The 46,119-nt window shown below is 60.3% G+C and carries 37 protein-coding genes and 1 pseudogene; 18 read left to right on the top strand and 20 right to left on the bottom strand.

Features of this window, described 5'->3' with window-relative positions; all coding sequences use genetic code 11:
- From HYZ49_20950 to HYZ49_20930, 5 genes are all read right to left on the bottom strand, one after another.
- The coding region (locus HYZ49_20950) for a hypothetical protein (protein MBI3244754.1) at positions 1-734 on the bottom strand (734 nt) is incomplete at its 3' end.
- A complete protein-coding gene (locus HYZ49_20945) occupies positions 724-2,118 on the bottom strand; it encodes an ATP-binding protein (protein MBI3244753.1) in 1,395 nt (464 codons plus the stop codon). The genes HYZ49_20950 and HYZ49_20945, both read right to left, overlap by 11 nt.
- Positions 2,057-2,749, bottom strand: coding sequence for a DnaD domain protein (locus HYZ49_20940; GenBank protein MBI3244752.1), 693 nt, complete (start codon positions 2,747-2,749; stop codon positions 2,057-2,059). Before HYZ49_20940 ends, HYZ49_20945 begins: the two co-directional genes overlap by 62 nt.
- A 65-nt stretch (positions 2,750-2,814) precedes the next feature.
- Positions 2,815-4,170, bottom strand: a complete 1,356-nt coding sequence (gene dnaB, locus HYZ49_20935) for a replicative DNA helicase (GenBank protein ID MBI3244751.1) — start codon at positions 4,168-4,170, stop codon at positions 2,815-2,817.
- Between the two features lie 75 nt (positions 4,171-4,245).
- Positions 4,246-4,785 (bottom strand): bifunctional nuclease family protein, encoded by a 540-nt coding sequence (locus HYZ49_20930; protein ID MBI3244750.1) that lies wholly within the window; start codon positions 4,783-4,785, stop codon positions 4,246-4,248.
- A 137-nt stretch (positions 4,786-4,922) separates the two neighbouring features.
- On the opposite strand from HYZ49_20930, the gene HYZ49_20925 reads away from it, so the two are divergent.
- A complete protein-coding gene (locus tag HYZ49_20925) occupies positions 4,923-6,080 on the top strand; it encodes a hypothetical protein (GenBank protein ID MBI3244749.1) in 1,158 nt (385 codons plus the stop codon).
- Positions 6,081-6,239: 159 nt separating this feature from the next.
- On the opposite strand, the gene HYZ49_20920 is transcribed toward HYZ49_20925, so the two are convergent.
- Both HYZ49_20920 and HYZ49_20915 read right to left on the bottom strand, forming a co-directional pair.
- Positions 6,240-7,448, bottom strand: coding sequence for a right-handed parallel beta-helix repeat-containing protein (locus tag HYZ49_20920; GenBank protein ID MBI3244748.1), 1,209 nt, complete (start codon positions 7,446-7,448; stop codon positions 6,240-6,242).
- A gap of 108 nt (positions 7,449-7,556) precedes the next feature.
- Positions 7,557-10,322, bottom strand: coding sequence for a hypothetical protein (locus tag HYZ49_20915; protein ID MBI3244747.1), 2,766 nt, complete (start codon positions 10,320-10,322; stop codon positions 7,557-7,559).
- Positions 10,323-10,581: 259 nt separating this feature from the next.
- Here HYZ49_20915 and murJ point away from each other — a divergent pair, with 259 nt between their 5' ends.
- On the top strand, positions 10,582-12,114 hold the full coding sequence (murJ, locus tag HYZ49_20910; GenBank protein ID MBI3244746.1) for a murein biosynthesis integral membrane protein MurJ: 1,533 nt from the start codon (positions 10,582-10,584) through the stop codon (positions 12,112-12,114).
- Here murJ and HYZ49_20905 read toward each other — a convergent pair.
- Entirely contained in the window at positions 12,089-12,679 is a 591-nt protein-coding gene (locus tag HYZ49_20905; protein MBI3244745.1) for a Uma2 family endonuclease, read from the bottom strand. The two genes, murJ and HYZ49_20905, sit on opposite strands and share 26 nt — an antisense overlap.
- 24 nt (positions 12,680-12,703) lie before the next feature.
- Positions 12,704-14,395, bottom strand: a complete 1,692-nt coding sequence (locus HYZ49_20900; protein MBI3244744.1) for a hypothetical protein — start codon at positions 14,393-14,395, stop codon at positions 12,704-12,706.
- A 70-nt stretch (positions 14,396-14,465) separates the two neighbouring features.
- Here HYZ49_20900 and HYZ49_20895 point away from each other — a divergent pair, with 70 nt between their 5' ends.
- The 7 genes from HYZ49_20895 (at position 14,466) to HYZ49_20865 (ending at position 22,692) form a co-directional block, all read left to right on the top strand.
- Positions 14,466-15,716 carry a hypothetical protein gene (locus tag HYZ49_20895; GenBank protein MBI3244743.1) on the top strand — a complete coding sequence of 417 codons (1,251 nt, stop codon included), beginning with the start codon at positions 14,466-14,468 and terminating at the stop codon, positions 15,714-15,716.
- An 83-nt stretch (positions 15,717-15,799) separates the two neighbouring features.
- The gene (locus HYZ49_20890) at positions 15,800-17,728 is read left to right on the top strand and encodes a glycosyltransferase family 39 protein (GenBank protein ID MBI3244742.1); all 1,929 of its coding nucleotides are present in this window, start codon (positions 15,800-15,802) and stop codon (positions 17,726-17,728) included.
- A gap of 86 nt (positions 17,729-17,814) precedes the next feature.
- Positions 17,815-19,305, top strand: coding sequence for a hypothetical protein (locus tag HYZ49_20885; GenBank protein ID MBI3244741.1), 1,491 nt, complete (start codon positions 17,815-17,817; stop codon positions 19,303-19,305).
- Positions 19,306-19,404: 99 nt separating this feature from the next.
- Positions 19,405-20,073, top strand: a complete 669-nt coding sequence (locus HYZ49_20880) for a 4-vinyl reductase (protein MBI3244740.1) — start codon at positions 19,405-19,407, stop codon at positions 20,071-20,073.
- A 35-nt stretch (positions 20,074-20,108) separates the two neighbouring features.
- Entirely contained in the window at positions 20,109-20,573 is a 465-nt protein-coding gene (locus HYZ49_20875) for a chromate resistance protein (GenBank protein ID MBI3244739.1), read from the top strand.
- A 74-nt stretch (positions 20,574-20,647) separates the two neighbouring features.
- Positions 20,648-21,817: an MFS transporter gene (locus HYZ49_20870; GenBank protein MBI3244738.1), complete on the top strand. Its 1,170-nt coding sequence runs from the start codon at positions 20,648-20,650 to the stop codon at positions 21,815-21,817.
- A complete protein-coding gene (locus HYZ49_20865) occupies positions 21,814-22,692 on the top strand; it encodes a methyltransferase domain-containing protein (protein ID MBI3244737.1) in 879 nt (292 codons plus the stop codon). The genes HYZ49_20870 and HYZ49_20865 overlap by 4 nt, the downstream gene beginning before the upstream one ends.
- A gap of 19 nt (positions 22,693-22,711) precedes the next feature.
- On the opposite strand, the gene HYZ49_20860 is transcribed toward HYZ49_20865, so the two are convergent.
- Positions 22,712-23,767 (bottom strand): quinone-dependent dihydroorotate dehydrogenase, encoded by a 1,056-nt coding sequence (locus tag HYZ49_20860; protein ID MBI3244736.1) that lies wholly within the window; start codon positions 23,765-23,767, stop codon positions 22,712-22,714.
- A gap of 93 nt (positions 23,768-23,860) precedes the next feature.
- Here HYZ49_20860 and HYZ49_20855 point away from each other — a divergent pair, with 93 nt between their 5' ends.
- Positions 23,861-24,577 (top strand): hypothetical protein, encoded by a 717-nt coding sequence (locus HYZ49_20855; protein ID MBI3244735.1) that lies wholly within the window; start codon positions 23,861-23,863, stop codon positions 24,575-24,577.
- Between the two features lie 9 nt (positions 24,578-24,586).
- Here the strand turns inward: HYZ49_20855 and HYZ49_20850 are convergent, their stop codons facing one another.
- Entirely contained in the window at positions 24,587-26,305 is a 1,719-nt protein-coding gene (locus HYZ49_20850; protein MBI3244734.1) for a hypothetical protein, read from the bottom strand.
- A 65-nt stretch (positions 26,306-26,370) separates the two neighbouring features.
- Between HYZ49_20850 and dinB the strand changes: the two genes are divergently transcribed.
- Complete coding sequence (gene dinB / locus HYZ49_20845) at positions 26,371-27,570, top strand: DNA polymerase IV (protein MBI3244733.1); 1,200 nt, start codon at positions 26,371-26,373, stop codon at positions 27,568-27,570.
- Positions 27,571-27,576: 6 nt separating this feature from the next.
- Here the strand turns inward: dinB and HYZ49_20840 are convergent, their stop codons facing one another.
- The 4 genes and pseudogenes from HYZ49_20840 to HYZ49_20825 all read right to left on the bottom strand — a co-directional run bounded on the left by HYZ49_20840 (position 27,577) and on the right by HYZ49_20825 (position 32,904).
- Positions 27,577-28,143, bottom strand: a complete 567-nt coding sequence (locus HYZ49_20840; GenBank protein ID MBI3244732.1) for a bifunctional (p)ppGpp synthetase/guanosine-3',5'-bis(diphosphate) 3'-pyrophosphohydrolase — start codon at positions 28,141-28,143, stop codon at positions 27,577-27,579.
- Positions 28,144-28,188: 45 nt separating this feature from the next.
- Positions 28,189-28,521, bottom strand: a complete 333-nt coding sequence (locus HYZ49_20835; GenBank protein MBI3244731.1) for a hypothetical protein — start codon at positions 28,519-28,521, stop codon at positions 28,189-28,191.
- Between the two features lie 168 nt (positions 28,522-28,689).
- Entirely contained in the window at positions 28,690-31,899 is a 3,210-nt protein-coding gene (locus tag HYZ49_20830; protein MBI3244730.1) for a response regulator, read from the bottom strand.
- Positions 31,900-32,001: 102 nt separating this feature from the next.
- Positions 32,002-32,904 (bottom strand): annotated as a pseudogene (locus HYZ49_20825) (hypothetical protein).
- Positions 32,905-33,460: 556 nt separating this feature from the next.
- Between HYZ49_20825 and HYZ49_20820 the strand changes: the two are divergent.
- Entirely contained in the window at positions 33,461-34,474 is a 1,014-nt protein-coding gene (locus tag HYZ49_20820; protein ID MBI3244729.1) for a glycosyltransferase family 4 protein, read from the top strand.
- Here HYZ49_20820 and HYZ49_20815 read toward each other — a convergent pair.
- The 4 genes from HYZ49_20815 to HYZ49_20800 form a co-directional block, all read right to left on the bottom strand.
- The gene (locus tag HYZ49_20815) at positions 34,471-38,493 is read right to left on the bottom strand and encodes a tetratricopeptide repeat protein (GenBank protein MBI3244728.1); all 4,023 of its coding nucleotides are present in this window, start codon (positions 38,491-38,493) and stop codon (positions 34,471-34,473) included. The genes HYZ49_20820 and HYZ49_20815 overlap by 4 nt on opposite strands.
- Positions 38,494-38,495: 2 nt before the next feature.
- Positions 38,496-39,320: a transglutaminase family protein gene (locus HYZ49_20810; protein MBI3244727.1), complete on the bottom strand. Its 825-nt coding sequence runs from the start codon at positions 39,318-39,320 to the stop codon at positions 38,496-38,498.
- A gap of 102 nt (positions 39,321-39,422) precedes the next feature.
- Positions 39,423-40,799 (bottom strand): histidine kinase, encoded by a 1,377-nt coding sequence (locus HYZ49_20805; protein MBI3244726.1) that lies wholly within the window; start codon positions 40,797-40,799, stop codon positions 39,423-39,425.
- Positions 40,792-41,475 (bottom strand): response regulator transcription factor, encoded by a 684-nt coding sequence (locus HYZ49_20800; GenBank protein ID MBI3244725.1) that lies wholly within the window; start codon positions 41,473-41,475, stop codon positions 40,792-40,794. Before HYZ49_20800 ends, HYZ49_20805 begins: the two co-directional genes overlap by 8 nt.
- A 144-nt stretch (positions 41,476-41,619) precedes the next feature.
- Between HYZ49_20800 and HYZ49_20795 the strand changes: the two genes are divergently transcribed.
- The 6 genes from HYZ49_20795 to HYZ49_20770 are packed head-to-tail and all read left to right on the top strand — an operon-like array spanning position 41,620 to position 45,318.
- A complete protein-coding gene (locus HYZ49_20795; protein MBI3244724.1) occupies positions 41,620-42,069 on the top strand; it encodes a heme-binding domain-containing protein in 450 nt (149 codons plus the stop codon).
- A 32-nt stretch (positions 42,070-42,101) separates the two neighbouring features.
- Positions 42,102-42,725, top strand: coding sequence for a cytochrome c3 family protein (locus tag HYZ49_20790; protein ID MBI3244723.1), 624 nt, complete (start codon positions 42,102-42,104; stop codon positions 42,723-42,725).
- Positions 42,726-42,766: 41 nt separating this feature from the next.
- Complete coding sequence (locus tag HYZ49_20785; GenBank protein MBI3244722.1) at positions 42,767-43,327, top strand: PepSY domain-containing protein; 561 nt, start codon at positions 42,767-42,769, stop codon at positions 43,325-43,327.
- Position 43,328: 1 nt separating this feature from the next.
- Positions 43,329-43,661, top strand: coding sequence for a hypothetical protein (locus HYZ49_20780; GenBank protein MBI3244721.1), 333 nt, complete (start codon positions 43,329-43,331; stop codon positions 43,659-43,661).
- An 8-nt stretch (positions 43,662-43,669) separates the two neighbouring features.
- Positions 43,670-44,587, top strand: coding sequence for an FAD:protein FMN transferase (locus HYZ49_20775; GenBank protein ID MBI3244720.1), 918 nt, complete (start codon positions 43,670-43,672; stop codon positions 44,585-44,587).
- A gap of 2 nt (positions 44,588-44,589) precedes the next feature.
- Entirely contained in the window at positions 44,590-45,318 is a 729-nt protein-coding gene (locus tag HYZ49_20770) for a ferric reductase-like transmembrane domain-containing protein (GenBank protein ID MBI3244719.1), read from the top strand.
- A 135-nt stretch (positions 45,319-45,453) separates the two neighbouring features.
- Here HYZ49_20770 and HYZ49_20765 read toward each other — a convergent pair whose 3' ends face one another.
- On the bottom strand, positions 45,454-45,978 hold the full coding sequence (locus tag HYZ49_20765; GenBank protein MBI3244718.1) for an HNH endonuclease: 525 nt from the start codon (positions 45,976-45,978) through the stop codon (positions 45,454-45,456).
- Positions 45,979-46,119: the final 141 nt, after the last annotated feature.

The following is a 46,119-nucleotide window of genomic DNA, read 5'->3' as shown; positions in this document are numbered from 1 at the left end:
CATTTGTAAAACTCGTGCGGGAACAAAAGCGCCTCCGGCTCGATAGGCGATTGAGTCAGGCGGTGGCGGTTGGCCCGCTCGAAGAGACGGTGCAGGTCTTCGATGTAGGCCAACTGCTTCTGGGCCGGCTCGTTGGTAAAGATCGCCAGCATGGTGGTGAACTCGCCCGGCACGAAGCACAACCAGCGATCGCCTTCAATGGAAGTCGAGCGCATGCCCGCCCCAAAAATTTCCTGAGTGGCGGCCCGGAACGAAGACAGCATGGGAATGACCAGCGCCGGGTCGAGTTCAAAATGGCCGAGGGTGGTAATGGGCATGCCGGAAGCATTTTCGTACACGGCGTAACCGTCGGCCCGGGCCATGTGTTCCTGCCGGATGAGGATGCTCTTGCCATCGGCCACAACATCCTTCAGTTCCCCGGTTTTCACCTCCGAGGCGGCCAGCAATCTTTCAATCGAACGCCGCTCGCGCTGGTAGTGCTCGTACAACTTCTTGAACTGCTCGCGGTTGAGGTGGCCTTCGGCGAAGTCGTCGGTGAGCTTGTTGATCTTCTCCTGTAATTTGACCAGATGATCTTCGGCCTGCTGGCGGCCCGAGGACGCCGACTCGGGTTGGGAGGCCGACTCTGGCGGGGGAGCCGTCGGCGGCTGAACCTTCGTTGAGGGCGGCGGCTTGGGTGTCGCCTTCGATTCTTTTTCGGCGTCGCTGATGAGTCGGCGGAATTTATCGAGCATGAGTCTTGCGTTTGGCCGGCTTGACCGATTTGCCGCCTTTGTAGATCGGGGCGGTGATGGGGCAGACGACGCTGAGGCGCGGGTCGAGCAGGCGGGTTTGCAAGCGGTCGTCGAGTTCGGCTTTATCGGCGGAGGTGGTGATGACGGTGGGCAGGGCGGCGACGTAGCGATAGTCAATCAACTGCATGAGTTTTTCTTTGGCCCAGGGCGTGGCGCTTTCGAGGGCCAGGTCGTCGAGGACGAGGAGCGGCGCGCCCTTGACTTCGGCGAAGCGTTTGTCGTAACGCACGTACGAGTCGGGGCTGAAGGTGGCGCGCAGATGATCCAGCAGGTCGGCGAAGGTGATGAAGAGGGCGGGCTGGCCGAGGCGCACGCGCTGATTGGCGATGGCGGCGGCGAGGTGGGTCTTGCCGCTTCCGTGCGGGCCGGTGAGGACGAGCCAGCCGCCGGGATCGTCGGCGAAGCGCTTGGCTTCGTCGAAGGCGGCTTGCAGCAGGCGGAAGTGATCGGGCGGGATTTCACCTTTGCGGTTGTCAAAGGTCTCGAAGGTCTGGTGGCGGTGATGTTCGAGCGAGGAGAGGTCAGTCTGGTCGGGTTCGGCGCGGCGGAAGTCGGGCGCGTCCATGTTGATGCGGCGGGCGAGGTCCATGTCCACCAGGCGGCTACGCAGGCGCGGGTCGAAGCGTTCGAGTTCGACGTTGGAGGTGACGACGGTGGGCAAAGCTAAGTTGTAGCGATGGTTGAAAATCTGGTAGAGCTTTTCCTGCGCCCAGGGCGTGGGGCTTTCCGCGCCGAGGTCGTCAATGATGAGCAGAGGAATGTTGCGCACGCGCTCGAAGAGATCGTCGTAAGACACGTCGGAGCCGGGGCCGAAGGTGGAACGCAGATGATCGAGCAGGTCGGGCGCGTTGATGAACATGACGAGTTGACCGGCGGCCAGGCGGGCGTTGGCGACGGCGGCGGCAAGGTGAGTCTTGCCACATCCGTAACCGCCGGTGATCAACAGCCAGCCTTTCGGCGAGTCGGCGTACTTGCGCGCGGTTTCAAACGCAAAGCGCAAGCTGGCGCGCTGGACAGCATCGGTGGTGTGGCCTTCGGGCAGAAAGTTGTCGAAGGTCTTGCCGGCCAGCGGCCCGAGGCTTGAAATTTCGAGTTGGCGACTCTTCTGCGCGGCTTCAATTTCGGCGAAGCGGCACGAGCACGGGAAGAGCTTGCCGAAGTTGGAGTGACCCACTTCAACATCTTCGCGCACGTAGCCGACGCCATGACAGTGCGGGCAGTTTGGGTCGCCGGGGCCGGTTGGCTCGCGCTTGCCCGCCGGGCTACTCGAGGTAGTCGAGATACCGTCGGCGGTCTTTTTCAGTGTTTCCCCGATTTTTTCCACGATCAGCTTTTCCTTGAGTCTTCCAGTTTTCCAGCACGCGAACAATGTAGCGCAGTGAGCGGGCGTTGTTCTCCACCGCTTCGCGCACGGCTTCTTCGATCCACTCCGGCGAATACTCGGATTCGATGTCGCGCAATTCGTCGGCGATGAGCGGCGTGAGCGGGCCGATGTTCTGCTCGTAAAGCGTGAATACGTTGGGGCGGTTGACCAGCACTTCGACCGGCGTGTTGTCGTCGGCGGTAGGCCGCCACTCGCCTTTGGTGATGCCGTCCACCGCCGCCCGGCCTTTGGGTGTGTTCACAAAGTATAAATCTTCTGCGCCGGACGCGCTTTCGATCTCGACGTGGAGCAGCGTGCCGCGCGCCACGGCCCGTTCCAGGGCATCGGTCAGCGCCGGGACAGCGTCGCGCTTGTGTTGAGCAAGCCCGCCCAGCAACATCTCGTCGGCTTCCAGTTCTTTGCGGCGCACGTAACGAATATTGCCCTCTTTGAGCGACAGCCGCCAGAAGCAATACAGCGTCACCTTCATCTCGCCGAGATGATCGATCTGCGGCAGGAGTTCGGTGAAGAACGGGTCGGGCACCGGGGTGGTGCGCACCTTACCGGGCGGGAAACCGGAGAAACCTTTCATGGGTGACGCGTATCTCGTATCGCGTAGTGCGTATTGCGTAACGGAATACGGAATACGCACTACGATCATTCAAACGACAAATGCCTCGTCTCTGCATCGGCAAACTTGGTCAACTGCTCGAGGAAGACGAGTTCGACCGAGCCGGTGGGACCGTTGCGGTGCTTGGCGACGACGATCTCGGTGACGCTCTTGCGTTGCGGGTCTTCGTCCCAGTCGTCGGGGTGGTGGAGGAACATGACCACGTCCGAATCTTGTTCGATCGATCCACTTTCGCGTAAGTCCGACAGCATCGGCCTCTGCCCGGAGCGTTGCTCGACGGCGCGCGAGAGCTGGGCGGCAGTGAGCACCGGCACGTTCAACTCGCGGGCCAGGGCCTTGAGACTGCGCGAGATGTGCGACACCTCCTGCACCCGGTTCTCCACCCGCGTGTCCACCGTCATCAACTGCAAGTAATCTATCACAATCATGTCGAGCTTGATCTCGCTGTTGAGGCGGCGGCACTTGGTGCGCAGGGCCAGGGCCGAGATGGCGGGCGTGTCGTCGAGATAGAGGCCGGTGTCGCTGAGGATACTGATGGCATGAATGAACTTCGGCCATTCGTCTTCCTCCAGCTTGCCCATTCTCAACCGGTGCGAGTTGATCTCCGTTTCCTGCGAGACCAGTCGCTGGACAAGTTGCTCGTTCGACATTTCGAGCGAGAAGACGGCGACGCGCTTCTTGTAAATCTTGGCCGCGTTGAGGGCAATGGACAGGAGCAGGCTGGTCTTGCCGCGACCGGGCCGCCCGGCCAGGATGATCAGATCGGACTGCTGGAAACCGCCCAGCAGTTTATCCAAATCTTTGTAGCCGGTGGGCACGCCCAGAATTTCGTTCTGGTGATTGTAGAGATATTCGACCCGGTCGTAATACTCACTGGCAACTTTCTTGATCGGCTTGAGTTCGTGCAGGTTGCGGCGCTCGCTTACGTCGAACAGCGCCTTCTCAGATTCGCCGACGACGGTGTTGATGTCGGCCCCGGTTTCGTAGGCCAGCTTGGCGATGTTGGAGGCGGCCTGGATCAGGCGGCGGCGGATGCCGGCTTCTTCGACGAGGTGGCCGTAAGCGGCGGCGTTGTAGGCGGTGGGGGTGAGGGTGACGAGGCGGGTGAGGTAGGCCGGGCCGCCCACTTCGCCCAACTGGCCACGCCGTTCCAACTCGTCCTGCACCGTCAACAAGTCAATCGGCGTCCGGCTGTCGTGGAGCGAGACGAATACGTCCCAGACCCAGCCGTGCTTCACCGAGTAGAAGTCTTCCGGCTTGAGGAACTGGGCCACGTCGAAGAACGATTCGGGATCGATCAGCACCGAGCCGAGGACGGCTTCTTCGGCTTCGAGATTATGGGGCGGAGTGGTAAGACCTTCGGTTGAGCGGTGATCGGCCATAGACAAATCGCCCCCCGTAACAGGGGGGCGGTGTAAATTCTGGAAAGGGTCGAGGGCAAAAAATTAATGGGCGGCTTACTCGTCGTCGTCGTCCTTCTTGTCTTTGTCCAGGTCTTCAAAGTCGAGCGAGTCGACAAAGTCGGAGAAGGCGGAGAGGCGCTCACTGCCTTCGGCGGCGGGGGCCGCCGCCTCGCCGGCCTCGGCCTCCACTTCCGACTCGGGCACGATGGCGGCCTTGCTCATGACCGCATCGTGGACAAAGATAGGCACCCGGGCGCGCACGGCCAGGGCCAGGGCATCCGACGAGCGCGAGTCAATTTCAACCGTCTTGCCTTTGGTGTCAATGATGAGGGTGGCGTAGAAAATGTCGTTGCGCAGGTCGCTGATTTCCACCCGCACCACTTTGCCGCCCAGTTCGTTGATGACGTTTTTGAGGATGTCGTGAGTGAGAGGCCGGGCTACTTCCACATCTTGCAATTCAACCGTAATCGCATCGGCCTCACAGGGGCCGATCCAGATCGGCAGGTAGCGCTCATTCTCTGTATCTTTGAGAATCACGACACGATGAGTGGACATCAAGCTCACGCGGATGCTGTCAACGGTCACTTCTATCATGGCTTACATCTCCGGGTTACCAACGTTGGGGCGATTGTAGCACAAAAAGGCGAGGCAGGCTTAGCTCCGGCGCTCGCGAAATGCGCCCCGCTCGCAATGCTATAATGCCTTCAAGCTCAATCAATACCGCTTTTTCGATGTTTAAGCAAGCAACCGAAACGTACCTCTTGTGGTTGACGGCATCCCTGGCCGTCGGACTGGTCATCAGCCTGTTGGCCGGGTTAGCCAACTTCTCCGAGTCGCGCCGCCTGCCGTTCTTCATGCTCCGCCGGCAGGCCACTGAGCGCGGCTGGCGATATTTGGGCTTTGGCGTTTTCTTTTTTCTGCTCGGGCTGGTGGTGATCACGGCCGGCAAGCCGACGATTGAGTTGATCATTCCGCCGACGACCACACCCACTGTCAGCCCGACGACCACCATCACGCCCACAGTCACCCTCTCGCCCACCATCACCCTGACTCCGTCTCTCACCCTGCCGCCCACCAACACCCTCACACCCTCGCCCACTTTGCCGCCCACCGACACGCCCACGCCCGGCTACCCGGCGGCGCAGATCACGCCCATCTTAAACGCGACGGTGACCCCTGATCCCAACGCCGCCATCGGCCCCATCACCATTGCCATCGGCTACAATAGCAATTTCGTGCCCACCGGCGCATCGCTCAACTTTGAGGCGGGCAACCTCACTACGCTGTTCGCCATCTTCACCTACAACAACATGAGCAACGGCATGCAGGTTTCGACGATCTGGTTCAAGGATGGACAGCCGCTTTACATTGACACGGCGGCCTGGGAGGGCGGAACCGGCGGCTATGGCGCCTCGCCGTGCCCGCTTGAGATTTGTTTATACGAAGCCGGGAATTACCGGGTGGCGATCTACATTGGCGACTCGCTCAAACAATTTGCGGACTTTGTGATCACGGGGTCGCCGCCGACTCGCACCCCGACGCCGTCGGCGACCTTCACCATCACCAACACCTTCACCGCCACTTCAACCGCAACGGCAACCAACACCGCCACGGCCACCCCGACTCGCACTAATACATCCACACGCACGCCAACCTTGACGCGGACATCCACTTTTACGCCCACGCCGACCTTCACTCGAACTTCGACTTTTACTCCGTCGTCAACTTACACCGCCACTGCGACTCGCACGCCAACCTTCACGCCGTCTATTACGCCCACGCGCACGCCGACCAACACCCTCCGTCCGGTGCTGGCCACCGATTACGCCCGCACTGCCATCGCCGCCACCAAAACCGCCAGCACCCTCCCACCGACGGCGACGCCGTAAGGGCTTGTAAAAGAATAACTCCGCAGTTTGTCATTCTAGAGCAAATTCCGAGTTGATTTACGGGTTCCAGACTTCCGAAGTCTTCAAGACTTCGGAAGTCTTGACGGACGATCCCGTAAACCAACCTGGAAACCGCTCTAAGGGCGACGTTACGTCGCCCTACTTCAACTTCTGCAACACTTGCCACAGCGCCTTCTTCGCCACCTCTGGCCAGGCTGAGGAGGGCAGGATCGGGAAGGTTTTGACGCCGCCGTCGTCAAAGCGGTTGTCCCAGCCACTGGCGTCCCACAACACATCCACGCCCGGAAGACCGAGGTCAGCCAGAAGAGGCGCGGGCTGAGTGCCATTGTTGCTGTAGGTGTTGTCGTGAACCCAGGTTTGCTCCGGCACAAGTGGAATATCAAAGCCGCTGACATCGTCAAAGATGATGTTGGAAGCTACCACGCCGATGCCAGCTGAGTTGTTGCCGGTGATGGTGTTGCCCGTCACTTCAGTGCCATCGGCGGCCATGATGAGAATGCCCGTGCCCGCCGGAACTTTCTGCACCACGCCGTTTGTGGCAAAGTTGGGCGTGTTGTTGTTCTCGACGCGGTTGTTCTTCAACACGGTGTCGTGCCCGTCTTTGGCGTTCAGGTTTGGAAGCAGAAAGACCAGGATGCCGCCGGTGTTGTCGTGGACGTAGTTGTTCTCCACCAGCGCGTTCACCGAGTTCTCAATTTCGATCCCGGTCACGTTGTTGAAGGCTTCGCTGTCACGCACGACGATGTCCCGCGACTGGCCGACGTAGAGCGCCGAGTCGGTGGCGCCGCTGGCCTTCACCCGCTCGATGAGGACGTTGGTGCTGGCGATGGGGAACACGGCGTACTCACCCGGGTTGTCAATGATGAGATCGCGGTACACAGGCCCGTAGCCGCCCTGATTGATGGCCCCGTTCTCAAGATAGTTGCGAATTTGGAATTGCTCGAGGGTGAAGAAACTGGCGGTGACAAAAACGCCGTTGTCGAATTTGCTCTCGCCATCCAGAATCGGCCACTGGCCGTTTGCGCCGGCCACGCCGCGCAGGGTGAGGTTGTGAATGCTCACCGTGAGCGCTTCGTGATAGATGCCCGGCTGAACTTCCACCACGTCGCCCGGTTTGGCCTGGTCAATCGCCGCCTGAATTGACTCGCCCGAATTGACGGTGAGGGTTCGGTTGCTTTCGACGGGCGCGGTTGTGATCACGCCGTCCGGCGCCCCGGTGTGGCCGGGCAGGGGCTTGGGCGGCACATCTTCTGGAATGGGCAGCAGCCCCAGAATCAAAATCGCAATCAACAGCAAGCCAGCCAGCCCGCCCAGAATGCCGCCGATCCATTTCAACGTTTTGTTCATCTTCTCTCCTCCTGAGTTGAGTTGTAGGCTCATGACACAATACCTTCCAGATAACGCGAGGAGCCAGCACGCCCACGTGCTGGCCCCGGCTAACTGAAAGGCGTTGTCTCATGGCAAGCGCAACGAGTCGCCTTTGTCAGTCTTCAGCCGCTCCCCGGTCTCGGCCACGTACCAGCCAATTTCAATTGAAGCGCCCGTTGTTGGTATCTCGATTCTATCAGCCACGTACTCGCCCGCAACCCACAACGAGGTGGAGTAGCCGCCGCTTTGCGGTTGCGCGTCGCGCTGGGCGACGATCTGGCCGCTAGCGTCGAGCACGTGAACAAACCCGGTGTAATCAACTTCGGTTTCCTTGAGAGCCTGCCAGTATAACGTGATGGCCGAGTCGGTCAGGTCGTAGCCCACAAGCTCGAATTGATCGCCAAAGCCGGCGGTGATGGAAACTAACGGCGTGGGCCGGTTGAACTGGCGCTCAATGGCTTCGACGCTGACTGTGCCGATAAGAAAGTCGTTGAGGGTGACATTGTAAACGCCGGGCGGAAGGTCGCGCGGGAGTCGGGGGGCGTGGCGATCAATAACGATCTCGCCGGGCCGCCATTGGCTGGTGGGGTGGGTGTTGTGCGCCGGGGAAGCCGACTCAAGCTCAACGCCGTTTAGCTTAGTAATTAGTAATTGGTTATTGGTTATTGGAGATGAGGCCTGCCAGTGAGTGGTAAACGGCAATGGTTCGCCGGGGCGGGCGTGGGCGGGCGGCGGGTCGAGTTGAATCAGGTTGAGGCCGCTGATGACGGCGAGCGGGTCGGCGAGGGGTTGCGGGCCGGTGGGCGGGAGTGAGATCGGGCCGAGGGTTGCATAGGCGGCTGAACCGGTGGGGAGGTTGACTTTGGAAGTGGCGGAGTAAATTGTTATTAGTAATTGGTAATTGCCGGGCGGGGTGCCGATCTCAATCGGAATTTTGACTCGCATCAAAATGGTTTCACCGGCTTGCCACTGCTCGGCAAAATAGGAGTCGTTGAAGCCTTGCGCCCAGTGATAGCCGGCCACATCCACCAAGTCGGCCACGAGGCGGTAGTCGGGCTGGTCGGGCAGGTTGAGGACGTGGAGGCGAAAGTCCACGACGCCCGGCGCGACGAGGCGATAACCGGTTAGCTCGACGAGGTTGCCAAAGTTGGCCGAGGCCGAAATGAAATCGGGCAGGGGCGGCATCGAGTCGAAATAATAAGCGCGGAAGTCGGGCGTGCCGTCGGGGCCGAGCGGCGCGTCAATTGGAGACCACTGTGCGATCCAATCTTCGGGCGGCGGGGCTGAGTGCGGGAAAACATAAATGGCCGAGCCTTCAGGAATGGCGAGCGCCTGGCCGCCAATGAACCAGCGGAACGAAGGGAAGTCGCGGGCGAGGTAAGCAACTGTTGGATGACGATAGTGAATAGCGGAGAAATAGACACTGGTGTTTTGTGTGTTCTGGGTGTTGATCCAGCGGGCGGCGTTGACGAGGTCGGTGTCGTTGGCGTAATGAAGGCCCGGGGCGGCGGCCCAGAGATTGAAGTAGGAGTAGTAGGTGGTGAGGGTGCCGAAGGTAAGCGTGAAAGCGGTTATTAGCCGCTTCGCGTAGTTATTGGTTATTGGGCGAGTTTTTGAACGCCAATAACTAATAACCACTAACCAATTACTCGCCTTTACAATCCCAAGCGCCGGAAAGATGGTCAGCACCGGCAACAGCCCCATCGAGCGCACGTTGGAGGGGAAGATGTCGTGAATGGAGATGGCGGTGGGAATGAGGAAGGTGAAGAGGTAGACGAGGAGGAAGAGTGAAGCGTGACCCGCAGGGGGCTGTGCCAACGTCAAACGTGGATATTGCGTATTGCGTATTGCGTGTTCTGTAGAAGGTCGAAAGAATTTGATGACGGTGAGGACGAAGCCGAGGACAAAGAAGAAGCCGAGGACAGGGCCGAAGATGGGGCGGCCCGGAATGTTGAAGCGGTCGTAGAGTTCGCCAGAGAGGAAGATCATGCCCAACGCGCCGGTGATACCTTGAAGCAACAAGTTGCCCTCGCCGGTCTTGGGCGTAAGCTGATTGGCGCGAACGAGGAAGGTTTCGGGATGAGTGACGAAGAACCAGCCGAGGGGAGCGAAGACGAGGGCGGCGGCGGCGAAGTAAATGGCGAACTGACCGAGACGAGCTTTCAGGCGGTTGAGGTGGCGGAATTCATAGATGAGAAGAGAGAAGAGAGTGACAGCGATCGGGATCGGGAAGAGGCGGGCGGCGAGATAGGTGTAGGCGGCCAGCCCGGTGAAGACTCCGGCGAGAATCGTGTTTGTCATCAATCCGATTCGTTGGCGGGGTGACAGGATGACAAGGTGAAAGGATGCGGGAGCGCCAAACCGTAGAGCGCGGAAAAGAAAGCCGACGGCCAGACCTTGCACAAACGGTTCGGTGACGGCGCGCTCGCCGTAGCGCGACCAGACGAGGTGCATGAAGGTAAAGGAGAGAATGGCGGCGGCGAGGGCGGCGATCCATTTTGAGTCGGGGTCTTCCCACAACAGTTGGCGGGCGGCGAAGTAGCAGGTTGCGATGCCCAGCACGCCATAGACGGCGGCGGTGAATTGCAGGGCAAAGATGGACGAGCCGACGAACTTGAAGATCAGCCCGGCAGTGTAAAAGAACAGCACTTCTTTGCCAGTGTAGGCGGTGATGAAGACCTCACGCCAGCCATCGAAAGCGACGCCGTCCGCAATGATAGCGTTGGCGGCAAAGTCGTAGTGCAGGCCGGGCGGCACACGGCCCAGCTCGTGGAATCGCAGGAATGCGCCGCTGAGGAGGGCGAGGAGGACGATGAACGATGAGCGATAGATGAATGAAAAGCGCGTAACCATGAGCGAACGAGATTATAGCAGGGGCGGCTACCCCGGCTGGTTGTTAGCGTAGGGTTGGCGTAGGTTTGGCGTAGGCTGTCAGGCAAGGCGGTTTGTCCGGCCTATGCTATTCTTTAGCTCAGAAGGGTAATATGACATCTCTTCTTCTCCTCCTTTGAGAGAGCCAGGGTCGGCGTCCCTGGCTCTCACACTTAAAAAAGACCTGACACGCTTCGCAGACGCGAAGCGTGTCAGGTTTTTGCTTGTATAATGCTCCGCCGTGAACCGTCTTGCCCGAAATACTTTCACGGTCATGGCCGGGTTGGTGGCCGCCAACCTCATCGGCCTGCTCAGGCAGATCATTATCAGCCGGACGTTTGGCACCTCCGCCGCTCCTGACACATACTTTGCCGCGTTTCGCGTGCCCGACCTGTTGTTCAACGTGCTGGCGGGCGGGGCGTTGGCCTCGGCCTTCATTCCCATGTTCGCCGGCTTTTTGGCCGAGGGCGACTCGCCCCGCGCCTGGCGGCTGGCAAGCGCCATCGTCAACAATTTGCTGATTGTGCTTTGCGCCGTCGCCGGGCTGGCCGCTCTCACCGCCCCGTTTCTGGTGCGCGCGGTGCTGGCCCGAACGTTGCCGCCGGATCAACAGCGACTGACGGTTGACCTGATGCGGATCATGTTGCTCTCAACCGTGATCTTCGGGGTGAGCGGCCTCTTGATGGGCATCCACAACGCCCATCATCACTTTCTCTCTCCGGCGCTGGCGCCCATTCTGTACAACGTCGGCATCATGGCCGGGGCGCTGACTGCGCCCTGGTCGGGCATTTACGGCCCGGCCTGGGGCGTGGTGGTTGGGGCGGCTCTGCACTTGCTGGTGCAACTGCCAACTCTATTTCGCCATCAACCGGGCTACACTCTTGCTCTCGATTTAGGCGACGCCGCTGTGCGACAAGTTGGTAAGTTGATGTTGCCGCGCATGTTCGGGCTGGCGGTGTGGCAGATCAACTTCTGGGTCAACACGGTCATCGCTCTAACTTTGCCCATTGGCAGTCTCTCTGCCCTCACCTACGCCTTCCAAATCTTCACCTTCCCGCAAGCCGCCATTGCCCAGGCTATTGCCATCGCCATCTTCCCCACCTTCTCGGCGCAAGCGGCTCGCGGCGAGCGCGACGCTTTGCGAAGCACGCTGGCCTCGGCCCTCAACCTGACTCTCTTCCTGGCTTTGCCGGCCACTGTTGGTTTGATCCTCCTCGGCCAGCCCATCATTGCCATGTTGTTCGAGGGAGGCGAGTTCACGGCTACTTCCACCCAACTCGTCGCCTGGGCGTTGGCCTGGTACGCCGTCGGCCTCGTCGGCCACTCGGTTGTGGAAGTGGTGACGCGCGCCTTCTATGCCCTCAAGGACACGCGCACACCGGTGTTGATCGGAACCGGGGCGATGATCCTGAACGTGATCTTTAGCTTGACTTTTACCAAGCTGTTCGACTCGTGGGGGCAACCGCCTCACGGCGGTTTGGCGTTGGCCAACTCATTGGCAACGGCCATTGAGATGATTGGCTTGTTGGTTGTGTTCAGCCAACGGCTGGGGAAGCTGGATGCGCGAGTAATGACGGCCAGCCTGTGGCGAGCGACGGTGGCCGCGCTCGGAATGGGAATTGTAGTGTTCGGTTTGGGGAAACTGGTGGCGGCCTCCCCGTGGATTGTCGGCCTGGGCGGGGCGGCAGTTGGCGCAGGAGTCTACTTTGCACTGGCGCTGATTCTACGAAGCCCGGAGATGCGGCTGATCAGGCGGGCGCGAACAAATCCTTGAGGGCGTAAGTAAAGCCGGGGAAGGTCGGCGAGGTGATCATGTCGTTCTCCGCCAGATGCGCCAGGAGTTTGTAGCTTTCGCCTTCGAGCCGCAGAACATCCAGCGTTTTCGTTTCAGGATCAACAATCCAGTACTCAGGAATTTCGGCCTGGGCGTAGTCTTCGGGCTTCTCAGTGCGGTCGCGCTTGGCGTCGCCTTCCGAAATAATTTCCACGACGAGATCAGGAACACCCCAATACTTTTCAATTCGATCCGCGTGGGCGGCTGACATGAAAAGAATATCAGGCTCGCGGATTTTGCCAGGCCACAGCCGGACTGGCAGAGGCGCAAAGCGCACCTGACCCAATTTGTATTGGTTAGCAAAGGTAAATAAGGCAATAAACAGCCGGCCTAAAATAAGTTGATGATAATCAGTGGGCATGGGGAGAATTTCCAGATTGCCGCTGGAAAGTTCAACCAGGCGGCCTCGCTCTGAGACAATGTAGTAGAAGGCCTCAGTCCACTCACCCGGAGCCGGGAGAATATCCAGGATAGTTGGAACAATGGTTGGTTCTTGGATAGTCATAGGTTGCCTCACCAAGATTATACGTCAATTCATCCGCCACGTTCCATCTACGCGAGTGAGCGTAAGCTCAACCAGCGCCGAGGGCTGGCCGGGGCGGGAGGCGGTGATGGCGGCGCTGTCCGAGTCGAGCCGGATGCGTTGAGGCTCGTAACCGGCGTCGAGGGCCGAGGCGGTGAGGGCCAGGTAGTCGGTTGCCAGCGAGTCGGCGGCGAAGTTGCCGCCAGATTCCAGCACGGCGTTGACGGCGGCCAGGTAGTGTTCGGTCAGATCGTAATTGCCTGTTTCCAGTTGGCGGTCGGCTTCGATCAGCATTGTCTCCAGCGCAATATTCTCAAGCGAAGACGGGTGGCGGCTGTAGTCGGCGGTGATGTTCTCGCGCACGGCCCGCTGAATGTCGGGAATCCAGGCGGTGAGGAAGTGGGCTGAGGGATCGTAGACCTGCTGATAGCGGCGCACGGTGTCGTAGAAAGTGATGGTGTCGGCGATGTCGGCCTGCCAGCGCGGGTCTACCGTCTGGGCCCGTAGGTGCGCCAGCCACTCGGTTTCCATTTCGGCCAGCGATTTGTTGTAGACCAAACGCAGGCCGCCGTCGAGCATGGCGCTTTGGGTGTTGGTGGGTTGAAATGCGCCGAGCAGGGTGACGAACTGCTTCCAGCCATAAGTATTCACCAGATAATCAATGAAGGCCGCGCCTTCAAGGTAGCCAATCTCGTGTTGCGATGGATAAAAATTGTCGGCCAACTCTGTCAGCGGAATGTAACGACCGAACGCCAATAGCCCGACCAGGCGCGGCTCGAACGGCTCTTCTTTGAAGTGGCCGCCGGCCACGTAGGTCGCCAGCCCCTCGGTGATCAGGGTGGGATGATCGCCAAAGCTTTGCCGATCCAACAAGTGCGCGGCTTCGTGGCGGAAGACGTTCTCCAGGCTGCCGGCGGCGTAATCGCGATCAATGTAAGTGATGGTGATCGTGTCGGAGGCAAAACCGCCGTGACCCAACAGCCGATCAATCAGGTTGAACACCATCTTTGATTCTTGCTGTCGCCCCAGCTTGTCTTCAACGTAATTCATGGCTTTGTCGGCAGTGGCTTTGATCAATTCAATGTCGCGCTCTGCCGCCGAGCCGGAGATGTAGTTGAAGAGGCAACAGTCGCTTTCGGCCTTCAACCAGATTGTCTTCGACAGCTCTGCCGACGGCAAAAGGTCAACCGGGACAATGAGGGTGTTGTTGTTCGGGTTCTCGTCGCCGATTTGAATCTCGTCGTCGGGGTCGAGCACCACCGTGAGAAGTTGCGTCCCCTGCAAACCGGCGGTGTCCCAGGCCCACACAAACGTCGCCTGCAGGCGTTCGCCGATTCCGTAAGGGATCGCTCGCGTGGTCGCGATCCGGGTTTCCTCACTCGGCCCGCTCAGGTAAACGGCCACCGAAAAACTGCTCAACCCAAAATTGCCGCCGTCGTGAGCAAACACTTCCAGGCTGACCCTGTCGCCGGAATACAAGACAGGTTCGGGATGAAAGATCACGTCGCCGGGCGCGATGTAAAGATCGGTTGGCTCCGGGGAAGCCGTCTCGGTTGGGGAAACGGTGGGTGCCAGAGTTGGCAGAGGTGAAGGTGTTGCGGCTGGGACAATCGTCGGCGGTGGAAGGGTAGGTTGCGGAGTAAGGGCGTTGCAGGCGAGCGTTGCAAGTATGAGAACGATAAAGGCAAGTCGGCGCATGAGAGGATTTTAGCAGAGGATGGATGAAAGGCAGATGAAGGCGGCTTTGGTAACAGCTTATAATAGCATCATGTCTCGCCGCCTCTTTTTGTTGGTCTTGTTCATCGCTGTCGCCGTCGTCATCGTCCTGCTCCCCTCCTTCCCCTCGTGGGCCTTCTCGCTCACCGGCGAAGAGGAGGCGTTGCCGCAAATTCGCGGCCTGCTCGACCTGGCCGCCGACAGCATCAGGCCGGGGCTTGACCTGCGCCCGGACACGCCGATTGAGTACGCCGACGTGAACCCTTACGGCATTAACACCTTTTTGCATCAGGAAGTCGAACCGGCCAAACGCGAGAAGCAGGTGCAGTTGATCGCCGGGGCGGGCTTCCACTGGTTGCGGCAGGAGTTTCCCTGGTACGACATCGAAATTAGCGGCAAGGGCAACTTTGAGGATTGCCGCTTTCCGCCGTGTCATCCAGCCTGGGACAAGTACGATGAGATTGTGAGTTTGACCGAGAAACACGGGCTGGAGATCATCGCCCGTCTCTCCTCGCCGCCGTCGTGGACGCGGGCCGACGGCGACGCGCGCGGCGCGTTTGCCCCGCCCGACAACTTCGGCGACTACGCCGATTACGCCGCCGCCGTCGCCGACCGCTACAAGGGCCGAATCCGCTTCTATCAAATTTGGAACGAGCCGAACATTTACCCGGAATGGGGCGAGCAGGCTGTGAATCCCGAAGATTACACGAAGCTGTTGTGTGTTGCTTATGCGGCGATCAAAAAAGCCGACCCCGAGGCAGTGGTGCTGGCCGGGGCGCTTGCGCCCACCAACGACCTGACCGGCGACAACCTCAACGAGTTCGTGTATTTGCAAAGAATGTACGATGCGGGCGCGGGCAAGTGCTTCGACATCATGTCGGCGCAGGGCTACGGTTTGTATAGCGGCCCGACCGACCACCGCCTCAACCCGATCACCGTCAACTACAACCGTCACTTATACTTGCGTGACATCATGGTACGCAACGGCGACGCGCACAAGGCGATCTGGATTAGCGAGATGAACTGGAACGCGGTGCCAGCGGACTCCGGCTTGCCGACGAATTACGGCCAGGTGACGCTCGACCAGCAAGCCCGCTGGGCGCCGCTGGCTTACGAGCGCGCGCAGAACGAGTGGCCGTGGATCGGCGTGGTCAACTTCTGGTTCTTCAAACGCGCCGATGACTCGGAGAAGGGCCAGACCTGGTATTACTTCCGCATGGCCGAGCCGGACTTCACTCTCCTACCCGTTTACGATTCAATGAAGGCCTACATCGCCGAGCATCCATATCAAGCCAGGCCGTAAAATTCTTTGCCGCGAATTTCGCTAATTATCGCGAATTAGAAAAATAAATTCGCGTGAATTCGCGCAATTCGCGGCTGAAACTTTTGAAAAAGAGTCTTCTTCTCGCCACGCTCCTCCTCGCGACATTTCTTCGCTTCTATCGCCTCGACGCCCAATCGTTCTGGAACGACGAGGGCAACAGTGCGCGGCTGGCCGAGCGGAGCGTTGACTTGATCCTCGCCGGGGCGGCGGGCGACATTCACCCGCCGGGCTACTATTTGCTCCTCGCCGCGTGGCGGGCCGCATTGGGCCAAAGTGAATTTGCCCTGCGCGGCCTCTCGGCCTTCGCCGGAATCATTCTAGTTGCCATCATCTATCGCCTCGGCAAACAATACTTCGACGAACCTGCCGCTCTGGCCTCAGCCTTCTTCGCCGCCATCCACCCGGCGCTGATCTACTACAGCCAGGAAGCGCGGATGTATGAGTTGGCGGCGATGTGGGGGGCGGCGGCGTTTTTGGTTATTGATAGTTGGAGGTTGGAGAATTGGAGATTAGAGATTAGAGATTGGACGCTTCGCGTAAAGATTCGGCGCGGGTTGGCGTTTGCGTTCATCCTCGCCGCTGGCCTTTATACGCATTATTCTTTCGCTTTCATTATCATCGCGCTCAACCTGCTTTTCCTCATTCGAATTGCCCAACTTGCAATAACCAATAACCAACTCCTAATAACTAATCTCCAATCCCTAATCTCTAATCTCTTCCTCCCCCAACTCCTCGCCCTCCTCCTCTTCGCCCCCTGGCTTCCTACTGCTTTGCGGCAGTTGACGACATGGCCCTCAGCCAGAGAGTATCTCCCGATAAACGAAGCTGCCATTGGTGTGATGCGCTGGCTTACGCTCGGCCCAACAGCTGATGAGGGCTCCGTGTTTGCAATTGCCTGTGCAAGCGGATTGTTACCACTGGCTCTTTGGAGACGCGGACACAGATTGCCATCTTGGCTCTGGCTTCTCGTACCTACCAGTCTTACATTGGGCTTGGGTCTATTCTCACCCTCCTTCGCCAAATTCCTAATTGTTGCTGTGCCCGCTCTGTGTTTACTAATGGGCCATGCAATGGGCATAATCTCAGCGCCGCTACCCGCCTATCCATTCAAATCTCGTTTTCCTATTTCTGGAGCGCATACCATAAGAATCTTGCCATCAGTTCTGGGTTTGGTGGTTGCGTTGTCAGCGGCAGGTACTCTTGGCAATTTATACTATGACTCCGCCTACGCCCGCGCCGACTATCGCGGCATCGCTCGCTACATCAATTCAATTGCCAAACCCGGCGATGCCATCCTGCTCAACGCGCCCAACCAATGGGAAGTGTTCACCTACTACCATCCCGACACGTCAAACGTTTTTCCGGTCGCCCGAACCCGCCCGCTCGACGTGTCCGCCCAAGTTGCCGAGCTTGAAAACATCGCGGCCACACACGACCGTCTATTTGTGATCTACTGGGGCGACGCCCAGTCCGATCCGGGGCGGGTGATTGAGACGTGGCTGAACGAACACACCTTCAAGGCTTACGACCAGTGGTACGGCGACGTGCGGTTGGCGGCCTACGCCGTGCCGCGAACGGCCAGCACTCTGCAAACAAGGACGGATGCTCTTTTCAACAATCAAATCGCCCTCGAAGGTTACTCGCTCAACGCCAACACTTTTTCTCCCGGCGACATTCTTCAACTAACGCTTTTCTGGCGCGCCCAATCTCAAATTGTCACTCGCTACAAAGTCTTCGCCCACCTCATCGGCGACCCGGCCTCCCCGCCCGTCGCCCAGCACGACGGTGAACCCGGCGGCGGGCTGGCCCTCACCACCACCTGGGGAGTCGGCCAAACCGTCGCCGACAATCACGGCATCTACCTTCCGCTCGATCTGCCGCCCGGCGACTACACTCTCGTCGCTGGCCTGTACGGCGTAGACGACGGCGCGCGCCTGCAAATTCAAACCGGCGCCGACAACGTATATCTAACGACGATCACCATCCGATGATGGTCTTTGAAACACCGGGGCACAAAGACTCGAAGACGCCAGGTTTTTCTTTGTGCCTTTGCGCCCTGGCATCTTTGTGTTGAATCGTGTTTCGCTATCTTTCCTTCAAGTCAGCGGCTATTCTCGCCGCGCTCACGTTCGCGGCGATGTACTTTGCTGCCGCCGTTCCACGTGTGCTCTACCCTTACGATCTCGACTTCATCGAAGACAGTATGCTCATGCAGTCGTTGCGCATTGCTCAGGGCCTCCCGGTCTTCGCCGCGCCCAGCGCCGACTTTGCCGCGCACGCTTACACGCCGCTCTACCCGTGGCTGGGCGGCCTGCTGTTCAAGATCACCGGGCCAAGTTTTGCGCCGCTTCGATTGTTATCGCTGGCGGCTACCCTCGCCACCGCCGCGATTCTCTTCGTCGTCGCCCGGCGCGAGAGCGGCCTTGCTTGGCTGGGAGTCGTTTGCGCCGGTTTGTACCTCGGCGGTTATCGCCTCAGCGGATTCTGGTATGAGTTGGTTCGAGTGGATTCGTTGTACGTAACGCTGGCCCTGGCGAGCGTGGCGCTGGGCGTCTACGCCCGGTCGGTTTGGTGGGCAACAATTGCCCTGGCCCTGGCCCTCTTCACCAAACAAACCGGCGTGGCCTTTGCCGTCTGGTTCTTCCTTCACCTGCTCTTCACGCAAAGCAAACAGGCGTGGCGATTCGTTCCGGCTTACGTTTTGCTGGCCGTCGTCCCTCTTGTTCTCCTCAACGTTGCCACCGGCGGCTGGTTTGGCTTTTACGCTTTCGGCATTGCCTCCGGCAACCCGATTGAATGGGAACGAGTGGCGCACTACATCTTTGCTGAACTGTTCGGGGGGATGGCCGGTTTGAGTGTGATGGCGACCCTGACCGGGCTTCTGGTTTTGCGCCGGACGGGTTGGAACGCGATCCGGAGTCAGCCCTGGCTGGCCGCCGTGGCCGTGGCCGTTTTGGTCAGCGGGGTGGGCCGATCTTCGGTCGGCGGCAACTTGAACAATTTGATGATCGGCTATGCCTTCCTCTGCCTGGCCCCGGCATTGCTATGGAAAGAAATGAACCGCGAAGATGCCAAGGACGCTAAGAACAAGCAAAAGAATTTCTTCGCGGTCTTTGTGCCTTCGCGGTTAATTCCAGCCGTCGTCATTATTCAGTTCGCCCTCGGCGTTTACAATCCTCTGCGCTACATCCCGACTGCCGAAATGCGCCAGAGCGGCGACCGGCTGGTGGCGCGCTTGGCCGCCACCGACGGCGAAGTGCTGGTGATGATGCACCCTTACTACAGCCTGCTGGCTGGTAAAAAGCCCTCGGCACAAGCCGCCGTGCTTTGGTATGCTTACGAGCGCGAAGACGCCGCCCTGCCCGAAGATTTCGTCGAACGACTGCGGACTCATTATTACGCCGTCATCATCTCCGACGAAACGCTGTTCGAAACCGACCCGGCCATTCGTCAACTGCTGGAGGCGTATTACGTTCAAACCGAAACGCTGGCCGCGAGCGAGTCGCCGCCCACCCTCACCGGTATGTTCGCCCGGCCAACGGTGATTTACACGCCGAAAGGGCCTTAGGGCGGCAACCAAAGTTCAACCGGCAAACGGCGGTTGACGTTTGCGAAGCGGCGGCAATAATGGTATGGTATCCGTCAAATCAATCATAGGGAGGCCATCATGGATATCAAGAGCAAAACCGAACACGATCCCGTCGCCGATCGGAAGATGGTGGATGCTTACGTGCGCTGGGCGCTGTTGGCCGCCGAGGAGGTGGTGGGCAAGCAGGGCATGACCGTGGTTTTGCGCGAGGCCGGGTTGGAGCGGCTCAGCGGCAACTACCCGCCGAATGAGTTGAAGCCGACCGGCAGTTTCACTCACGGCGACTACGCCAATTTGAACGCGGCCCTGCTCAACTTCTTCGGGCGGGCAGGCAAGAGCATGGTTCTGCGCATCGGGCGGATCTCGGCCAAGCACGGCATCGAACAGCAGGGCGCAATGTTCGGCCTGGCGGCGCTCATCGCCTCCAAACTGCTCCCGTTTTCGGCCCAAATCAAGATCGGCGCAGAAGCCATGCAAGACGGCTTCCGCAAAGTCTACCAGACCATCGGCCAGGAGTATCGCGCCCGCGCTGAAGACCGAGGGGACACAATTGCTTATATCACATCCGATTGCCCGGTGTGCGCCGGAAAACAGTCGAGCGAGCCTATCTGCTGGATTCACACTGGCGTTTTGCAAGAGGGCATTCGCTGGCAAACTGGCAAAGAGGCCATCATCCAGCAAACGGCCAGCCGGGCGATGGGCGCGCCGGAGTGCGTGTGGGAAGTAAGCAAGACGCCAAAGGAATGACCGCTTTGCGTAACAAATGATGAAAGGGTGAAGACATGAAATGGATAACGCGCGAACGGGTCAAAGTGGATCGCGTCGCCTGCCCGTGGCTGATCAGGAAGTTCTTGGACAGGGAGGCCGAGTTCTTCTTTGTTCCGGCGGACAAAGTGATGAGCGAATCCGAACGCCTGAGCGCGATTCCCTACGATGTGCCAAACGTCGAACTCGGCCATCACGGCCAGGAATGTTCCTTTGAAGCTATTCTCAGGAAGTTTAACCTCACGGGGAACCCGGCTCTGGTTCTGTTGAGCAGGATCGTCAACGGGGCCGACACCGACAACACGCTCTGGAACCAGCCCGAAGGCCCCGGCCTCGAAGCCATCGCCGAAGGTTTTCGCCACCTGGGCTACAAAGACGATCACGAGATCAATGCCGCCGAGTGGATCGTCTACGATGCGCTCTATGCTTACTGCCAGGAAATGATCCGCCAGGGCAAGCCAGACGGCGATTTCAAGAATTAGTGGCCCTCCAACTCTCCGAACTGCAAATTCTCCGCACCCTCACTCCCGATGGCCGCCTGCTCTTCGCCACGCGCATGGTGCGCCTGTTCGCCTACGGCTTCCTCTCGGTCGTGCTGGCGCTCTACCTGGCCCAGCTTGGACTGAATGAGACTCAAATTGGCGTTCTGCTCACTTGGACTCTTGTCGGGGACACCGCCGTCTCGTTGTGGATCACGAATGTAGCCGACCGCCTCGGGCGGCGGCGGGTGCTGATGCTGGGCGCAGGGTTGATGGTCTTTGCCGGGGCGGCCTTTGCCCTGACGGGCAACTTCCTTTTGCTCACCCTGGCCGCCATCGTCGGCACCCTCAGCCCCAGCGGCAACGAAGTCGGCGCGTTCCTTTCGATTGAGCAGGCCGCGCTCTCGCACATCGTCCCCGACAAACAACGCACGCAGACATTCGCCTGGTATCAACTCGCCGGTTCATTCCTCACCGCCCTCGGCGCGTTGAGCGGCGGCGGGCTGGCCGGGGCCATCCAACGGGCTGGCGGCTCACCCCTGGAAAGTTATCGCGCCGTCGTCGTCGGCTACGCCCTGCTCGGCTTGGTGTTGGGAGTCCTGTTCAGCAGACTCTCTTCTGTCGTTGAAGTGGGGCAAATTGCCAATTTGCCCTACAAAGGTTTCGGCCTGCACCGCTCGCGCCACGTCGTCTTCAAACTCTCGGCGCTGTTTGCGCTCGACGCGTTTGGGGGCGGCCTGGTGGTGCAAAGTTTGATTGCCTACTGGTTCAACGCGCGCTGGGGCGTTCAACCGGCTCTGTTGGGCGGCATCTTCTTTGGAGCCAACATCTTTGCCGGGCTGTCGGCGCTGGCGGCGGCGCGGATGGCGGCCCGCTTCGGCCTCATCAACACGATGGTTTGGACACACATCCCGTCCAACGTTCTGCTTATGCTCGTGCCGCTCATGCCCAACTTGCCGCTGGCGATTGCTGTCCTTCTCGCCCGCTTCAGCATCTCGCAAATGGACGTGCCGACTCGCCAGTCGTATACAATGGCCGTCGTCGCTCCCGACGAACGTTCAGCCGCCGCTGGAGTGACCTCCATTGTTCGCACCCTGGGTAGCGCCGCCGCGCCGCTCGTCACCGGCGCGCTTCTCGGCGCGTCGTTGCTCAGTGCGCCATTCTTCCTGGCCGGCGGCCTCAAGATCGTCTACGATCTTTCGCTCTATCAAAGTTTTCGCTCGCTCAAGCCGCCGGAGGAGACATGACCGAATCCACACAAGACCATTGGGCGCGCTGGCTTTTGCATCGCCGGCACAACGACGATCCTGAACGAATGAAGAAGGTGCTGAAGTTTTTGTACCCGGTGCGCGACAAGGTGTTAAGCAATGCCAAGCTGAACGACGGCGAAACCTTGCTCGACGTGGGCAGTGGCGACGGCCTCATCGCCTTTGGCGCGCTGGAGAAAGTCAGAGATAGCCAAGTCATCTTCAGCGACATCTCACAAGACTTGCTGGATCACATCGAAGCCCTGGCTCGTGAGATGGGCGTGCTGGATAGATGCCGCTTCCTTCGCGCCTCTGCCGACGACCTCTCGGCCATCCCCAACTCCTCTGTGGACGCCGTCACCACCCGTTCGGTGTTGATCTACGTCGCCTCCAAGCAACAATCCTTCAATGAGTTCTATCGCGCCCTTAAACCGGGAGGCCGCCTCTCGATCTTCGAGCCGATCAACCGCTTTGGCTGGCCGCCGCCGCCGGGCTGGTTTTCCAGTTACGACGTGACGCCGGTGGCGGACATCGCCGCCAAAGTGCAGGCTGTGAATCTCCGCCTACAACCGCCCGACAGCGACCCGATGCTGGACTTCGACGAGCGCGACATGCTGAGGTTTACGGAGAAAGCGGGCTTCAAATCTATCGAAATAGAACTGCAGGCCAAGATTGCGTTTGGCGGCGAGAGCCACAGTTGGGAGAAGTTTTTGCAGTTCGTGGGCAATCCGAAAATCCCCTCTACCGCCGAAGCGATGGCCGAAGCCCTGACGCCCGAAGAGGCCGAGCGGTTCACGGCGCACCTGCGCCCGTTAGTTGAAGCGGGGCAGTCGGTTGAGCGCACAGCGTTGATGTATTTGTGGGCAGTCAAGTAAAAACGCCAAACGTGAAACGTCAATCGTGACGAGTGATTTTTGACGTTTGACGCTTGACGTTTGATGAGTCGATCTGGCTCATTGTAATCCCGCGATTAATCGCCGCCACCAACCCCGGCCCTTCGTAAATCAAGCCGGTGTATATTTGAAGCAGCGTCGCCCCGGCGCGCAGTTTTTCCAGCGCGGCCTCGGCGCTGTTGATGCCGCCCACGCCGACGATGGGCAGTTTGCCTTCGGTGTGCTGGTGAATGTAGCGGATAATTTCGGTGGAGCGCGTTCGCAAGGGCTGACCGCTCAGGCCGCCCGACTCTGCTTTCAATGGTGAGCGCAAGCCTTCGCGGCTGATGGTCGTGTTCGTGGCGATGATGCCGTCCAGCTTGTTGGCGACAACGGCTTCAAGAATGTCATCCAGTTCCGGCCAGGAGAGATCGGGCGCGATCTTGATCAGCACCGGCTTACGCTTGGTCAATTCATCTCGCGCCGCCGCCACTTGCCCCAGCAGGTCGGCGATGTAAGTCTTGGTTTGCAGTTGGCGCAGGCCGGGCGTGTTGGGGGAACTGAGGTTGAGGGCAACGTAATCGGCGTAAGGCGCAACCTGCTTGAGCAAGGCGCAATAATCGTCGGCGGCCTGTTCAAGCGGGGTGTCTTTGCTCTTGCCAATGTTCACGCCGAGCCGACACGGCAGACCTGACAGGTCTCTAAGACTTGTCAGGTCTCGGACGCCATCGTTCGGGAAACCCATGCGATTGATCAATGCTTCGTCGGCGGGCAGGCGGAAGAGACGCGGGCGCGGGTTGCCGGGTTGAGGCGTGCGCGTGACGGTTCCAGCTTCAATGTGGCCGAAGCCGAGCATAGCCAGGCCGCGGAGCGCAAGGCCATTCTTGTCGTAACCGGCGGCCAGCCCCACCGGGTTGCGAAACGTCAACCCGAAGGCCGAGACGGCCAGGCGCGGATCCGAAAAGTCAAACAGGCGAGCGAGGAGCGGCGCAACCGGCAGGGCCAGCAGGCGGAGTGTCAGTTGGTGGGCGCGTTCGGGGTCGAGGGCGAAGAGGGCGGGCCGGAGGAGGCGGTACATGCGGCGATTGTATCATTGGGCAAGCAGGGACTCGGACACCAGGAACTCTTCGCGGCGCGTCCGCGTCTTTGTCGTTGGAATGGAGATATTGTCATGAAGAAAATAATGTTTGGTCTCGTTTTGATTGCGGTTTTGGCCGCCGCCTGCGGCGGCCCGGCTTTACAGCCCACGCCTCTGCCCACCCAGCCGCCGCCGACTTCAACATCGCCCGCGCCCACCGAGACTCATATCCCGGTGGATTTGCCCCCGGCGCAGCTGGCCGCGATCAACGCCCTGGCTGAGGCATTTGGCATCCGGGTGGACGAGATCAAGGTGGTAAGCGTCGAGGCGGTTCAATGGCCGGATTCGTGCCTGGGCATTTCGTATCCTAACGCCCGGTGCGCGCAAGCCATCACGCCCGGATTCAGAATCATTCTGGAAGCGAACGGAGAGCAGTACGAATATCACACCAACGAGAGCGGCAGCGCGGTGGCCTCGGCGGCGGCGACTCTGACCTGGCACCGCGAGGGCGGCTTCGCCGGGTTTTGCGACGATCTGGTGGTGGTGGTGAGCGGTCAGGCGCAGGCCGGTTCGTGCGCCCCAAGCACGGCCTACCCGCTCGGCACGTTGACCGATGACGAGCTGACGCAGTTTAAGCAGTGGGCCAAGTCGTTTGGCTCGGTGGTGATTGAGATGCGAGACCCGGCAGTGGCCGACGCCATGACGATCGTGCTGACCTTCAGCGGCAACGGGAGCGGCCAGCCGACTGAGGCCGACCAACAGGCGATGCTCAACTGGGCGCAAAGTGTTTATGATCGGCTAAAGCCGTAGCATGAAACATCACGGGCATGGCAGAATGGCTCCGCCGGCAGAGGCAGGCTCGCCCGGCGTGAGGCGGTAGACCGTGACGCTGGCCTGATAGTTGTTGGTGGGCAGGTAGCCAAGCAACCAGCGGTCGTAATCAATTTCGATTACCTCCAGTTGGCAGGTTGAAAACAAAGGCGACGTGCCCAAACCCATGTAGGCCGCAAAATCAAACCAGCCCTCGCTGACCGCCCCGGCGCGGCCCGGCAAGAAGACGCAGGTCACGCCACGTTCCATCAGATAGCGATCCAACTCACCGGCTCGAAACCACTCACCCAGGGCCGGGTCAATCAGGCCACCCAGGTCAACGAGAGGCCGCCGGCTGTAATATCGCAAGGCCCCGATGTCGAAAGCGGCGCACTGCTCAGCCAGGAATCTCTCGCGCAGAAGAGCCGCCGAGCGAATCCGCACGCGCTGCATGTGATCGAGATTCGCGTCGTAGACATCGTTCCAGTACATGGTGTTGGCAGTGGCGATGAGGGCCAGGCCGGCGGCCAGCCATAACCAGCGGCGGCTTCCCACAAAACTCAACAGCCCCCACGTCAATCCCAGCCAGAGGGCAAGGTGATTGATCGCTCCATAACGGCTGGCCGTTCCCGGAATCGGCAGAAAGAAAATGTAGCTCAGGTTGTGCAGGATCAGCCAGATCAAAAAAACGATCAGCGGGCGACGGGCCTCATCTTGAATCCAGCCCGGCCATTTCGGGTGAGCCGCCACTTTCCGTCCGGCCCGCCACAGCAAGGGAACGATCACTGTCACCAGCCCGACGATGGCCCAGACCGACACCGTGTAATTAGCGTTGCCCACCTGGCCGCCAATTGAAATGTGCGGCGGCGGCAGGGCCATGCCGCCCAGCACGAACTCAAACAAATAGACGATCCACAAGCTCACGTAAATCAAACCAGGGATGCGGCCCAGCACGGCCAGCGCCCCGCTTCTTTCCAGAACCAGGCTCAGGCCAAGTTGGATGGTGGCCTGCCGACCCAGGCCGCTGGTGGGCAAGATGTGGCCGGTGCGCCACAACAAATAAGCGAACCAGGGAGCGCAGAGGATGAGGCATAAACCGGCGGCGATGAGGAGGCCGCGCGTGAGTCGTTTGTGCCGCCACAACTCCACGACTCCGATGGCCGCCGCCAGCGCCAGCCCTTCGGGCCGGGTGAGGGGCAACAACCCGAGCAGGACGCCCAGCCAGACCCAGTGCTCAGAGCGATAAGCCAGCAGGGCCAGCAGGGCCAGCGCCAGGAACATCACTGTTTCCATGCCGCTCAGGGCAAACCAGATCATGTGCCCGGATAAGACGATCAGCAACGCCGTGATTAGCGCCGGGAGCGATTTCCAGGCGGGGGACAGCAACAGATACACCGCAACGCCGACGACGGCGAGCGAGGCCAGGCCCAGGGCTTTGGTGGTGAGCGCCATCGGCACGCCTAGCGCCCAGCCGCCCGCGATCAGCGACACCCATAACAGGCTGGTAGTCCCCACGCCCGTTTCGCTCGGCGAGTTGAACATGAGCGTTCGATGCTCCACCAGATTTTGGGCGTAGACGAAGTGGATGTAAGTGTCATCCATCGGAAATTCAACGGGTGAGGGCCAGAGGAACCAGACGGCCAGGGCCGCGACGGCGACTACAATGATGATGAAGGGAATCCGGGCCGGGGAAGAGGCGGCGCGCTGAATAGAGGCAAGGCGGGACATGAAAGAACCTTTGTGGTATTGAGGTTGGATGGGCCGAGTATAATCGAAACGGTTACATACTTCCTGTGAAGCATCGCAAAATTCTCCACCTCGATCTCGACGCCTTCTTCTGCGCCGTCGAAGAAGAGCGCGACCCGGGTCTGCGCGGCAAGGCTTTCGCCGTTGGCGGCAAGCCCGGCGAGCGCGGCGTGGTAGCCTCGTGTTCCTACGCCGCCCGGCAGTTTGGCGTGCGCTCGGCCATGCCCATGAGCCGCGCCGTCAAACTTTGTCCCGGCCTGCTCATCGTCCCCTCACGTCACCGCGTCTATCAAACCATCTCGCAGAAAGTGATGGAGCGGCTGGGCAAGCTGACGCCTCTCGTCGAGCAAATCTCGATTGACGAAGCCTTTCTCGACATGAGCGACCTGCCGCAATCGGGCGAAACATTGGCCCGGAAATTGCAAACGCTCATCCGCGACGAACTCGGCCTGCCGTGCTCGGTCGGCGTGGCGACCAACAAGCTCATCGCCAAGATCGCCACCGACGTGGGCAAGGCCGCCAACAAAACCGGCGGCTACCCCAACGCGATCAGGGTCGTGCCGCCGGGCCAGGAAGCCTCCTTCCTCGCCCCGCTCCCGGTTCAGGCGCTGTGGGGCGTGGGGCCGAAAACCGCCGAGGCCCTCGCCCGGCTCGGCCTGCACACCATCGGCGACATCGCCCGCTGGCCGGAAGCCGACCTGGCTCGCCGCTTCGGCAAGATGGGCGCTGAGATCGCCGCCCGCGCCCGCGGCCTCGACGACCGCCCCGTCGTCACCGGCCACGAAGCCAAGTCCATCAGCCAGGAGACCACCTTTGTGCGCGACGTGAAGGGCGGCAAGGCTCTGCGCGACACCCTGCGCGATCTCTCGGATCAGGTGGGCCGCCGTTTGCGCCAGTCGGAACTGAGCGGGACAACCGTCAAACTCAAATTGCGCTGGCCCGACTTCACCACCCTCAGCCGTCAGACGACTCTGAGTCAGCCGACTGATCAGGGCGACGAGATTTACAATGCCGTCCTGCGACTCTTTGACGAGGTATGGCGACCGGGCAAGGCCGTTCGACTTCTGGGGGTGGCCGTCACTGGTTTGGGGAACCCGGCTCAACAGTTGAGCCTTTTGGACGATGGCTCGGAGAAGAAGCGGCGACTGCAAAACACAATTGACGACCTGCGCGAGCGCTTCGGCAGTCGAGCGGTGCAAAGAGCGAGCCAATTAAAGGATGACGCTTCGCGTGAAAGCAGGCAGTAACCGCCCCTACTCCACCAGCCCCTCAATCTCTCCCACCACCCTCGTCAGTTCATCGGCTAGCCGGGTCGGGCCAAGAGAACGAAACGTTTCGGCCAGCGTCCGGTAATACCACAACGTCCCCGCTTTGCCGCCCTGAAAGCGGCTCCATAAGGCTTCACCCTGCTGGCGATAGTCGCTCAGAATCGAGCGCGCGTTATGCACTTTGTCGGCGGCCGACACCAGCCGAACCGACTCAGGGGCGCTGGGCAGGTGGGCGAGGTAGGCCTCCTTGCGCGCCCGCCACGGCGGCTTGGGCGAAGAGTCGGTGTCGGTGCAACCGTCCACAATCTCGGCCACTCGCTCGCCAAACCGCCGGCGAATTTGTTCGCGGGCGGCGGCCCCGCCCTGATCTTCGACGGCGTCGTGAAGCAAAGCCGCAATCGCTTCATCCTCGTCGCCGCCATTCTCCAGCACCAGGCTGGTTACGGCCAGCAAATGAGAGATATAGGGAACCGCAGTGGCCTTGCGCGTCTGGCCGTTGTGCAGTTGAAAGGCAAAGGCCAGCGCGTCTTCAAATCGTTTGCTGAGGGTCATGTTGATTATCCGCGTTCAAAGCAGGCAAGAACGCCCAGGCCGCCATCACTCGTCAATCGCCTGCCAGATTTTGAGCGGGGCGGTGCTGCCGCGTTTGCGGGCCAGATGCGCTTCGTAAGCAGTGTCGTTTTCGGGCTGGCGGGCGGAGAGTTTCAGGAATCCTTTTTCGATCATCAGGTTGGCAAGCAGGCGCGCCGGCTCAAGCTCCAGGCCAAGCTCGGCTTTCAAGTCGCTCAAGGTCATCGAAGTCTGGCGCATGATCTTGTTGAGGGCGGCGCGCAGGCTCTCCGGCAGGGCGGCGATGTCGGAAGCGAAGACGCCGTTCTCTTTTCGCTCACACTCATCCAGAACTTGCTTCAGGCTGTCGAAAGTGTCCATAGCGAGACTCGCAAGGTGCGCTGTAATCAAAAGATATTAGGACGCGGATGAACGCTGATAAACGCGGATTTTGTCCGTGGCGAGCTTCCGTAGGTCACGTTTTCCGTGGTAAGTTTTGAAACGGACATCCGCTCAATCCGATAAATCCGTTGACGAATCCGCCTGCACTTAAGTCTTCCTCGTGTGAGCCGCCACCAGATCGCGCACCTGAGCCAGCAGTTCTTCGCGGCTGTACGCGCCCTTTTGCAGAACCGTCTCCACGTAGCCGTTGAGTTGTTGGCGGTCTTCGGTTGTCAGGTCTTTGGCCGTCACCACCACTACCGGAATAGATCGCCAGGTCTCGCGCCGCCGCAGTTCGCTGATGAACTGGAAGCCATCCATCTCCGGCATCATCAGGTCGAGCAGAATCAGGCACGGCAGTTGCTGGCTCAGGCGCTCCAGGCCAATGCGCCCGTTCGGGGCAACGCTCACCCGCCAGCCCTCCTGGGTCAACATGCGCTCCATCATCTCGCGTGTGGCAATGTCATCCTCCACAATCAACACGCTGTCGGCGGGCGTGGCGCACTGGTACTTCTTCAACACGCTCACCAGCCGTTCGCGATCCACCGGCTTCACCATGTAGTCGGCGGCCCCCAGCGCGTAGCCGATGGATTGGTTCTCCATGATGGTGAGGATGATGACCGGTATGGCCGCCAGCTCCGGGTCGGCCTTGAGGGCGGCCAGCACCGACCAGCCATCCATGCCGGGCATCATCACGTCGAGGGTGATCGCTTCGGGATGCAAACGGCGGGCCAACTGCAAACCGTCGGCGCCGTTGGCGGCGCTCACCACGCGGAATCCCTCCTTGCTCAGAAAACGGTCAATCAAATCGCGCACCGCCGGGTCGTCGTCAATCACCAGCACGGTGTGAGCGCCGTCTACCGGAAAAGTTGGGCCGGGTTCGGACGGCGCGATCTGAACCGTAGGCGATTTTGGATCGACCACGTAAGCGGGAAGGCGGACGACGAAGGTGGCGCCTTTGCCGGGAACGCCGCCGCTGGAGACGACGATGTCGCCGCCCATCATGCGGCAGAAGCGGCGGCTGATGGAAAGGCCCAGCCCGGTGCCGCCATACTTGCGCGTGGTGGACGTGTCGGCTTGCGAGAAATCCTGGAAGAGCCGGTCAATCTGCTTGGTCGTCAGGCCAATGCCGGTGTCGCTGACAGTGAAGAAGATCCAGTCCCGGGCCGGGCTGGGGCCGCCTTCCGGCGCTTCGCGAGTCACCTCCAGAGTCACCGTGCCCTGCTCGGTAAACTTATTGGCATTGCTCAACAGATTCAACAACACCTGCCGTACTTTGCCCGGGTCGGCGTGCATCAGGCCGACCTCGTCGGGGCAGTGGAGGTTGAGGGTGTTGCCTGCCTTAACTGCCAGCGGCTGGATGTTGTTGGCAACGCTGGCGATCAGAGTCGGGATGTCGAACGTCTCAAGATAAAGTTCCATCTTCCCGGCTTCGATCTTCGAGAGATCAAGAATATCGTTGATCAGGCTGAGCAGGTGCTTGCCCGAGATCCGAATCTTGCCGAGGTCGGCAGTCAGACTCTCCTGCCCCAGTTCCTGCGCCTCCTCCTGCAAAATTTCGCTGTAGCCGATGATGGCGTTGAGCGGCGTGCGAAGCTCGTGGCTCATGTTGGCCAGGAAGACGCTCTTGGCCCGGTTGGCGGATTCGGCGGCCAGCCGGGCCTGCTGTGTTTCTTCAAAGAGGCGGGCGTTCTCCAGGGCGCTGGCGGCCTGGGCCGCAAACCCCATCGCCAGCCGGGCGTGGTCGTCGGTGTAGAACCCTGGCGTTTTTTTGTCGAGAGTGATCATGCCCACGACCTGATCGCCAAACAACAGCGGCACGCCCAGCCACGAGCGCACCCCGGCCTCGGCCAGCGTCCCGTGATTGAATCCTTTATAACTCAACACATCGTCCACCACCAGCGGTTTGCGCGAGCGAATGACCTGGCCATTGGGGTTGTTGTCGCTTGAGGCGTCGAACATAATGCCTTTGATGTCCGGCAGGTTGGGTAAATCGTAGCCGCCGATGATCTCCAACTGCGCCCCGCGCAAGCGTTGAACCGAGGCGCTGTCGTAGGGCACCACTCGTTGCAGTTCACTCAAAATAATTTCGAGCACCTTGTCCGAGTCGAGGGTGGCGCTGAGGGCCTGGGTGGCGGCATGCAAACGCTCGGCTTGCTCGCGGGCGATCTGCTCGTTGCCGTACAGCCGCGCATTCTGAATGGCGATCGCCACTTGATCGGCCACGGTTTGCAGAACAGCCACGTCTTCCTTCATGAACGCGCTGCGCTTCGCCGATTGTACGTCGAGCGCGCCGACGACGCTCCCGGCCAGCCGGAGCGGCACAGCCAGTTCCGAGCGGATGTGGGCCGGCAATTCGTTTTTGAAACGGGCCGGATCGCGCTTGACGTCGGCCACGATGCGCGGCGCGTTGTTGGCGGTGACGTAGCCGATGATGGAGTTGGAGCCGACTCTCAAGGTGCGGCCTTGTTCTGCCAAACCCCGTCCGTTCTCGCCGGTGGCCGCTCGCAGAACAGCCAGCTCGCCTTTCTCGTCCAGCAAAAAGATGGCGGCGTAGGAATAGCCGAATCGTTCACGGATCAAGTTGAGGGTTGTGCCAAACAAATGATCCAGGCTGAGGGACGACGAGGCGGCCCGACCGACCTCGGCGGCCACTTCCAGCCGGCCCGAAGCCCGGCCAAGCTCGCGTTGCAGTGAGCGGCGAATGGTGAGGATCAGGGCAATGCCAAAGCCGAAGACGAGAACGCTCATCAACAGCAAAACAACCTGGGTGTTGCGGACGACGGTAAAAGTGTCGGCGGTAGCCTGATAAAAATTCTTCTGCTCGCTTTCGTAAAGCCGATCCAGTTCGGCCTCGGCGCCGCGAAAGGCGCGTTGCAGCTCAAAGATCAGCACCGGCGTTTGAACGCTGGCCGGGTCTTCTCGAATGGCGGCGACATCGGCGTCGAAGGTCGTCAGTAGATTGTCAATCGAATTGAAAGCGGGCCGGTAGGTTTCGCCCCCGCTGGAAGCGGCGCGCAGGTCGGCAAGCAGGGAGGTCACTTCGGCGCGTTGGGCGCTGAGGCCTTCGTAATCTGGCGCGTCACTGCGCAAGGCGGCCTCGGTTTGGACGTGCAAGCGCAGAACTTCGTTGCGCAGGGCCGAAAGCTGAGGCAGGAGGGCGGTGGCAGGGGCAAAGCTGGACTCGAAGCGGCGGGCCAGGTCGAAGTAGCTGGAGAGGATGAAATACTCGGCGGCCAGCCCGGCAATGATGAGCAGGAACGTCAACGCGATCTGGCGACGGGAATATTTACGGTGAGGAGTTGAAGCCAGAGCCATGAGTGCAATGATACTTTAGATCGGTGTTCGGCGTTATAGACACAAGACACAAAGGCGCAAAGAAATATTTGTTCCGACGGAAGTTATACTTCCGCCAGTCCGTCAGGGTTGCCGGGCCTCGCCAGAGTCCGGGCTGATCATCAGGCTTGACGTGTCCACCGCCTCAAAGTTCGAGCCGGTGATCTCGCCCAATGTTGACACCAGCACGTCATTGTCCCAGCGTTCGTCGGGCGCGCCGCTGATGAACCAACTGCTGCCGTTGTCGGCCAGGATGAGGCCGTAGGTTTTCATGGCCACGAGGATGACTTGCGCGTCACGCGGGTAAGATGAGATGTCGAACGAGGCCTTGAGCCGGAACCGTTGGCCCATCGGCGGCGCTTTGGAGTTGGTGACGTCGGAGGCAAAGTGGCGGGCGGGCCAGACGAAGAGGCGCTGTGTCTCCTCGGCGGTGAAACGGATGGCGTGCTTGATCTCGCCGGCGGCCACTTCGTCGTAACGCACCAGGCCGGGCAGGATCGGCAGACCGGCGGCGTCGGCTGAAGTCCAGGTGGCAGGGCGGAGGCTGTTTGAGTTTAGGTCGTAGATCGCGCCCGACCCGGCGATCCAATTTTCGTCATCTTCGGGATAAGCGGCGTAAAGTTCGTAGAGCTTGCAGTGGTCGCGATCTACAACGAGGATGTGGCGGTCGCCGTCGCTGGCCGGGCCGCCTTCAATGGGCGCGTCGGGCGGAACGGGATACGGCCCGGCGTCGCTTTCGTCGTCATAGTCAAACGTGACGTTGACCGGCAGTTGGTTGCCCGGCACAGTGATGAACGGAATGCCGATCGGCCCGCCATCCCACAAGCCAGAGCCGAAGTCGGGGTGCAGGCCAACGTCAGGGCCGATGCTGTTGACGTAAGCGTCCGAGAGCGGGTGAACGGGGAGCGAGTCCACGCGGGTGTTCCAGATATTGTTGGCGGGGAAGACGGGGCAACCGGCGAGAGTCGGGCCGCCTGCGTTAGCAGGACGCGCGGTGGCGGTCGGGGTATTCGCGGCGGCAGGTTGCGCGGTAGGGGTTGGTTGGGTGGCGGCAAACCCGGCGGTTGGGCTATTGGCAAGAGCCGGCCTGGCGGTTGGCGGCGGCGCCGAGGTTGAAGCTGATTTAGCAGTGGGCGTTGATAGCAGAGTCGGCGCGTTGGTGGGCAGGATGGAATTGGATGAGCCGGCAGTTGCGGGTGGCGGGCTGGGGGCAAGAGTGTCAACAGGCAGAATAGAGTTGGACGAGCCGGTGGCTGCGAGCGGCAGTGTTGAGGCAAGGGCCTCCGTCGGCGCAAGTTGAGCGGGCGTGGCTTTAGAGGCAGTGTTGCACGACTGCAAGATTAGGAGAATGGCGAAGGCCCAGGGTGTTTTACGTTTTTTTGTCATAGCCATTTGTACTGTACCAAGAAAGAATGTGACATTTGTCTATGGAATTTAGCTGTCCATCTATTTCCTTGCTCAGACGAATCACTATAATGTGAGTGCGATTTCGCTATTCTTGTTCTCAAACACCACCCGATAATATTATCAGGAGATAGAAGCTTTGAAATACCCCAAAGTCTTACGAGTTGAGACGGGTTTGATGTCCTCACAAAGCGACGAGGCCTCGTCCGATATGCTTGATTATCGAGTGTACGCTTGTGTTCCTCGCTGGTGGCGCAGATTGGAAGAGCTTTTGCATTTGGATATTTACCTGGCTTTGCGGGCAAGAGCGGCACAGCATCGCTACGACATCGTCTGGGCCGGGTCGGAGAAAGTCGGCATTCCGTTAAGTTTCATCGGCTTGCGAAAACCTTTGGTGGTCGTGGCTCATCATCTGGAGTCGCCGGCGAAAGCAGAGCTTGTCCGAATGACCGGTATCGCCAAACGCTGGGCCGGGATCGGGTACATCTCGAACGAAAGCAGAGACTTCTTTGTTCGCCAGATCGGGATACCTGCCGGGCGACTGTTCCAATTTGAATCGGCAAAGTATTTGAGCAAAGTGACGCCGACGGAAAAAACATCCGATGGCCCTATCATCAGCGCCGGCGTCGCTAAACGGGATTACGCAACATTGATTAAGGCCCTCGCCGATCTACCTGGATATGAGACGGAGCTTCTTGTCTCAAGCAAGTTTGGAGATAAGTTGAAGAGCAACATCAAGATCAATATCCCTGAATGGGTATGCTTCACGGATTTTATGCCCGACGACGAGCTTATGAAGCATTACGAACGCGCGCGCTTTGTCATTGTCCCTCTGGAAAGCACGACCCATCGCGGCGCAGGCATCAACGTGGTGCTTGAAGCGGCCGCATTTGGCAAAGCCGTCATTGCCACAAAAACGGGCGGCATGTCAACGTTTGTCAAAGATGGCGAGACCGGCATTCTGGTGCCGCCTTACGACGTTGAGGCCATGAGAAGCGCCATTCAAAAGCTGTGGACGCAGCCGGGCCTGGCGCGCCAAATGGGTTTGGCCGGTCGCTGTCATGTTGAAGCCCATTTCGATCCCGTAGCCGTTAACTCGAACATTACCGCCTTCTTGAAAAAAATCCACCTGGCTTCAGTTGCGCCAGACTAAGCGTCTGGCTCGCGATGCCCGGCCAGTGCGTGCGCCACCGTTTCATCCGGCCCCATTTTCAACCCCTCATTCCATTCCTTATTAAACACCTCCTCGCCCAACTTCTCGCGCAAGTCGGCCAGTAATTGCTCGTAGTCGGCCCGGTCAGCGGGGCCGAGCACGGCGTTGATCTGATCGAGCAAGGCGTGGACGGCGCCGGCCAGGCGGGCGGCACTTTTAAGACCTGTTAGGTCTCCAAGACCTAACAGGTCTTTGCCGGTGGCGGCCACCCCGGCGAGTCCGGCCAGGTTTTCGGCCACGCCCAATTTGTCGCCCAACTCGTGGCACAACGTCAAACTTTCGCGAAAGAGGTCGGCGGCGCGAGCCGGGTTGCCCAGCTTGGCGACGGCTAACCCTAAGTTGTTGAGCGAGTTGGCAACATCCGGCTTCTCTTGCAGTTCGCGGAACATGGCGACGCTTTCCTCAAAGAAGGCGCGGGCTTTGTCGTCGTCGTGTTGAAGGTAGGCCACCACGCCCAGGTCGTCGAGCGCGCCGGCAATGCGGCCCTTGTCGCCCATCTCCTGAAAGAGCCGCCAGCTTTCCTCGTGCAGAATCTGCGCCCGGTCGAGCGCGCCGAGGTTCTTGGCAACGTCTCCCAAACAGTTGAGCGAGTCGGCGATGCCCCAGCGGTCGCCCAGTTCGCGGCGCATGTTGAGGCTCTCTTCAAAAAGCTCGCGGGCCGTTTCGTAGCTGCCATGATTGCGGGCCACCAGCCCCAGGTTGGAGAGGAGGTTGGCCGCGCCGAGGCGGTTGCCCAGCTCGCGCCACAGTTCCAGGCTTTCCTGATACAACTCTTGCGCCGCATCGTAATCATCTTGATCAAAAGCTACGTTGCCAAGATTTTGCAGGGCATGAGCGATGCACTTTTTGTCGCCGAGGGTGCGGCAGAGGTTGAGGCTTTCGGTAGTCAGGGCGCGGGCGGCTTCGTAATCGCCCTGTTGCCAGTACACGCTGCCAATGTCTTCGAGCACGTCGCTCACGCCGGCCGGGTCGTTCAATTCGGTGAAGCCGGCCCGCGCCTGTTTGAGCCAGTCCAGGGCGTTGGTGTGATCGCCCTGCCGTTCCAGCAAATTGCCAATGGCCTGTTGGCTGAGCGTTTGCGATTTGAGTTCGCCCTGCCCGGTTGCGAGCGTCAACGCCTGGTGATAAGTTCTTTCGGCCTCAACCCACTCGCCAACCAGTTCCAACACCTGCCCTTGTTTGAGCAGGATCGGAAATTTTTCGCCGTCTTTGAGAAGCGGGAGCAGGGCGCGAAAATGATGGAGGGCGGCGTCGTTGGCATAAGCCGCCTGGGCCGCCTCGCCGGCCTTGCGGAAGTATTCGCGCTGTTTGTCCACGTTCTTGCTCAGGCCGTAGTGATAGGCCAGCAGGTCGAGGTGAGCCACCACTTCCGGCAGGCCGAAGTCGCCGGTGTAGAGCCGTTCGAGGAAGCGGCCTACCTGCTCGTGCAACATGGTGCGGGTGGCAATTGAGAGACTCTCGTAAGCCACGTCGCGGGTGACGATGTGCTTGAAGAGATATTCAAGTTCGGGATCGGGTTTGTCGAGCGGAGTCAGATCGAGCCGGCTGAGGCGGGTGAGGTGGGATCGGACTTCTTCCGGCGTGCCAAGCTCCGGGTACACCTGCCACAGCCAGTCGGCTTTGAACAGCCGCCCCATGACGCTGGCAACCTTGATCGTGGTCTTGGCGCCCTCGTCGAGTTGGTCGAGGCGGCTGAGAATTAAACTGTGCAGGCTGTCGGGCAGTTCGAGGGCCTTCAGGGCGTTGGAGTCGCCGGGGTCAATCTTCTGATCGTGAATCAGGTTGATGAGTTCGTCAATATAAAAAGGGTTGCCTTGCGCGCGTTCGGTGATCTTGTTGAGCAGGGTCGGCGGAACATCCTTGTTTTCGCCGAACAGTTGGGCCAGCTTGAGAGTGATGAGCCGCTCGGCCTCGCCCGGCGTAAACTCGTTCAGGCGCAGTTCGGTAGCGTGAGGCAGGTTCATCACCCGGCTGGTGCGGGTCAACACGGCGGCCCCACCGCCGTCGTCCAGTTCGGGCGGGCGGTACAGCATCACCAGCAGAACCGGCAGGTTTTGCAGGTGGCGGCTGATCGCTTCCAGCAAATCCAAAGAGAGGGGATCGATCCAATGGCAGTCTTCGAGCACCAGCAGCAGAGGCGCGAGTGAGGTGTGATAACGCGCGTACTCGACGATGAGCGATTCGAGCAGGGTCTTGCGCGTCCGGGCGTCGAGGGGATGGGTGAGATCGTTGTCGGGGATGGGGAGGTTGAGGGCTACGCCTAACAGCGGGAGGCGGGGCAAGAGAGGCGCGGCTTGAGCCAGGCGATCCACTGCCGCCAGTTCACACTCAAGATGGTGAGTCTGTTGATCGAGCGACCACGACGAGTCCAGCCCGAACAGGCCGCGCAAAACATCGCGCCAGACCAGGTAGTTGCTCTTGGTTCCGTAAGAGAGGCACGCGCCGCCGTAACCGTACATGCCGTAGTCTGAGGCGATTTTGATGATCTCGGCCGCCAGCCGCGACTTGCCCATGCCGGCCTCGGCGGTGATGCCGATGATCTGCCCGCGATTGGCCAGGGCCATCGCCAGCCGCGACTGGGCAACGTCCAACTCAGCGGCGCGGCCCACCATCGGCAAAGCATATTGCGGCTCGGGCAGGCGCGGCGCGGCTCCGCCGCCCAGCCCGGCCAGTTGATACGTTTCCACCGGCTGGGCCTTGCCTTTGACGATAATCGGGCCGAGCGGCTCCCACTTGAAGGTGAGTGAGTGGCGCGGCGTTGCGTGGCGGGTCGAGTCGCTCACCAGCATTTGGCCGGGTTGCGCTTTTTGCATCAGCCGCGCCGCCAGGTTCACGCCGTCGCCCATCACTGCATATTCCTGGCGGGTGCTTCCGCCCACCAGGCCGCAATATACAAACTCGGTGGCAACGCCAATTCGCAGAGCGGGCGCATCGTCGGGGATTGCCATCAGGTCGAGGGCGCAACGCAGGGCGCGCTCGGCATCGTCTTCGTGGGCCACCGGCGCGCCAAACAGGGCAATGAACTTGCTCCCTTTATCGCCCATGTCAATTTTGTTCAAAGAACCGTCGTAGCGGTGAATGATCTGCACCACTTGGGCGAAGTATCGCTCCAGGCGGATGCCGGCCAGCGGGTCGGTGTCGTAATCATATTCGTCGAAGCCGATGAACAGCACCGTGACCGAGCGGTGCTCGTTGACAAACTGGGCTTCGCCCAATTCGAGGCGCTGGGCGATGACGGGATGAAGATAGGGCGCGAACTGGTGGACCGACTCCGGTGAAGCCGCCGCCAGCGGGGGAAGAGCTTTCCCCGGTTCGGGGCGGCCCAACCTGAGCACCCGGCTAAAACTTTCGTCGCGAGTCGGCGCCGAGTCGGCTTCACCCAACAACGCCAGCACTTCATTATGCGCCACTACGTCGCCCGGCTCGGCAAAGTGTTGGGCTTCGGCGCAACGATCCAGCACCCGCCCGGCCACCACGTATTCGAGCCGGAGCGAAGCGTCGCCGACGGTGGCGCAAAACACCGGCCCGGAGGCCAGCCCGGCCTTCATGGCCAGCCGGAAGGTTCCGGCGCTGGTGGGAATGGCGGCGTAGCGCGACATGGCGGCCTGCATGTCGAGCGCGCACTGCACGGCCTGGCGAGCGGCGCTCTGGCGCGACTTGCTGTCAAAAGGAAAGAGCACCGTGAGCGCGTCGCCGCCGAACTTGGCGACGATGCCGCCGTACGACTGGATGAGATCGATCATCGGCGCAAAGTAGCCGTTGAGGGCCGTCGTCATTTCTTCACTACCGTCGCGCCCGATCTTGCTCAGGGCCTCGCTCATGGCCGTGAAGCCGGAGATGTCCACGAACAGGCCGACGGCCTGAAAGCGTTGCTCGCGCCCGACCGGGCTGGCGGCGGGGTCGGCCAACAAGTCGGCGGCAAAGTTGTGAGGGACGAACGAGAGCCAGTAAGGGGCCATGTTCAGTTCAAGATCGCAAATTGATTCAGAATGGCGTCGAGCGTTTGGCGAATGGCGGCGCTGTCCGGCGCGTCCGGTTCGCGGATCAAATATTGCTCAAGCAGGTGGGCGGCCTGGCGCAGTTCGCCGTTGCGAAAGTGGAGCAGGCCGGCGTCGCGCACGTGCTCGGCCGCGTGCGGCTGGAGAATGCGCAGGTGGCCGACGACGGCCAGCGTGGCCGGCCAGTCTTCGCGCTGGATATAAACACCGCGCAGGTTGAGCAACATCCGGGCCAGGATGGCGCTCGACGGCATGGGGTTGAGCCATTCGGATTGGAAGGGGCCGGTGTAGCCGCTGGTCGTTTGCGCGAGTTGAGCCGCCTCTTCCAGAGTCACCTTTACGCCGCCGTTGAACGGGTCTAGCATCACCAGCTCACTCTCAAGGCCAACGCCGACGACGAAGTGGCCGGGCAGGCCGATGCCGTAAGCTTGCAGGCCGAGACGCCCGGCAACTTCAATGAAGATGACCGAGAGCGAGATGGGCAGGCCCAGGCCGCGCGAGATCACCTCGTTGAGGTAACTGTTGCGCGGGTCGGTGTACTGGTCGCGGTTGCCACGCAAGCCAACGTCGTTGAACAGGAAGCCGGTGAGGGTGTTGAGGCGGGTGAGGGTCGAGTCGGCGGGAGCAGACCGGCGTTGAACAGCGTCAGCCCAGTCATCAAGTTGTTCGAGATAAATGGAGGGTCGTAGATCAGGATAGGCGATCTCGCGCGCAAAAAGCAGAGCGGCGCGGGCCAGCGAGGGCGGATTCGGGCCGCGCACCTCGTCGCGAAAGTTGGAGCGATCCACGTCTGTCATCAGGGTGAGTATAGATTGAAGCGCGAGACGCGACAAGAAGGGGATGAGTACGGGTACGTTGCAAAAAGGCGGTGTTTTGAGCGTTGATTAGAATTAGCCCGCCAGCGGCAGAAGCAGATTCACCCGCGTGCCTTTGCCGGGCCGGCTTTCAATTGAGATTTGGCCGTGATGAGCCTGAACGAGCGCCTGAGCAATAGACAAGCCAAGCCCGGCGCCGCCGTCTCCAGCGCCGGCAGTCCGGGCGCTGTCGGCGCGATAGAAGCGCTCGAAGACGCGCGGCAAATGTTCGGGCGGGATGCCCCGGCCAGTGTCGGCCACTACGATTTGCAATTGCCGTCCGCGCTGATGCGACTCAATGTGAATTTCGCCGCCGCGTGGCGTGTGGCGCAGAGCATTGTCCAGCAGGATGAGCAGGACTTGCCGCAAGCGCGTGAAGTCGCCCAGCACGGTTCCGGCGGCAGGCGCGAACGTGGCCATCAACTTCACCCCGCGCTCCTCGGCCACCCGGCCCATTTGCCGCTCAACGTCCGTCAACAAGTCGGGCATTGAAATCGCCTTGTGTTCCAGCGACAGGCGGCCGGCGTCCAGACGCGAGAGCAGGAGCAAATCTTCCACCAGCCGGTTCATGTGATCGGTCTCTTGCAGAACGTCGCCCAGCAACGCCCGCCCATCTTCGTCGGCGGCGGGCAGTTCGCGCAAAGCGACCTCGGCGCTGGCGCGCATCAAGGTGAGCGGTGTGCGAAGCTCGTGGCTGGCGTTGGAGATAAATGTCTGCTGTCGCTCCCAGGCCCTTTGCGCCGGAGCCAGAGATCGGCCCGCCAGCCACCAACTGCCCGCGCCCAACAGCACCACGCTGAACGCACTCAGGCCCAACAGCGCAAACAATAACTGACTGAGCACGCGATCCTGATCCGTCAACTTGCGCCCCAACTGCAAAACCGCCGGGCCGCCCTCGACCTCCAAGCGATAGGTGAGCAAGCGCACGCGCGAGCCATCGTCGGCGCGCACAATTCGCCAATCGCGCCCCTGAGTCAACGCGGCTTTCATGGCCTCGGCGTCCGGCTCGATGGGCAGTTGCGGCCCGGTGCGAAACAGCAATTCGCCATCCGCCGTCAGCGGCATTACGAAGACCGACGCCAACTGTCCGTCGAAGGCTTGCTCGGTGGCAAAGTCGTCGCTGGAAATGTGTTCGCTCTCGCCGACCTCATCTTCACTGCCTGATTGACGAGGGGTGGGCGTGATTCGCTCGCGGCTGGCATACCAGGACGCGTCGGCGGCGGCTAACTCCGATGGCAGAGGCAGGCTCAACAAACGGAACTCGTATGACATCACATGCTGCAGGGCGAGATCGGTGGAGCTTTGAAAATAATAGGTGAGCAGTTGATACGCGCCGCCGCCGATCAGAGCCACCAGCATCGTGGCGACCAGCAAATACAACAGGGTGAGCCGCCAGCGTAACCCCCTAAACATTTTCTATCTCCAGCTTGTAGCCCACCCCGCGAACCGTTTGAATCGGATCGGATCGGCCCGGCACGTTGAGCTTGCGGCGCAAGTAGGAGATGTACACGTCCACCATCGTCGCCTGCACGTCGCGTTCGTACGACCACACGTAGTCGAGCAATTGCTGGCGGCTCAGGCTCTGGCCGGGATGGCGCATCAAGCATTCAAGCAAGTTCCATTCGGTCGTCGTCAAGTCAAGAGCCTGGTCGCCGCGGCGGGCCGAGTGGGCGCGCAAGTCCAGCACCAGGTCGCCGCAACGCAATTCCCAGGCGTCGCCCGAGGCGACCGAAAAGCGGCGGCCCAACGCCCGGACGCGGGCCAGAAGCTCCTCGAAGGCAAACGGCTTCACCAGGTAATCGTCGGCGCCGCTGTCGAGTCCGGTGACGCGATCTTCCAGTTGGCCGCGGGCGGTGAGCATGAGGATCGCCAGCGGCAGGTGGGCGGCGCGGATGGCCCGGCAAATGGCCGGGCCGTCACGACCGGGCAACATCCAGTCGGCGATGACCACGTCGTGGACGCCGCTTAAGGCAAACTCCAACCCGGTCTCGCCGTCGTGGGCCACATCCACCGAGAAATGCTCGTCTTCAAGCACTCGTTTGATCAGCCGCGCCAGGCGTTGATCATCTTCAACCAATAGAACGCGCATCGAGCCTCCATAATAAAGGGTAGTGTACCTTCATTGGAAAAAGATTGGAAAAAACGTTTGGCTTTCCAATCTTTTTTCAAGGCCGGTCAAGTATCCTGCTGACAATCTCAACAACAGGAGGCTTTTGTGTCTAAGCAATTCAAAATTATAGGTGTCATCATCGCCATTCCCGTGGTGTTATTCCTGGGAATTCAACTTATCCCGGCCTGGCTTCTGCAAAACAACCCGCCGGTGTTGGCCGAGCCGAAGTGGGACAGCCCGCAAACGCGAGAGCTGGCCCAGCGCGCGTGCTTCGATTGTCATAGCAACGAAACTGTTTGGCCCTGGTATTCGCGGGTGGCCCCCGTCTCCTGGCTGGCAACATTGGATACGGTGCGTGGCCGTCGCCGCTTGAATTTCTCGGAATGGGGTTTGGCCACGGGCGGCGAAGGGGGTGAAAGTGGAGAAGGCGGTGAAGGAGGTGGCGAGATTGGCGAAGTGATCAGTAACGGCCAGATGCCGCCCGCCAGTTATGTGGCGTTACACCCGCAAGCCAACCTGACCGACGCCGAGAAGCAACAACTGATTGCCGGATTGGAAGCATCACTCAAATAACCTGAAGCATCTTTGGTCAATCGAGCTGTCTTATGGCTACTTCTAAAAACATCAGGCGAGCCAATCGCCGTCAAAAAACCAACTTGTTCAAATACAAAGGTCTGTGGGCGGTTGCTTTGGTTGGCATTGCTCTCTTTTCCCTCAGCGGTAGCGGCCTGCTCTATGCCGCCCACCTCGAGGACAATGACGCATTTTGCGCCTCCTGCCACACCCAGCCGGAGAGCACCTTTTACCAACGCTCTCAGTCGGCGGCGATGGATTTGGCCTCGGCTCACGCCGCCAAAGACGTGACCTGCATTCAGTGCCACAGCGGGGCCGGGGTGACTGGGCGATTGAACGGGATGATGGTTGGCGCGGGCGATCTGGCGGCCTTTACCTCCGGCCAATATCACAAGCCGGCTATCGTCACAGTGCCCATTAGCGACGCCAACTGTATTAAGTGCCATGCCGATGTCACCCAGACCCGGGACTTCAATCGGCACTTTCATGCTTTCCTGCCGCGCTGGCAGGCTCTTGATCCTCAGGCCGCCACCTGTGTCAGTTGCCATCAGGCTCATACCACAACCGGTCAGGCGCAACTGGTCTTTCTGGAAAGAGTGACAACCACTGCCGTCTGCCAACAGTGCCACGCCTTCAGTGGTGAAGGCGGGGGTTAGGCATTCCGCGAAAATATTAGTTTTGGAAAAGGAGATTTCCCATGACTCAACGAAATTCAATTCTCATCGCCGCTCTGCTCACCTCTTTTATGCTGGTGCTGATCGGCGGGGTGGTGGCCCGGGTGACTCAGGCCGGGGCCGCCGCCGAGGCCGCCCCGACCACCACCGTTTCCACCCAGGCGGCGGCGACCCTGGCCCCGGACGTGCAAGCCCTGATCACCCAACGTGAGGCGCAGTATCAACAGGCTCTGCAAGACGCGAACGCGCAGCTGCAACAAGCTTATCAGCAACAACAAGAACTGGCCGCGCAGTTGGCGCAACAACAGGCCCAGCCGCAAACACCGACTTACGCCGTGTGGCCCGATATGGCCGCCTCAATCGCCCTCAACGCCACGCCCGGCACGACCGTCATTCGGATGCCCGAACTGGTCAACTTTCAGGGCGCAGTGGCTTACGAAGTCACATTGGATCGCGGCAAGGTTTACGTGGACGCGAACAACGGCAACGTGTTGCACAACGGCGCCGCGCCTGCAACCAACAGCGGGCAGGGGGGCCATGACGATGATGGGCATGACAACGACCACGAAGGCGGAGACGACTAAAATGACTCAGTCCAGAAAACGGCCTGCGACAAGCGCGCCGGGAGTGAAGATGTTGATCACTGCCGGGGCGCTGGCGGTGACGATGTTCGGCTGGGCGGTGTTGACTTCCAAAGAACGGGTGGCGGCGGTGCCGCCGCCGCTCGCAGGAGTCGCCGTCTCTGTGCCCCCGCCTTCACTTGCGCTCGACCTGCCGCCCATTCCCACCCTCGTGCCGCCGCCTGCTCAATCCGCGCCCGTGATCGCCAACCCACAACCGAACCTCAGCGTGGCGCAATCGGCTCCACCGTTGCGCTCGGTGAGTATGCCGGTGACCATCACCCAGTCATCCCGTTAAAGGCGAACATGCAACAGATCGAATTTCGGGCGATGGGATGCCAGATGCGAGCCATGATCGACTCAGATTCGGCCCAAGGCGCACAGCGTTTGGCCGAAGTCCCCGACCGTTTTGCCGAATGGGAAAACGCCTTGAGCCGCTTTCGTGACGACAGCGAGTTGACACAACTCAACCGGCGACTAGGCTGTGCCGTGCTAGTCAGCCCGACCTTGTGGGAAGTGGTGAATGTTGCCCTGGAGGCCGCCCGGCGCAGCGGCGGCCTGGTGACGCCAACTGTGTTATCGGCGCTGGAGTCGGCGGGCTATGATCGGAGTTTCGACTCGTTGCCTCCCAACGCCGTCTCGCCAGCAACATCATCTCAGCCCACTGGCAACTGGCGCGCGATTGAACTCGAGCCTCGTTCAAGATCGATCCGATTGCCCGAAGGCGCGCGCCTGGATTTGGGCGGCGTGGCCAAAGGTTGGGCCGCCGACAAGGCCGTGAAGTTTTTGAGCGTTCGCGCCCCGGCGCTGGTGGATGCCGGCGGCGACGTGGCAATTCACAAACCGCCGCGTGGCGAGCGAGGCTGGCCTGTTGCCGTTGCCGATCCCTTGAAGCCGGGAGCCTATGTTGAAATGTTGATCGTCGGCAAAGGCGGTGTCGCCACTTCGGGCCGCGACTACCGGCGCTGGCAGAAGAATGGCGTTGAGCAACATCACCTCATGGACCCGCGCACCGGCCTGCCGGCCCAAACCGACGTGCTCACCGTCACCGTCGTCGCGGCGACGACGTTTGAAGCTGAAGTGGCGGCGAAAGCGGCGCTCATTCTGGGCAGTGTGGCCGGGCTGGCCTGGCTCGAAGCCCGCCCCTCGCTGGCCGGGTTAATGGTGGGCGAAGATGGCCGGGTGCTTCGCACCCGCTCGTCGAAAAATTTTATCTGGAGTTGAATATGGCTACGAACTCATCTTCTGTTGACGATCTCGATTCTCTGCCTCCGGCGATGACGTTTCAGAGTTTATTGCTGATGTTGCTGGCGGTTGTTATTGGCGCGTTTGCCGGAGTAGTTGTCTTGCCGCAGTGGTTGCCCGGCCTGAGCGACTCCCTTCTTGGCCCGTCGCCCAAAGCTTACTGGTATCTTTCGCGCGCCAGCGGAGTGGTGGCTTACGGCCTGCTCTGGCTGTCAATGATCTTCGGGCTGACTCTCACCAACAAGATGGCGCGGGTCTGGCCGGGCGGCCCGACCATGTTTGATCTGCATCAACACGCCAGTTTGCTGGGGCTGGCTTTCGCCCTCTTTCATGGCCTCATCCTGATGGGCGATCACTACATCAACTACTCGCTGGCACAGGTTTTGGTCCCATTCTCCAGCGCCGGCTACCGCCCGATCTGGGTGGGCCTGGGGCAAGTGGGGTTTTATCTGATGGGACTCGTGGGGCTGAGTTTTTACGCCCGCAAGGCAATGGGCAACCGTCTCTGGCGCTTGATCCATTTTCTAAGCTTTGGCATGTTCTTGCTGGCCCTCGCGCACGGGATGATGAGCGGCACCGACAGCGCCGCCGATCCGGTCAAGCTCATGTACTGGATCACTGGCGGCAGTGTCGTTTTCCTGACCCTTCAGCGGGTGCTGGTGACGATGAAATTTAAACCCGTTCGCGCGCAAGAAGCCGCAAAAGAATAACTCCGCAGTTTGGTTATCCACAGATTACGCAGATAGCCGCAGATTTTTGGAAGCGTGTTTGTGCCTGCCACTAAAAACAGACCTCCCGCCAAACTTGGCGGGAGGCCTGTTTGTTGTTCTTCAGCTTTGGGCCGCTTACACTTGAATGTATTTCTTCCACTCGTCGGGCGCGTTGCCCAGAGTGAAGACGATGTAGTTGACGCGCGGGCGTTTGGGGGTGAAGTTCGAGTCGTAGAACTTCAGGCCAACCGTCTGCATGGTTTTGTTGCCTTTGCGTTGCTGGCATTTGCGGCAACAGGCTACGGTGTTCGTCCAGGTGTTGGGATTCACCTCCAGCTTCTTGCACTGCGAAACGGGAATCACGTGGTCAATCGTCGCTTCGTGCGTCGGCAGTTTGTGGCCGCAATACTGGCAGATGTAGTGATCGCGCTTGAGCACATTGAGACGCGACCAGGCCACGTTGCGGCGAGGCGCGTTCACATAGTAGCGCAAGCGGATGACGCTCGGCATGGGCATTTGCTTGTAGGCCGAGCGCACCGCCCGGCCATCCACCGGGCGGACGAGGTCGGCCTTGTCGGCCAGCATCAGCCCCACAGCCCGTTTCAGGCTCACCACCGCCAGCGGCTCATTGCTGACGTTGAGCAGCAGCACGTTAACCACAGTCCCGTTCTCCTTTTCTATAAAGTCGGCGCGTGTTGCATTTCAGGCAAGTCGCCCGCGCCCGGTCTTTCCTGGAATGATATTGCGAAATAAAAAAGGGCGCAAAGTCGTCCATGTCCTTTGCGCCCCGCCGGGTGGCTT

This window comes from Chloroflexota bacterium, from assembly GCA_016197225.1.
Lineage (GTDB): Bacteria > Chloroflexota > Anaerolineae > Anaerolineales > VGOW01 > VGOW01.
Note: the sequence above shows the minus strand (reverse complement) of the source record. Positions and strands in the feature narration are given on the sequence as shown.

Excerpts from the sequence above, each read along its gene's own strand:
- HYZ49_20925 (MBI3244749.1), top strand. The coding sequence starts at position 4,923 with ATGTTTAAGCAAGCAACCGAAACGTACCTCTTGTGGTTGACGGCATCC.
- dnaB (MBI3244751.1), bottom strand. The coding sequence starts at position 4,170 with ATGGCCGATCACCGCTCAACCGAAGGTCTTACCACTCCGCCCCATAAT.
- HYZ49_20815 (MBI3244728.1), bottom strand. The coding sequence starts at position 38,493 with ATGGCCCCTTACTGGCTCTCGTTCGTCCCTCACAACTTTGCCGCCGAC.
- HYZ49_20790 (MBI3244723.1), top strand. The coding sequence starts at position 42,102 with ATGGCTACTTCTAAAAACATCAGGCGAGCCAATCGCCGTCAAAAAACC.
- HYZ49_20920 (MBI3244748.1), bottom strand. The coding sequence starts at position 7,448 with ATGAACAAAACGTTGAAATGGATCGGCGGCATTCTGGGCGGGCTGGCT.
- HYZ49_20835 (MBI3244731.1), bottom strand. The coding sequence starts at position 28,521 with ATGGACACTTTCGACAGCCTGAAGCAAGTTCTGGATGAGTGTGAGCGA.
- HYZ49_20930 (MBI3244750.1), bottom strand. The coding sequence starts at position 4,785 with ATGATAGAAGTGACCGTTGACAGCATCCGCGTGAGCTTGATGTCCACT.
- HYZ49_20900 (MBI3244744.1), bottom strand. The coding sequence starts at position 14,395 with ATGCGCCGACTTGCCTTTATCGTTCTCATACTTGCAACGCTCGCCTGC.
- HYZ49_20850 (MBI3244734.1), bottom strand. The coding sequence starts at position 26,305 with ATGTCCCGCCTTGCCTCTATTCAGCGCGCCGCCTCTTCCCCGGCCCGG.
- HYZ49_20895 (MBI3244743.1), top strand. The coding sequence starts at position 14,466 with ATGTCTCGCCGCCTCTTTTTGTTGGTCTTGTTCATCGCTGTCGCCGTC.
- HYZ49_20800 (MBI3244725.1), bottom strand. The coding sequence starts at position 41,475 with ATGCGCGTTCTATTGGTTGAAGATGATCAACGCCTGGCGCGGCTGATC.
- HYZ49_20840 (MBI3244732.1), bottom strand. The coding sequence starts at position 28,143 with ATGACCCTCAGCAAACGATTTGAAGACGCGCTGGCCTTTGCCTTTCAA.
- HYZ49_20785 (MBI3244722.1), top strand. The coding sequence starts at position 42,767 with ATGACTCAACGAAATTCAATTCTCATCGCCGCTCTGCTCACCTCTTTT.
- HYZ49_20830 (MBI3244730.1), bottom strand. The coding sequence starts at position 31,899 with ATGGCTCTGGCTTCAACTCCTCACCGTAAATATTCCCGTCGCCAGATC.
- HYZ49_20775 (MBI3244720.1), top strand. The coding sequence starts at position 43,670 with ATGCAACAGATCGAATTTCGGGCGATGGGATGCCAGATGCGAGCCATG.
- HYZ49_20770 (MBI3244719.1), top strand. The coding sequence starts at position 44,590 with ATGGCTACGAACTCATCTTCTGTTGACGATCTCGATTCTCTGCCTCCG.
- HYZ49_20855 (MBI3244735.1), top strand. The coding sequence starts at position 23,861 with ATGAAGAAAATAATGTTTGGTCTCGTTTTGATTGCGGTTTTGGCCGCC.
- HYZ49_20875 (MBI3244739.1), top strand. The coding sequence starts at position 20,109 with ATGAAATGGATAACGCGCGAACGGGTCAAAGTGGATCGCGTCGCCTGC.
- HYZ49_20905 (MBI3244745.1), bottom strand. The coding sequence starts at position 12,679 with ATGACTATCCAAGAACCAACCATTGTTCCAACTATCCTGGATATTCTC.
- HYZ49_20860 (MBI3244736.1), bottom strand. The coding sequence starts at position 23,767 with ATGTACCGCCTCCTCCGGCCCGCCCTCTTCGCCCTCGACCCCGAACGC.
- HYZ49_20865 (MBI3244737.1), top strand. The coding sequence starts at position 21,814 with ATGACCGAATCCACACAAGACCATTGGGCGCGCTGGCTTTTGCATCGC.
- HYZ49_20870 (MBI3244738.1), top strand. The coding sequence starts at position 20,648 with ATGGTGCGCCTGTTCGCCTACGGCTTCCTCTCGGTCGTGCTGGCGCTC.
- HYZ49_20940 (MBI3244752.1), bottom strand. The coding sequence starts at position 2,749 with ATGAAAGGTTTCTCCGGTTTCCCGCCCGGTAAGGTGCGCACCACCCCG.
- HYZ49_20780 (MBI3244721.1), top strand. The coding sequence starts at position 43,329 with ATGACTCAGTCCAGAAAACGGCCTGCGACAAGCGCGCCGGGAGTGAAG.
- HYZ49_20915 (MBI3244747.1), bottom strand. The coding sequence starts at position 10,322 with ATGGTTACGCGCTTTTCATTCATCTATCGCTCATCGTTCATCGTCCTC.
- HYZ49_20880 (MBI3244740.1), top strand. The coding sequence starts at position 19,405 with ATGGATATCAAGAGCAAAACCGAACACGATCCCGTCGCCGATCGGAAG.
- HYZ49_20805 (MBI3244726.1), bottom strand. The coding sequence starts at position 40,799 with ATGTTTAGGGGGTTACGCTGGCGGCTCACCCTGTTGTATTTGCTGGTC.